This is a genomic window from Asanoa ferruginea, assembly GCF_003387075.1.
GTDB classification, from domain to species: domain Bacteria; phylum Actinomycetota; class Actinomycetes; order Mycobacteriales; family Micromonosporaceae; genus Asanoa; species Asanoa ferruginea.
This window is the reverse complement of the sequence record NZ_QUMQ01000001.1, coordinates 1,180,176-1,235,750: the sequence shown is the minus strand read 5'-3', so window position 1 is coordinate 1,235,750 and position 55,575 is coordinate 1,180,176. Positions and strand designations below refer to the sequence as shown.

General features: G+C 70.1%; 57 protein-coding genes and 1 pseudogene (1 of these 58 cut by a window edge). 32 read left to right on the top strand and 26 right to left on the bottom strand.

From position 1 onward, the window contains the following. A protein-coding gene (locus DFJ67_RS06030; protein ID WP_116066979.1) for a GNAT family N-acetyltransferase crosses the window boundary here: on the top strand, positions 1-583 show its 3' portion. The gene continues 239 nt to the left of window position 1, outside the view; 583 of the gene's 822 nt are visible here — the last part of the coding sequence; its start codon lies off the left edge, out of view; it ends in the stop codon at positions 581-583. Here DFJ67_RS06030 and DFJ67_RS06025 read toward each other — a convergent pair. From DFJ67_RS06025 to DFJ67_RS06015, 3 genes are all read right to left on the bottom strand, one after another. Then, positions 510-1,472 carry an alpha/beta hydrolase gene (locus tag DFJ67_RS06025; protein WP_116066978.1) on the bottom strand — a complete coding sequence of 321 codons (963 nt, stop codon included), beginning with the start codon at positions 1,470-1,472 and terminating at the stop codon, positions 510-512. The two genes, DFJ67_RS06030 and DFJ67_RS06025, sit on opposite strands and share 74 nt — an antisense overlap. A 49-nt stretch (positions 1,473-1,521) precedes the next feature. Further along, positions 1,522-1,815: a chorismate mutase gene (locus DFJ67_RS06020; protein ID WP_116066977.1), complete on the bottom strand. Its 294-nt coding sequence runs from the start codon at positions 1,813-1,815 to the stop codon at positions 1,522-1,524. A 276-nt stretch (positions 1,816-2,091) separates the two neighbouring features. Further along, positions 2,092-3,924, bottom strand: a complete 1,833-nt coding sequence (locus DFJ67_RS06015) for a bifunctional metallophosphatase/5'-nucleotidase (protein ID WP_116066976.1) — start codon at positions 3,922-3,924, stop codon at positions 2,092-2,094. 184 nt (positions 3,925-4,108) lie between these two features. On the opposite strand from DFJ67_RS06015, the gene pcrA reads away from it, so the two are divergent. Beyond that, positions 4,109-6,523 carry a DNA helicase PcrA gene (pcrA, locus tag DFJ67_RS06010; protein WP_116066975.1) on the top strand — a complete coding sequence of 805 codons (2,415 nt, stop codon included), beginning with the start codon at positions 4,109-4,111 and terminating at the stop codon, positions 6,521-6,523. Between the two features lie 62 nt (positions 6,524-6,585). On the opposite strand, the gene DFJ67_RS44320 is transcribed toward pcrA, so the two are convergent. Together DFJ67_RS44320 and DFJ67_RS06000 are read right to left on the bottom strand one after the other, a co-directional pair. After that, positions 6,586-7,455, bottom strand: coding sequence for a M23 family metallopeptidase (locus DFJ67_RS44320; protein ID WP_275407655.1), 870 nt, complete (start codon positions 7,453-7,455; stop codon positions 6,586-6,588). A 292-nt stretch (positions 7,456-7,747) separates the two neighbouring features. After that, complete coding sequence (locus DFJ67_RS06000; protein WP_116066974.1) at positions 7,748-8,452, bottom strand: M23 family metallopeptidase; 705 nt, start codon at positions 8,450-8,452, stop codon at positions 7,748-7,750. Positions 8,453-8,797: 345 nt separating this feature from the next. Between DFJ67_RS06000 and icmB the strand changes: the two genes are divergently transcribed. The 3 genes from icmB (at position 8,798) to sucD (ending at position 11,589) form a co-directional block, all read left to right on the top strand. Beyond that, entirely contained in the window at positions 8,798-9,202 is a 405-nt protein-coding gene (gene icmB, locus DFJ67_RS05995) for a coenzyme B12-dependent isobutyryl CoA mutase small subunit (RefSeq protein ID WP_116066973.1), read from the top strand. A gap of 318 nt (positions 9,203-9,520) precedes the next feature. Beyond that, positions 9,521-10,699, top strand: a complete 1,179-nt coding sequence (sucC, locus tag DFJ67_RS05990; protein WP_116066972.1) for an ADP-forming succinate--CoA ligase subunit beta — start codon at positions 9,521-9,523, stop codon at positions 10,697-10,699. 2 nt (positions 10,700-10,701) lie between these two features. Beyond that, positions 10,702-11,589, top strand: a complete 888-nt coding sequence (gene sucD / locus DFJ67_RS05985) for a succinate--CoA ligase subunit alpha (RefSeq protein WP_116066971.1) — start codon at positions 10,702-10,704, stop codon at positions 11,587-11,589. 50 nt (positions 11,590-11,639) lie between these two features. Here sucD and DFJ67_RS44530 read toward each other — a convergent pair. Continuing rightward, positions 11,640-11,954, bottom strand: a pseudogene (locus DFJ67_RS44530) (hypothetical protein); the annotation flags it as partial. Between the two features lie 573 nt (positions 11,955-12,527). Between DFJ67_RS44530 and DFJ67_RS05975 the strand changes: the two are divergent. Beyond that, positions 12,528-13,955 (top strand): cell division protein PerM, encoded by a 1,428-nt coding sequence (locus DFJ67_RS05975; RefSeq protein ID WP_239097174.1) that lies wholly within the window; start codon positions 12,528-12,530, stop codon positions 13,953-13,955. 196 nt (positions 13,956-14,151) lie between these two features. Here DFJ67_RS05975 and DFJ67_RS05970 read toward each other — a convergent pair whose 3' ends face one another. After that, complete coding sequence (locus tag DFJ67_RS05970) at positions 14,152-14,472, bottom strand: hypothetical protein (RefSeq protein WP_116066970.1); 321 nt, start codon at positions 14,470-14,472, stop codon at positions 14,152-14,154. Positions 14,473-14,579: 107 nt separating this feature from the next. On the opposite strand from DFJ67_RS05970, the gene purN reads away from it, so the two are divergent. The 4 genes from purN to DFJ67_RS05950 all read left to right on the top strand — a co-directional run bounded on the left by purN (position 14,580) and on the right by DFJ67_RS05950 (position 18,599). Further along, the gene (purN, locus tag DFJ67_RS05965; protein ID WP_116066969.1) at positions 14,580-15,191 is read left to right on the top strand and encodes a phosphoribosylglycinamide formyltransferase; all 612 of its coding nucleotides are present in this window, start codon (positions 14,580-14,582) and stop codon (positions 15,189-15,191) included. After that, positions 15,188-16,744, top strand: coding sequence for a bifunctional phosphoribosylaminoimidazolecarboxamide formyltransferase/IMP cyclohydrolase (purH, locus tag DFJ67_RS05960; protein WP_239097173.1), 1,557 nt, complete (start codon positions 15,188-15,190; stop codon positions 16,742-16,744). The genes purN and purH overlap by 4 nt, the downstream gene beginning before the upstream one ends. Positions 16,745-16,833: 89 nt before the next feature. Beyond that, on the top strand, positions 16,834-17,343 hold the full coding sequence (locus DFJ67_RS05955) for a SigE family RNA polymerase sigma factor (RefSeq protein WP_116066968.1): 510 nt from the start codon (positions 16,834-16,836) through the stop codon (positions 17,341-17,343). Beyond that, entirely contained in the window at positions 17,340-18,599 is a 1,260-nt protein-coding gene (locus DFJ67_RS05950) for a hypothetical protein (RefSeq protein WP_116066967.1), read from the top strand. The genes DFJ67_RS05955 and DFJ67_RS05950 overlap by 4 nt, the downstream gene beginning before the upstream one ends. Here the strand turns inward: DFJ67_RS05950 and DFJ67_RS05945 are convergent. After that, positions 18,494-19,687 (bottom strand): winged helix DNA-binding domain-containing protein, encoded by a 1,194-nt coding sequence (locus tag DFJ67_RS05945; RefSeq protein WP_116075707.1) that lies wholly within the window; start codon positions 19,685-19,687, stop codon positions 18,494-18,496. The genes DFJ67_RS05950 and DFJ67_RS05945 overlap by 106 nt on opposite strands. Before the next feature lie 262 nt (positions 19,688-19,949). Here DFJ67_RS05945 and DFJ67_RS05940 point away from each other — a divergent pair, with 262 nt between their 5' ends. Further along, positions 19,950-20,474, top strand: a complete 525-nt coding sequence (locus tag DFJ67_RS05940; RefSeq protein WP_116066966.1) for a GNAT family N-acetyltransferase — start codon at positions 19,950-19,952, stop codon at positions 20,472-20,474. Here DFJ67_RS05940 and DFJ67_RS05935 read toward each other — a convergent pair. Continuing rightward, entirely contained in the window at positions 20,464-20,907 is a 444-nt protein-coding gene (locus DFJ67_RS05935; RefSeq protein WP_116066965.1) for an SRPBCC family protein, read from the bottom strand. The genes DFJ67_RS05940 and DFJ67_RS05935 overlap by 11 nt on opposite strands. Before the next feature lie 13 nt (positions 20,908-20,920). Further along, positions 20,921-21,778, bottom strand: coding sequence for an alpha/beta fold hydrolase (locus DFJ67_RS05930; protein WP_116066964.1), 858 nt, complete (start codon positions 21,776-21,778; stop codon positions 20,921-20,923). A gap of 275 nt (positions 21,779-22,053) precedes the next feature. On the opposite strand from DFJ67_RS05930, the gene DFJ67_RS05925 reads away from it, so the two are divergent. From DFJ67_RS05925 to DFJ67_RS05900, 6 genes are all read left to right on the top strand, one after another. Further along, complete coding sequence (locus DFJ67_RS05925; protein ID WP_239097172.1) at positions 22,054-23,184, top strand: ABC transporter substrate-binding protein; 1,131 nt, start codon at positions 22,054-22,056, stop codon at positions 23,182-23,184. Positions 23,185-23,190: 6 nt separating this feature from the next. Then, positions 23,191-24,129, top strand: a complete 939-nt coding sequence (locus DFJ67_RS05920) for an ABC transporter permease (protein WP_239097171.1) — start codon at positions 23,191-23,193, stop codon at positions 24,127-24,129. Then, positions 24,117-24,935, top strand: coding sequence for an ABC transporter permease (locus DFJ67_RS05915; RefSeq protein WP_116066962.1), 819 nt, complete (start codon positions 24,117-24,119; stop codon positions 24,933-24,935). The genes DFJ67_RS05920 and DFJ67_RS05915 overlap by 13 nt, the downstream gene beginning before the upstream one ends. Then, positions 24,932-25,975: an ABC transporter ATP-binding protein gene (locus tag DFJ67_RS05910; protein ID WP_170215750.1), complete on the top strand. Its 1,044-nt coding sequence runs from the start codon at positions 24,932-24,934 to the stop codon at positions 25,973-25,975. Before DFJ67_RS05915 ends, DFJ67_RS05910 begins: the two co-directional genes overlap by 4 nt. Before the next feature lie 63 nt (positions 25,976-26,038). Beyond that, a complete protein-coding gene (locus tag DFJ67_RS05905) occupies positions 26,039-26,989 on the top strand; it encodes a hypothetical protein (protein ID WP_147315430.1) in 951 nt (316 codons plus the stop codon). Positions 26,990-27,042: 53 nt separating this feature from the next. Further along, positions 27,043-28,302 carry a hypothetical protein gene (locus DFJ67_RS05900; protein WP_116066960.1) on the top strand — a complete coding sequence of 420 codons (1,260 nt, stop codon included), beginning with the start codon at positions 27,043-27,045 and terminating at the stop codon, positions 28,300-28,302. Here DFJ67_RS05900 and DFJ67_RS05895 read toward each other — a convergent pair. Then, positions 28,275-28,907, bottom strand: coding sequence for a DUF2306 domain-containing protein (locus DFJ67_RS05895; protein WP_116066959.1), 633 nt, complete (start codon positions 28,905-28,907; stop codon positions 28,275-28,277). The genes DFJ67_RS05900 and DFJ67_RS05895 overlap by 28 nt on opposite strands. Continuing rightward, positions 28,904-30,073 (bottom strand): NAD(P)-dependent alcohol dehydrogenase, encoded by a 1,170-nt coding sequence (locus tag DFJ67_RS43675; protein ID WP_244940427.1) that lies wholly within the window; start codon positions 30,071-30,073, stop codon positions 28,904-28,906. The genes DFJ67_RS05895 and DFJ67_RS43675 overlap by 4 nt, the downstream gene beginning before the upstream one ends. A gap of 93 nt (positions 30,074-30,166) precedes the next feature. Between DFJ67_RS43675 and DFJ67_RS05880 the strand changes: the two genes are divergently transcribed. Beyond that, the gene (locus DFJ67_RS05880; RefSeq protein WP_116066958.1) at positions 30,167-30,874 is read left to right on the top strand and encodes a TetR/AcrR family transcriptional regulator; all 708 of its coding nucleotides are present in this window, start codon (positions 30,167-30,169) and stop codon (positions 30,872-30,874) included. Here the strand turns inward: DFJ67_RS05880 and DFJ67_RS05875 are convergent. Then, entirely contained in the window at positions 30,871-31,827 is a 957-nt protein-coding gene (locus tag DFJ67_RS05875; RefSeq protein ID WP_116066957.1) for a GlxA family transcriptional regulator, read from the bottom strand. The genes DFJ67_RS05880 and DFJ67_RS05875 overlap by 4 nt on opposite strands. A 120-nt stretch (positions 31,828-31,947) precedes the next feature. Here DFJ67_RS05875 and DFJ67_RS05870 point away from each other — a divergent pair, with 120 nt between their 5' ends. Then, positions 31,948-32,574, top strand: coding sequence for an HD domain-containing protein (locus tag DFJ67_RS05870; protein ID WP_116066956.1), 627 nt, complete (start codon positions 31,948-31,950; stop codon positions 32,572-32,574). Beyond that, entirely contained in the window at positions 32,574-33,485 is a 912-nt protein-coding gene (locus tag DFJ67_RS05865; protein ID WP_116066955.1) for an NADP-dependent oxidoreductase, read from the top strand. The genes DFJ67_RS05870 and DFJ67_RS05865 overlap by 1 nt, the downstream gene beginning before the upstream one ends. A 90-nt stretch (positions 33,486-33,575) precedes the next feature. Here DFJ67_RS05865 and DFJ67_RS05860 read toward each other — a convergent pair whose 3' ends face one another. Continuing rightward, entirely contained in the window at positions 33,576-33,842 is a 267-nt protein-coding gene (locus DFJ67_RS05860) for a hypothetical protein (protein ID WP_147315429.1), read from the bottom strand. A gap of 36 nt (positions 33,843-33,878) precedes the next feature. Between DFJ67_RS05860 and DFJ67_RS05855 the strand changes: the two genes are divergently transcribed. Beyond that, a complete protein-coding gene (locus tag DFJ67_RS05855; protein WP_116066953.1) occupies positions 33,879-34,232 on the top strand; it encodes a hypothetical protein in 354 nt (117 codons plus the stop codon). A 50-nt stretch (positions 34,233-34,282) separates the two neighbouring features. Then, complete coding sequence (locus DFJ67_RS05850) at positions 34,283-34,687, top strand: hypothetical protein (protein WP_116066952.1); 405 nt, start codon at positions 34,283-34,285, stop codon at positions 34,685-34,687. Between the two features lie 46 nt (positions 34,688-34,733). Here the strand turns inward: DFJ67_RS05850 and DFJ67_RS05845 are convergent, their stop codons facing one another. From DFJ67_RS05845 to DFJ67_RS05835, 3 genes are all read right to left on the bottom strand, one after another. Next, complete coding sequence (locus tag DFJ67_RS05845; RefSeq protein WP_116066951.1) at positions 34,734-35,135, bottom strand: MarR family winged helix-turn-helix transcriptional regulator; 402 nt, start codon at positions 35,133-35,135, stop codon at positions 34,734-34,736. Between the two features lie 185 nt (positions 35,136-35,320). Next, positions 35,321-35,809 (bottom strand): pyridoxamine 5'-phosphate oxidase family protein, encoded by a 489-nt coding sequence (locus DFJ67_RS05840; protein WP_116066950.1) that lies wholly within the window; start codon positions 35,807-35,809, stop codon positions 35,321-35,323. Positions 35,810-35,811: 2 nt separating this feature from the next. Beyond that, a complete protein-coding gene (locus DFJ67_RS05835; RefSeq protein ID WP_239097632.1) occupies positions 35,812-36,255 on the bottom strand; it encodes a VOC family protein in 444 nt (147 codons plus the stop codon). A 58-nt stretch (positions 36,256-36,313) separates the two neighbouring features. Between DFJ67_RS05835 and DFJ67_RS05830 the strand changes: the two genes are divergently transcribed. Next, positions 36,314-37,285: an ArsR/SmtB family transcription factor gene (locus tag DFJ67_RS05830; protein ID WP_116066948.1), complete on the top strand. Its 972-nt coding sequence runs from the start codon at positions 36,314-36,316 to the stop codon at positions 37,283-37,285. Positions 37,286-37,493: 208 nt separating this feature from the next. Then, positions 37,494-38,789: an NYN domain-containing protein gene (locus DFJ67_RS05825; protein ID WP_239097633.1), complete on the top strand. Its 1,296-nt coding sequence runs from the start codon at positions 37,494-37,496 to the stop codon at positions 38,787-38,789. Positions 38,790-38,895: 106 nt separating this feature from the next. On the opposite strand, the gene DFJ67_RS05820 is transcribed toward DFJ67_RS05825, so the two are convergent. The 6 genes from DFJ67_RS05820 to DFJ67_RS05795 form a co-directional block, all read right to left on the bottom strand. Further along, positions 38,896-39,402 (bottom strand): DUF6650 family protein, encoded by a 507-nt coding sequence (locus tag DFJ67_RS05820; protein ID WP_147315428.1) that lies wholly within the window; start codon positions 39,400-39,402, stop codon positions 38,896-38,898. A gap of 77 nt (positions 39,403-39,479) precedes the next feature. Next, positions 39,480-40,490, bottom strand: coding sequence for an ABC transporter ATP-binding protein (locus DFJ67_RS05815; RefSeq protein WP_116066946.1), 1,011 nt, complete (start codon positions 40,488-40,490; stop codon positions 39,480-39,482). Further along, positions 40,474-41,631 carry an ABC transporter ATP-binding protein gene (locus DFJ67_RS05810; protein ID WP_116066945.1) on the bottom strand — a complete coding sequence of 386 codons (1,158 nt, stop codon included), beginning with the start codon at positions 41,629-41,631 and terminating at the stop codon, positions 40,474-40,476. Before DFJ67_RS05810 ends, DFJ67_RS05815 begins: the two co-directional genes overlap by 17 nt. Next, complete coding sequence (locus DFJ67_RS05805; RefSeq protein ID WP_116066944.1) at positions 41,631-42,578, bottom strand: ABC transporter permease; 948 nt, start codon at positions 42,576-42,578, stop codon at positions 41,631-41,633. The genes DFJ67_RS05810 and DFJ67_RS05805 overlap by 1 nt, the downstream gene beginning before the upstream one ends. Beyond that, the gene (locus DFJ67_RS05800; RefSeq protein ID WP_116066943.1) at positions 42,571-43,497 is read right to left on the bottom strand and encodes an ABC transporter permease; all 927 of its coding nucleotides are present in this window, start codon (positions 43,495-43,497) and stop codon (positions 42,571-42,573) included. The genes DFJ67_RS05805 and DFJ67_RS05800 overlap by 8 nt, the downstream gene beginning before the upstream one ends. A 119-nt stretch (positions 43,498-43,616) precedes the next feature. Then, positions 43,617-45,248: a peptide ABC transporter substrate-binding protein gene (locus tag DFJ67_RS05795; protein ID WP_116066942.1), complete on the bottom strand. Its 1,632-nt coding sequence runs from the start codon at positions 45,246-45,248 to the stop codon at positions 43,617-43,619. A 585-nt stretch (positions 45,249-45,833) separates the two neighbouring features. Between DFJ67_RS05795 and DFJ67_RS05790 the strand changes: the two genes are divergently transcribed. Then, positions 45,834-46,892: a M23 family metallopeptidase gene (locus tag DFJ67_RS05790; protein ID WP_170215749.1), complete on the top strand. Its 1,059-nt coding sequence runs from the start codon at positions 45,834-45,836 to the stop codon at positions 46,890-46,892. 233 nt (positions 46,893-47,125) lie between these two features. After that, positions 47,126-48,076: a malate dehydrogenase gene (gene mdh / locus DFJ67_RS05785; protein WP_116066940.1), complete on the top strand. Its 951-nt coding sequence runs from the start codon at positions 47,126-47,128 to the stop codon at positions 48,074-48,076. A gap of 3 nt (positions 48,077-48,079) precedes the next feature. On the opposite strand, the gene DFJ67_RS05780 is transcribed toward mdh, so the two are convergent. After that, positions 48,080-48,736, bottom strand: coding sequence for an MBL fold metallo-hydrolase (locus DFJ67_RS05780; protein WP_239097581.1), 657 nt, complete (start codon positions 48,734-48,736; stop codon positions 48,080-48,082). Positions 48,737-48,989: 253 nt separating this feature from the next. Here DFJ67_RS05780 and DFJ67_RS05775 point away from each other — a divergent pair, with 253 nt between their 5' ends. From DFJ67_RS05775 to DFJ67_RS05765, 3 genes are all read left to right on the top strand, one after another. Beyond that, on the top strand, positions 48,990-50,204 hold the full coding sequence (locus DFJ67_RS05775) for an NADP-dependent isocitrate dehydrogenase (RefSeq protein WP_116066938.1): 1,215 nt from the start codon (positions 48,990-48,992) through the stop codon (positions 50,202-50,204). A gap of 63 nt (positions 50,205-50,267) precedes the next feature. Further along, complete coding sequence (locus tag DFJ67_RS05770) at positions 50,268-50,870, top strand: pentapeptide repeat-containing protein (RefSeq protein ID WP_116075696.1); 603 nt, start codon at positions 50,268-50,270, stop codon at positions 50,868-50,870. A 41-nt stretch (positions 50,871-50,911) separates the two neighbouring features. After that, positions 50,912-51,682 carry a methyltransferase domain-containing protein gene (locus tag DFJ67_RS05765; protein WP_116066937.1) on the top strand — a complete coding sequence of 257 codons (771 nt, stop codon included), beginning with the start codon at positions 50,912-50,914 and terminating at the stop codon, positions 51,680-51,682. On the opposite strand, the gene DFJ67_RS05760 is transcribed toward DFJ67_RS05765, so the two are convergent. Both DFJ67_RS05760 and DFJ67_RS05755 read right to left on the bottom strand, forming a co-directional pair. Beyond that, positions 51,679-53,163, bottom strand: coding sequence for a fascin domain-containing protein (locus DFJ67_RS05760; protein WP_147315427.1), 1,485 nt, complete (start codon positions 53,161-53,163; stop codon positions 51,679-51,681). The two genes, DFJ67_RS05765 and DFJ67_RS05760, sit on opposite strands and share 4 nt — an antisense overlap. Before the next feature lie 39 nt (positions 53,164-53,202). Beyond that, complete coding sequence (locus DFJ67_RS05755; protein WP_203784357.1) at positions 53,203-53,652, bottom strand: MarR family winged helix-turn-helix transcriptional regulator; 450 nt, start codon at positions 53,650-53,652, stop codon at positions 53,203-53,205. 64 nt (positions 53,653-53,716) lie between these two features. Between DFJ67_RS05755 and DFJ67_RS05750 the strand changes: the two genes are divergently transcribed. The 3 genes from DFJ67_RS05750 to DFJ67_RS05740 are packed head-to-tail and all read left to right on the top strand — an operon-like array spanning position 53,717 to position 55,575. Beyond that, a complete protein-coding gene (locus DFJ67_RS05750) occupies positions 53,717-54,517 on the top strand; it encodes an alpha/beta fold hydrolase (RefSeq protein WP_116066935.1) in 801 nt (266 codons plus the stop codon). A 28-nt stretch (positions 54,518-54,545) separates the two neighbouring features. Continuing rightward, on the top strand, positions 54,546-55,199 hold the full coding sequence (locus DFJ67_RS05745) for a formylglycine-generating enzyme family protein (protein WP_116066934.1): 654 nt from the start codon (positions 54,546-54,548) through the stop codon (positions 55,197-55,199). Between the two features lie 52 nt (positions 55,200-55,251). Then, positions 55,252-55,575 carry a plasmid stabilization protein gene (locus tag DFJ67_RS05740; RefSeq protein WP_116066933.1) on the top strand — a complete coding sequence of 108 codons (324 nt, stop codon included), beginning with the start codon at positions 55,252-55,254 and terminating at the stop codon, positions 55,573-55,575.

Here is a 55,575-nt window from a genome sequence, read left to right as displayed (position 1 = left end):
GCGCGGCGGTGACGACGCCGAGCGGGTCGCGGCGCTCGCGGCGGGGCACGGCCTGACCCAGCGGCTACCGCTGCCGTTCATGCTCAAGGAACTCACCGGGCCGGTCGACGCCGGTCCGGGTGTTCGCCGGGTGACCGGTGCCGACGGCGACCTCTACCGCAAGGCGCTCGCCGACGGCTACGAAGGCCCTGAGTCGATCTTCGACGGGTTCAGCCGGCCCGCCCTGCTCGATCACCCGGCGATGCGCGGCTATGTCGTCGAGGTCGCCGGCACGGTGGTGGCCACGTCGTTCGGCGTGCTGATCGACGACCAGGTCGGCGTCTTCAACATCTCCGTCCCGCCGGAGCACCGGCGGCGCGGCTACGGCCGGGCGGCCACCGCGGCGGTGCTCCGCGACGGTATGCGGCCGGTGCGCGCCACGCCTTCCTGCACGCCACCCCGCTCGGCGTGCCGCTCTACGAGTCGATGGGCTTCCGGACCGCGCAGACCTGGGCCGTGTTCCTGCCGGCCTAGCCGATCTGCTCGCCGATCAGGTCGGCCAGCAGCATCGTCGCCTCGTGACAGGCGGCGGAGTGGCGGGTGAACTGCGGAAACCCGTGGGTCAGATCCGGATTGTGTACGTAGGTCAGGTCGTTGCCGGCAGCGGCCAGCCGGAGCGCGTACTCGTGGCCGACGTCGCGGAGCGGGTCGAACCCGTTGGTGACCAGGATCGCGGGCGGCAGGTCGGCGTGCGACGCCGCGTTCATCGGCGTCACGTAGGGATGCCGGCCGTCATCGGTGTTCTTCAGGTAGTTGCGGACCATCTCGTAGATGCCGTTGGTCTCCAGGTAGAGCCCGGAGCGGTTCTCGCTGCCCGCCGGCGTGTCACCCGGGAACGCCGCCTCGGGGAACAGCGGCACCTGCAACGCCAGCACCGGACCGGCCTCGTCGCGCAGCTTGAGCGCGACCACGCAGGTCATGTTGCCGCCGGCCGAGTCGCCGCCGAGGGCGATCCGGGCGGGGTCGACGCCCTCGTCGTCGGCGTTGTCGAAGAGCCAACGTACAAAATATTCGATCTCGTCGATCTGGACCGGGAACTTCGCCTCCGGCGCCAACTGGTAGTCGAGCGCGTAGGTGAGGATCCCGGCCCGCTGCGCGATCAGCCGCATCGGCACTTCGAACTCGTCGAGGGTGCCGTAGGTGAAGCCGCCGCCGTGCACGTAGACCAGCGCGCCCGCCGGGGCCCGGGGCTGCCGCGCCGGCGTGTGCCGGCGCACCGTCAGCGAACCGTGCGGGCCCGGCAGGACGAGCGTGTCCATCGCGCCGATCTCGGGCCACGGGCCCTCGCCCAGCATCTCGTGGTCACGCCGCCCCTCCGCGATCGAGACGTCGGCGCCGAGGGTCGGGCCGTGCGGCAGCCATTCGGCGAGTTCGGGGTCGAGGGTGCCCCGGCCTACTGACGCGGGGATGCTCGTCCGGTCGTAGATGGGCATATCCCCATGCTGCGCCCGCGGCCCTGGGCCGCGCGGCCGAACCGGCGAGTCAGAGTGCGCCGCGGCCGGCCCGGAGGATCAGCAGCGCGAGTTGGGTGCCGTCGGCGCCCAGGGCGGTGCGGAACTTCTCCAGGATCTCCCGCTCGCGGGAGAGCACGAGGCGGGTGCCGCCGGACGCCACGCGGGTGGCGCCGACCTGCTGGGACAGCGCCGCGCGCTCCTGCCACAGCTCGATCATGGCGGCGTCGATCTCGTCGATGCGTTCACGCATACCGCGGATGCGTTTTGCCGCGTCGGCGTCTTCGGTCCCGGTGCTCGGCTGGGCGACGATGTTGGTGCTCATTTCGTGCTCCTCGGGGGCCATCTCACTGATTCTCTTGGCTGGTCGGGCCGCCTGGACCCCGAGGCGAGAAAAGCCCCGGGCTCCAGGAGCCCGGGGCTTCTCGCAGGTCTTGTGCTCTCAGGCGCGACCTACGGCTGCCGGACTCCCGGTGCCGTAGTAAAAGTAAAATCGCGACCTCTGGATCACGTTCGCAAGTATGCCCGCGTGCCCAAACCGGCGCAAGAGCGACCGGGGTGTGGCGCCCACCGCTCTCGTGGTCGGCGCCACACCACCGGGTCAGCCGAGCCGGGTGATCCGGTTGGCCGGGCCGGGTGCCACCGGGGCGTTGGCGCCCAGATAGCCGACCAGCGCGTCGACGTCGAAACCGGGCGCCGTGGTGCGGTTGGTGCCCGCGGTCAGGTTGGTGAAACCGTCGCCACCGTTGGCCAGGAAGTCGTTGGTGGTGAGCCGGTAGGTGGCGGCCGGGTCGATCGGCGTGCCGTTGAGCGCGAGGTTGGACACCCGCGAGCCCGCCGCCAGCCGCGTGTCGTAGGTGTAGGTGAAGCCACCCGACACCTGCAACACCCGCTGGGTGGTCTGCCCGGCGAAGCCCGGGAACTGCTGCTCGAGCACGTCCTTGAGCTGCGCGCCCGTCACGGTCTGGGTGACCACCAGGTTGTTGAACGGCTGGACGGTGAACGCCTCGCCGTAGGTGACCTGGCCGGGTGCCTCGCCGCCGGGTGAGTTGGCGAACGGGAGCGAGGCCCGGATGCCGCCCGGGTTCATGAACGCGATCTGGGCGCCGTCGGCCTGCGTCCAGGCGAGCTGCGCGTCGGCGATCACGTCACCGAGCGGGCTTTCCTGGTTGGTCCCGGTGTCGCGGACGATGTCCTTGGTGATCGAGCCGACGATCCGGTTGCTGATCGGCGCGACCGCGGCGCGGTATTTGTCGGCCAGCTGCTTCGCGGCCGGGTCGACCAGCGCCGGGTTGCGGACGAACGTGCCGTCGGGGTTGGTCTGGTAGGTGCCGTTCTCGTTGCGGACGCCGTTTTCGGCGACCACGTTGCGTGCGGTGATCTCGGCGAACTTGCCGGTCTTCTTGTCGAGCGAGTAGTCGATGTCGGTGACGATCTGGCCGTTGGTGCCGGCGCTGGTGACCACCACGTCGTTGCCCGCCGAGTTGGGCAGCTTGCACGAGTAGAAGCGGTGGGTGTGCCCGGAGACGACGATGCCGTATTCGGGCCGCAGGCCCTTGACGATGTCGACGACCGGCCCGCTGAAGTTGGTGCAGCTGTCGACCGTCTGCGGCGTGCCGGACTGCGCGCCGCCCTCGTGCAGCAGCAGCACCATCGACTTGACGCCGAGCAGCCGCAGCAGGGTCGCGTATTTGTTGGCGGTCTCGATCTCGTCCTTGAAGGTGACCGAGGTGATGCCGGCCGGGTTGACGATGCCCGGGGTGCCTTCGAGAGTCATGCCCACGAAGCCGACCGGCACGCCGTCGACGATCCGGATGTTGAACGGCAGCAGCAGCGGCAGGTTGAGCCGCTTGGTCACCACGTTGGCGGCGAGGTAGGTGAAGTCGGCGCCGTAGAACGGGTCGCCGTCCTGGCAGCCGTCGACCGGGTGGCAGCCGCCGAACTGGAGGCGCTGGAGCTCGTCGGTGCCCTCGTCGAACTCGTGGTTGCCGACCGAGGTGATCTCCATGCCCAGCACGTTGAGCATCTCGATCGTGGGCTCGTCGTGGAACGCGGCGCTGACCAGCGGCGACGCGCCGACCATGTCGCCGGCGCCGACCGTGGTGCTCAGGCGGTGTTCGCCCTTGGCCTCGGCGCGCAGCCGCTTGACCGCGGTGGTCAGATATTCGGAGCCACCGGCCGGGACCCCGTTGACCGCGGCACCCGACCCGGTGGGCGGGTCGATGGAGCCGTGGAAGTCGTTGAAGGCGAGCAGGTTGCCCTGTGCGAGCTTGGCACCGTGCGAGTTCCCGAACGTCACGGAGACGGGCGTCAGCGCGGGTGCGGCCGCCGCGGGGGAGGCGCCCGCACCGGGCAGGGCGACGATCACCCCCAGGGCGAGGGCCGGGGCTGCGAGGTAGCGCAGCAAGCGGCCAGGTCGACTCGTGATCGGCATGTCACTTCCTGTGTGATCGAGGGGGGCGTCACCCGGACGAGGGGACGCGACAAGGTCATCGTTCTCTTTCGGTCGACAAGACACCAGAGGTCCATCGATGACAACACGGTGTCGGATAGGCGCACGGACCTGCCGTTGGGGAGCCGGGAAGTTGTCGGACGGTCGGAATAGACTTCGCGGTGCGATGCGTGCTCTCTTCGAAATCCCGATGTCCGACGGCGGCGAAGCCGCGGTGCCCGCGCCCGACGGCGACCAGCCGCGCCGGCCCGCGCGCCCCAAACTCGACCCCGAGGCGCTGCTGTCCGGCCTCAACGGCCCACAGCGCGACGCGGTGACCCATGCCGGGTCACCGCTGCTGATCGTGGCCGGCGCCGGCTCGGGCAAGACCCGGGTCCTGACCCACCGCATCGCCTACCTGCTCGCGGCCCGCGACGTGCATCCCGGCCAGGTCATCGCGATCACGTTCACCAACAAGGCCGCCGGCGAGATGAAGGAGCGGGTGGCGGCGCTGGTCGGCCCGCGCGCCCGGCTGATGTGGGTGTCCACGTTCCACTCGGCCTGCGTGCGCATCCTGCGGGCCGAGCACGACCACGCCGGTCTCAAGTCGACGTTCTCGATCTACGACGCCGACGACTCGCGCCGGCTGATGCAGCTCGTCGCGCGCGAGCTCGACCTCGACCCCAAGCGCCACCCGGCTCGCGGCCTGGCCGCGCAGGTGTCCAACCTGAAAAACGAGCTGGTCGACCCGGAGACCTTCGCCGACCGGGCCAAGGGCCCGATGGAGCGCGCCGTCGCCGAGGCCTACACGCTCTACCAGCGCCGCCTCAAAGAGGCACACGCGCTCGACTTCGATGACCTGATCATGACGACGGTGCACCTGTTCCAGTCGCACCCACACGTCGCCGAGACCTACCGGCGGCGCTTCCGGCACGTGCTGGTCGACGAATACCAGGACACCAACCACGCGCAATACCAGCTCATCAAGGAGCTGGTCTCCGGCACCGAGGGCGTCGAGCCGGCCGAGCTGTGCGTGGTCGGCGACGCCGACCAGTCGATCTACGCGTTCCGCGGCGCGACGATCCGCAACATCCTCGAGTTCGAGCGCGACTACACCAACGCCCGCACGATCCTGCTGGAGCAGAATTACCGCTCCACCCAGACCATCCTCAACGCCGCCAATGCGGTGATCTCCCGCAACCCGTCGCGCAAGCCCAAGCGCCTGTGGAGCGATCAGGGCCCCGGCGAGAGCATCGTCGGCTACGTGGCCGACACCGAGCACGCCGAGGCCGACTGGGTGGCCCGCGAGATCGACCGGCTGACCGACGACACCGAGGCCCGCCCCGGCGACGTGGCCGTGTTCTACCGCACCAACGCGCAGTCCCGGGTCTTCGAAGAGGTCTTCATCCGGGTCGGCCTGCCCTACAAGGTGGTCGGCGGCGTCCGCTTCTACGAGCGGCGCGAGGTCCGCGACGCGTTGGCCTACCTCCGCGCGATCGTCAACGACGACGACACGGTCAGCATCCGCCGCGTGATGAACACGCCGCGGCGCGGCATCGGCGACCGGGCCGAGGGCGCGATCGAGGCGCTGTCCACCCGCGACCGCATCTCGTTCGGCGCCGCGATGCGCCGGGCCAGCGACGCGCCGGGCATCTCCAGCCGGGCGCTCAACGGCATCGGCGACTTCGTCGGCCTGCTCGAGGGCCTGCGCGAGCTGTCCGACACGGCCCCGCCCGAAGAGGTGCTCGAGGCGGCGCTGACCCGATCCGGCTACCTCGCCGAGCTCGAGGAGAGCACCGACCCGCAAGACGCCGGCCGGGTGGAAAACCTTCAGGAGCTGGTCAGCGTCGCCCGCGAGTTCACCGAGCGGGTCGAGGGCAACGACGAGCAGGCCAGCCTGGCCGGCTTCCTTGAGCAGGTCGCGCTGGTCGCCGACGCCGACCAGGTGCCCTCCGACGACCCCGACCACCAGGGCGTGGTCACCCTGATGACGCTGCACACCGCCAAGGGCCTCGAGTTTCCGATCGTCTTCCTGACCGGCCTCGAAGACGGCGTCTTCCCGCACATGCGCGCGCTCGGCGACAACACCGAGCTCGAAGAAGAGCGCCGGCTGGCCTACGTCGGCATCACCCGGGCCCGCCAGCGGCTCTACCTTTCCCGTGCGGTCACCCGCTCGGCCTGGGGTGCGCCGTCTTACAACCCGACCTCCCGGTTCGTCGCCGAGCTGCCCGAAGAGCTGGTCCGCTGGGAGCGCACCGAAGGCGCCTACACGTCGTGGTCCGGCAGCGGCGGCGGCGTGGGCGGCCGGTCGACCACGTCACCGAGCGGCGGCGCGGCCCGCGGTGGCGGCTTCTCGGGTGGCACCCCGAAGGCCGCGGCCCTGGCTCAGCGGCTCGGCATCGACGCCAGCAAGCTCTCGACGGCCAGCGAGCTGCGCCAGGCGCCCAAGGTGGCGGTCGGCGACCGGGTCAACCACCAGCGCTACGGCCTCGGCCGGGTCCTGGCCGTCGAAGGTCAGGGCCCCAACGCGCGGGCCCAGATCGACTTCGGCGACCAGACCATGTGGCTGGTCCTCCGGCACGCCCCGGTCGAAAAGCTCTGAAACTGACGGGGGCCCGGTCCGATTAACGGACCGGGCCCACCATCTACCGGGGGGATGGCAGTTCAGCAGCCGACGATCGGCACGCCCTTGGCCTTCAGGAACGGCGCCGGGTCGATCTGGTTCCACATGCCCTGGTGCACCTCGAAGTGCAGGTGCGGGCCGGTCGAGTCGCCGGTCGAGCCTTCGTAGCCGATGACCTGACCGGCCTTGACGGTCTGGCCGACCTCGACGGCGGCGGCGTTCATGTGTGCGTAGTGCGTGAAGATGCCGTCGCCGTGGTCGATCACGACGGACAGGCCGTAGCCGGTGTAGTTCCAGCCGGCGGCGAACACGGTGCCCGCGGCGGCGGCGAGCTCAGGCGTGTTCTCCGGCATCGCGAAGTCGATGCCCTGGTGCGGGACGCCCCAGCGGATGCCGAAGCACGACGTGACGTCGGAGCCCGGCATCGGGGAGGTCCAGCCGGCGTTGGAAATGACTGGGCCGGCCTTCTTCGGAGCGGCCTTCTTCGTCGCCTTGGGCGCGACCTTCTTGACCGCGGGGGGCTTGGCCACCGCCTTGGGCGGTGCGAGCTTCAGCGAGGCCTTGGGGGTGGCGCTCGCGGTGGTGGGGTTCACGGTGGGAACCGCGAGGGGGGAGCGGGCGGAGCGGTCGGCTCGGCTGAGCGCGTCGACCCGGGCCTGCTGGTCGGCCACGGCGATCGTATCGGGGGTTTCCGACTTGTCGTTACCGACAGTAGCGATGGCGCCACCCGCTATGCCGAGGCTGAGCAGGCCCACGGCGGCCAGCGCGACCACGCGACCGCGCCCGGCGAAGCTCGAGAGCACTCGGTCGCGCAGGCCGAGCGGCGACCGGGGCGTCGGCTCGGTAAACGCGTCCTGAGCTTGGGACTCGGGCTCGCGGTGCTGCGGGTCGTACGGGTAGTTCGATTGCACGAGGGGGAACCTCCGTGGTTGTGCGGCACGGACCGGCAAATGTTGGTACGAGCCGCATTCAGCCCAGCGACGGCCATGCGTACGCCGTGGTGATGGCCACGCTGAGTGAGGGCGGCTATGTCCCGATCTGGCCCGCTACACACCGGTACGGGTTCCGCCCAGCGGAGTGGCCGCCGTCACACCGGCGGCTGTGGCGCAGGAAACTTTGCCTGGTCAGGGGCACCAAAAAACCGCCCATCGCGTTGGCGACGGGCGGTTCGGTGGACAGCACCCTGGGTGCAGGGGCGGCTACTCAGCCGTAGATTGAGTCCACTTGTAGCTGGATGTCCACTCCGCGCTCCTTGAAGAACGGGATCGGGTCGGTGGACTCGCCATTGACCTGCGTTTCGATGGTCAGCTGCGGCCCGCGCGAGTGGCCGGTGCTGCCGACCAGGCCGATCATGTCGCCGGCCTTGACCTGCTGGCCCTTCTGCACGAGGAGCTGGCGCGCGTGGGCGTAGATGACCTCGCTGCCGTCGCCGTTGTCGATGATCACGGCCATGCCGTAGCCACCGATCCAGCCGGCTTCCTTGACGACGCCGGCGTGCACGGCGGAGAACGGCGCACCCTCGGGCGCGACCAGGTCGATGCCGGCGTGCAGCTCGTCGCCCTGCATGCCATAGGGGGTGGTGAAGGTGTAGCCGGAGAGCGGGAGCTGCCAGACGTCGGGAGACTCGGCGAGCGAGGTCTCCAGCTTCGGCGAGCGCTCGGACCGCGAGGCCTTGGTGGCGTCTTGTGCGCGCTCGTGCAGAGCGTTGTCGACACCGGTTTCGTGCAGGCCGGCGAGGACCTGGGGGTCGACAGTCTTGGCGTCGGGCATCGCGCTGGCGCCGAGGGCGACCACGCCCGCTCCGACGAACGCACCGGTGACGACGATCGCGTAACGGCTGCGAGGCGGGGTAGGGACGCGTCGCCGACCGCGATATCGGTCCTTCTCAGACGACAAGCGCTGGCGCACGCACACCCTCCGTTGTCGGAACAGCTTGGGCGGTCATGGCGTTTGTCACGGGGGGTGAACGCCGGTGATCCGCAGTGCCTTTCCGGGGGGAACGGATTGGCAGCCGTGGGACACGGTAACCAACCCTTAAGCGACTCTCAAGTTGGACGAGCGTTTCGCGGACATTAAGTCCGACCGCCCGCACGGGAATGCCTGATTTCGTAACCTTTTGTGGGGAGCCTCGTTAATAGCTCTCTGTCACATTGAGCATTACTTATTGTTATGTGGCACGCCGAGCCCGGTGTCGCCCCTAAGGGCTTGACCGGGTTACCGTTCGTTCAGGCAATGAAGCCCTGTGGAGGACCGATGAGCTCACGTGTGCGGGTGGTGGTCGCCAAGCCCGGCCTGGACGGGCACGACCGTGGCGCCAAGATTGTCGCGCGCGCGTTGCGTGACGCGGGCATGGAGGTCGTCTACACCGGTCTGCACCAGACACCGGAGCAGATTGTCGAGACCGCCATCCAGGAAGATGCCGACGCGGTCGGCCTATCGGTGCTGTCCGGCGCGCATATGACGCTGTTCAAGCGGGTTCTCGAACTACTCGAATCCCGCGGCGCCGCCGATATCGTGGTGTTCGGTGGCGGCATCATTCCCGAAGCCGACATTCCCGAGCTTAAGCGGATAGGCGTGGCAAAGATCTTCACGCCGGGCGCGGCCACCCAGACCATCGTCGACTGGGTGCGGGAAAACGTCGCTCAACCAGTCAGTTAGTTAAGGGAGAGGCCGGACGCACCCCTCACACGCCCGGCCTCTCTATGCACGATGCCCCGCCGCCACCCCTCGACCGACAGGGCATCGGCCGTCTTCGCCGGCTTTGTCGCTTGCGTGCCGACACTGAAGTCAACGACGCCCTTATCCGGCGGTTACGCGCCATCTCAGAAATTTCCGGACCCGGGCCCCCTGTGGAGTGCCGCACACCCGCGACCCGGCCGGGTTGCCGCCGCCGCCGGCGTGGATAGGCTCCTGTCAAACACCAGAATGGGCGCGGCGCAAGGGTGCGCCGCGGAGACGAGGACGGGACGCGTAAACGTGGACCTGTACGAGTACCAGGGGCGCGATCTCTTCGAGCGACACGGGCTCCCCGTGCTCGCCGGCGGTGTCGCCGAGACCCCCGAGGAGGCCCGCGCGATCGCCGAACGGCTCGGTGGCCGCGTGGTCGTTAAGGCTCAGGTCAAGGTCGGCGGCCGCGGCAAGGCCGGCGGCGTCAAGCTGGCCGAGGGGCCGGAGGAGACGGTTGCCCGGGCGACCGACATCCTCGGGATGGATATCAAGGGCCACACGGTCCACAAGGTGATGCTGGCCGAGACCGCCGACATCGTCGAGGAATACTACTTTTCCTACCTGCTCGACCGCGCCAACCGCACGTTCCTGTGCATCGCGAGCGTGGCCGGCGGCATGGACATCGAGCAGGTCGCCGTGGAGACCCCCGACAAGGTCGCCAAGGTCGCCATCGACCCCAACAAGGGCGTCGACGTCGCGACCGCGCGGGAGATCGTCACCAAGGCGCAGTTCCCGGCCGAGGTTGCCGACGAGATCATCGAGATCGCGATCAAGCTGTGGCGGGCGTTCGTCGCCGAAGACGCCACGCTGGTCGAGGTCAACCCCCTGGCGAAGGTGGCCAGCGGCCGGGTGCTCTGCCTCGACGCCAAGATCACCCTGGACGAGAACGCCGGTTTCCGGCACCCCGACCACGAGGCGCTGGTCGACCAGAGCGCGGTCGACCCGATCGAGCAGGCCGCCAAGGCCAAGGACCTCAACTACGTCAAGCTCGACGGTGAGGTCGGCATCATCGGCAACGGTGCTGGGCTGGTCATGTCGACCCTCGACGTGGTCGCCTACGCGGGCGAGGGGCACGGCGGCGTCAAGCCGGCCAACTTCCTCGACATCGGCGGCGGCGCGAGCGCGGCCGTGATGGCCAACGGCCTGGAGATCGTGCTCTCCGACCCGAGCGTGAAGAGCGTCTTCGTCAACGTCTTCGGCGGGATCACCGCCTGCGACGAGGTCGCCAACGGCATCATCCAGGCGCTGGCGCTGCTCGAGCAGCGCGGCGAGGCGGTCACCAAGCCGCTGGTCGTCCGCCTGGACGGCAACAACGCCGAGGCCGGTCGCGCGATCCTCGGCGGCGCGGCCAACCCGCTCGTCGAGCGGGTAGACACAATGGATGGTGCGGCCGAGCGCGCCGCCGAACTCGCGGCTGCGGGGGTCTGAAGATGGCAATCTGGCTGACCAAGGACTCGAAGGTCATCGTGCAAGGGATGACCGGCTCCGAGGGTTCCAAGCACACCCGGCGCATGCTGGCCGCGGGCACCCACGTCGTCGGCGGCGTCAACCCGCGTAAGGCGGGCACGACCGTCGACTTCGACGGCACCTCGCTGCCGGTCTTCGCGTCGGTCGCCGACGCGATCAAGGAGACCGGCGCCGACGTGTCGGTCATCTTCGTGCCGCCGCAGTTCACCAAGGCCGCCGTGGTCGAGGCGATCGACGCCGAGATCCCGCTGGCCGTGGTGATCACCGAGGGCGTGCCGGTGCACGACACCGCCGCGTTCTGGGCCTACAACGTCGAGAAGGGCCAGAAGACCCGGATCATCGGGCCCAACTGCCCCGGCATCGCCTCGCCCGGCGCGTCCAACGCGGGCATCATCCCCGCCGACATCACCCCCGCCGGCCGGATCGGCCTGGTCAGCAAGAGCGGCACGCTGACCTACCAGCTCATGTACGAGCTGCGCGACATCGGCTTCTCGACCAGCGTGGGCATCGGCGGCGACCCGGTGATCGGCACGACGCACATCGACGCGCTGGCCGCCTTCCAGGACGACCCCGACACCGACGCGATCGTCATGATCGGTGAGATCGGTGGCGACGCCGAGGAGCGGGCGGCCGCGTTCATCAAGGAGAACGTGACCAAGCCGGTGGTCGCCTACATCGCCGGCTTCACCGCCCCGCCCGGCAAGACCATGGGCCACGCGGGCGCGATCATCTCGGGCTCGTCCGGCACCGCCGACGCCAAGAAGGTGGCGCTGGAGGCGGCCGGGGTGCGGGTCGGCAAGACGCCGAGCGAGACCGCGCGACTGATGCGCGACGTCATCCAGAACGGCTAAGACCACGATGGAGTACGGGGGACGGCGCACTGCCGTCCCCCGTACTGCTGTCAGTGGTAGTAGACGCCCGGGTACTGCCGGGTGAAGTTGAGCACCAGGCTGGCCACGATGTTGACCACGCTGAGCCCGATCGCCAGCCAGCCGAGCAGCTGCGACTTGCCGAACCGGCGGGCATCGCGCAGCGACAGGATGCCGAAGATGATGCCCAGGACGCCGCAGCAGATCAGGCCGATCACGATGCCGAGCGCGCCCCAGAACGTGGTGTGGTCCTGCGCGCCCCAGCCGGAGCGGCCGTAACGCCCACCGAACCCACCCGGCCCCCGTGGACCTCCCGGACCGCCTCCGCCGCCGCCCGGTGGCGGGTATCCCGGCGGCCCGTAGCCGGGTGGCGGCTGCTGGCCCGGTGGATAGCCGCCGGGTGGGCCGTAGGGCGGCTCCTGACCCGGCGGGTAGCCCGCGGGAGGCGGATAGCCACCGCCCGGCGGCGGCTCCTGACCCGGTGGCGGGTAGGACGGGTAGCCGGCCTCCTGGCCGGGGTAGTTGGCCGGCTCGCCCGGGTAGCCCGCGGGACTGCCGGGCGGCGAGGGGTAGGCACCCGGTGGGTCCGGCTGGGTGCCCGGCGTCACCGGGCCGCCGGGTGGGTATGACGGCCCGGTCGGTCCGCTCGGCCCGTAGGTGGGATCCGACGGCGGCCCGGGCGGCCCGGAGCCGGCGGCGCCGGGCGGTGTCGAGCCGTGCTGCGGCTCGTCCGGCTCCTGCCCGCGGGGCGGATACTCGGCGGTCATACGACGCCTCCCGGTCGTTCGGACCGATTACATGGTTCGCCGTATGTTATCCCCTACTTTACGAAGGTTGTCCGCTTTCGCCGCTTGACGCGATGATCGATGTCCGTGGTGTCGCGCCGGGCCGGTGGGGCAGGCGTGAAAAAGTAGGCGGCGATGCGCAGTCCGACCCCCGACGGCCAGTCCCCGGCCGCCGACGACCAGCGGGACCCGCCGGCGGGCCCGATCCCCGGCATGGGCACGGACCAATCGGCGATCGGTTTCGACCTGCCGCGCCACGACGACCCGCCGTTGCGCCGCGCACCGGAGCCCGAACCTGATCTCCAGCCGGAGCCGGACAACCGGATCACCGAGCGGATCGACGTGGGCAACCGCGAGACGGTCCGGCTGCCCCGCCAGCGACCGGCGCCGCGCGACGCCGGCCGGGCGCCGCTGCTGATCGCCGGCTCGGTCGCCGCCCTGTTCGCCGCGACCGTCTCGTTCCTGCCGGTCGCCGTCGCGCTCACCCTGGCCCAGCTCACCGCGGGGGTCAGCGAACTCGGCGGGGCCACCCGCGCCGGGCTGGCCGGCTGGCTGCTCGCGCACGGCGTACCCCTGGGCACGTCTCTGGGTCCGCTCGGTCTTCCGCCCCTCGCCGTCGCCGTCTTCGCCGCCTGGCGGGTGGCCCGCGCCGGGGTGCACACCAGCCGCGCCTACGGCATCGCCCAGCGCGGGTCACCGTTGCAGGCCGCGACCGTGGCGCTCACCGTCGGACTCGGCTACGGCGTGGTCGGCACGGCCGCCGCGCTGCTCGTCGACCAGCCCGGGATGCAGGTCTCCGCGCTGCGGGCGTTCCTCAACCTGACCGTCTTCGGCACGGTCGCGGCACTGGTCGGTGCGCTGCGGGTGACCGGAGCCCTGCGGGTCACCGCGGTCCGGATGCGGCCGGTGCTGCGCGACGGGATCCGCACCGGCGTGGTCGGCGCGGTCCTGGTGCTCGGCGCCGGTGCCGCGATGGCCGGGCTTTCGGTCGCGCTCAGCGGTGGTGACGCCGCCGACGTGCTCGGCGCCTACCGCACCGGGGTCGCCGGCCAGGTGGGCATCACGCTGATCTGCCTGGCCTACGCGCCGAACGCCGCCGTCTGGGCCGCCGCCTACCTGCTCGGTCCCGGCTTCGCGGTGGGTGTCGACACCACCGTGCGGACCACCGAGGTCGACGTCGGTTCGCTGCTGCCGGTGCCGCTGGCCGCCGGGATTCCGCAAGGTCCGGTCGGCGGCCTGGGCGCGTTGCTGCTCGCGCTGCCGCTGCTGGCCGGCATGATCGCCGGCTGGCTGCTGGCCCGCCGGGTGCTCCGGTTGCGGGCCGGCGACCGCTACGGCCGCGACCGCTCGTGGGGTGCCCTGGTCGGTGCCGCCGCGGTCGGCGGGCCGGTCGCCGGGCTGCTGCTCGGCCTGGCCGCGCAGGTCTCCCGCGGCTCGGTCGGCGGGCCGCTGCTGGTCGACATGGGACCCGTGGCCTGGCAGGTCGCGCTGGCCGGCACGATCGTCGTGACGATCGGCGCCACGGTCGGCGCCGCCGCGACCCGGGCCCTCGCCGGCCCTTAAGGCCTGCCTCGTGGACCAAGGCGGCACTCCGCCGGGCCCAGACGACGTCCGACCGCACGCGAAGACCGGCCAGATACAACACCGGTATCCGACCACTCTCCGCGCACGCCCGGACGCCGCCTGGACCTCGCCGGAGCACCACCGTGATCCACGAGGCAGGCCTTCGGCCTGCCTCGCGAGGACCCGGAACGCTGGATCAGTTGCCGGGCAGGGCGACGTTGAGGACGACCGTCAGGATGATCAGCAGGAGGCCGAGGCCGGCAACGACGATGCCGCAGATGAAACCGGCCTGCGCCTGGCTGCCGTTGTTGGCCAGGCCCTGCGCCACCTTCTGCTTGCCCAGATAACCGAGCACGATGGCGGCGATGCCGAAGACCAGGCCGATGCCGCGGCAGCAGGACAGCGGGATCGAGATGATGCCGAGGATCATCGACACGAGCCCGAGCGTGTTCTGCGGCTGGGCGGGCGGGCCATAACCGGGCGGCCCGTAGCCCTCCGGCGGGTAGGGGTTGCTCACGAAGGAGTCCTTCCAGGGTAGTTGGCCAGCAGATATTCCTGGAAGATCATCACTGCGTCAAGGCCGGTGGCAGGGGGTGGACCGGCCGGCCGGTAGTGTCTACCTACGTGCCCGCGCCCGCTCGCATCGTGGTCCTGATCTCCGGTTCCGGCAGCAACCTGGCTGCCCTGCTCGATGCCTGCGCCGATCCCGGCTACGGCGCGGCGGTGGTGGCCGTCGGCGCCGACCGCGACGACATCGCCGGGCTGGAGCGTGCGGCCGCCGCCGGGCTGCCGACCTTCGTCGAACGGGTGAAAGACCACCCCACCAGGGACGCCTGGGATGTCGCGCTGACCCACCGGGTCGCCCAGCACAAGCCCGACCTGGTCGTCTCCGCCGGCTTCCTCAAGCTGGTCGGCACCCATTTCCTCACCGCGTTCGGCGACCGCTACCTCAACACCCACAACGCGTTGCTGCCCGCGTTCCCCGGCATCCACGGGCCGCGCGACGCGCTCGACTACGGGGTCAAGCTGGCCGGCGCGACGCTGTTCTTCGTCGACGCGGGTGTCGACACCGGACCGATCGTCGCCCAGGTCGCCGTGCCGGTCCTCGACGACGACACCGAGGACACGCTCACCGAGCGGATCAAGGTCGCCGAACGGCGCCAGCTCGTCGACAACGTCGGCCGCCTGGTCCGCGAGGGCTGGACCATCACCGGAAGAAAGGTCACCATCCCGTGAACGACGAAGCGCGGCGTCCGCTGCGGCGAGCCCTGGTCAGCGTTTACGACAAGACCGGGCTGGCGGAGCTCGCGACCGCCCTGCACGCCGGCGGCGTGGAGATCGTGTCGACCGGCTCGACGGCCGCGGCCATCGCGGCCGCCGGTGTGCCGGTCACCCGGGTGGAAGACCTGACCGGCTTCCCCGAGGTGCTCGACGGGCGGGTCAAGACCCTGCACCCCCGGGTGCACGCCGGGCTGCTCGCCGACACGCGGCTGGAGAGCCACGTCGCGGCACTGTCCGATCTGGATATCGCACCGTTCGAGCTGCTGGTGTCCAATCTCTACCCGTTCCAGGAGACGGTCGCGTCGGGCGCGACGGTCGACGAGTGCATCGAACAGATCGACATCGGCGGACCGGCGATGGTACGCGCGGCCGCCAAGAACCACGCCTCGGTGGCCGTGGTGACCTCGCCCGCGGCGTACCCCGGCATCGTGAATGCTCTGGCCGTTGGCGGTTTCACGCTGGCCGAGCGGCGCGCGCTGGCGGCCCGGGCGTTCGCCGACATCGCCGACTACGACGTGGCGGTGGCGGAGTTCTTCGCGACCACCGTGGCGCCGGCCGACTGGCCGACGTTCGCCGGGCTCACCCTGCACGTCGAGACGCCGCTGCGCTACGGCGAGAACCCGCACCAGCAGGCCGCGCTCTACGCCAACCCGGCGGCGCCGGCCGGGCTCGCCCAGGCCGAGCAGTTGCACGGCAAGGAGATGTCCTACAACAACTACGTCGACGCCGACGCGGCCTGGCGATCCGCGCACGACTTCGACGCGCCCGCGGTGGCGATCATCAAGCACGCCAACCCGTGTGGCATCGCGGTCGGCGACGACGTGGCCGAGGCGCACCGCAAGGCGCACGCCTGTGACCCGGTGTCGGCCTACGGCGGCGTGATCGCGGTCAACCGCGAGGTGAGCGTGGAGATGGCGACCCAGGTGGCCGACATCTTCACCGAGGTGCTGGTCGCGCCGGCCTTCGCCGATGGTGCGCTCGACATCCTGAGCCGCAAGAAGAGCATCCGCCTGCTGAAGGCGCCGGTGTTCGCGCCGCTGCCGGCCGAGTGGAAGCCGATCACCGGCGGCGTCCTGGTGCAGATGCGCGACGCGATCGACGCGCCGGGCGACGACCCGGCCGCCTGGCGCCTGGTCGCGGGCACCCCGGCCGAGGCCGACGTGCTGGCCGACCTGGCGTTCGCGTGGCGGGCCGTCCGGTCGGTGAAGTCCAACGCGATCCTGCTCGCCCACGACGGCGCGTCGGTCGGGGTCGGCATGGGCCAGGTCAACCGGGTCGACTCGGCGCGGTTGGCGGTGTCGCGGGCCGGTGCCGACCGGGCCGCGGGCTCGGTCGCCGCGTCCGACGCGTTCTTCCCGTTCCCGGACGGCTTCCAGATCCTGGCCGACGCCGGGGTGCGGGCGGTCGTGCAGCCGGGTGGCTCGATCCGTGACGACGAGGTGATCGCGGCCGCTTCGGCGGCGGGCGTGACCATGTATCTGACCGGGGCCCGGCACTTCTTCCACTAGTTGTTCAGGCCACGGCCTAGCCGTGGCGGTTGGGCAAGGTTTCCGGGCGTTGATGTCAACGCGGCGGCTGCGCTTGGCGTCTGTTGGGCGTGACGTTCGAGGAGTACGTGCTCACCCGGGGCCCCGCCCTGGTCCGCCTGGCGCGGTTGCTGCTGGCCGACGACCACCGCGCCGATGACCTGGTGCAGGAGGTCCTGGCCAAGGCCTATCCCCGCTGGGCCCGGATCGCCCGCGCCGACGATCCCGACCGCTACGTGCGTCGGATGCTGGTCAACGCGCGCAACTCGTGGTGGCGGCGGGCGGTGCGGCGGCGGGAGATATCGCTGGCCGGCGTCGACGCCCTGCCCGCGTCTCCCTCCGGTGTGGACAGTGCCGACCGCGACGCGTTGTGGCAACTGGTGGCCGCGCTTCCGGCGCGGCAGCGGGCGGCCCTCGTGCTGCGCTACTACGAGGATCTCGACGACGCGGCGATCGCGGAGATCCTGGGCTGTTCGGCCGTCACGGTCCGGACACACGTGATGCGCGGGATCGCCGCGCTGCGCGCGAAGGTCGGTCCCGCCGGTTTTCCCTCCGCTCTCCCGATGAGGAGCAAGCCATGATGATCGAGGACAAGCTCTCCGGGCTGATGCACGAGCGTGCGGACCGGCCCGTCGACGCCGACGCCCTGCTCGCCGGCGCGCTCGCCGCCGGCCGGGCCCGCAAGCGCCGCCGGCACGCCGCCTACGCGGTGGTCAGTGCCGGGGTGGCCGGCGTGGTCGCGGCATCATTGCTGGTCAACACGGGCGGCGGCGGCCCGGCGGTGGTGACCGGTGACGGCTCTGGCAACGGGCCGACAAGCTGGGACACGGTGCCGGTCTTGCCGGCGGTTTACGGTGAGCTGGGCGCCGCGGCCCGCCCTGACCTGGTCGGCGAGGATCCCACGGTATTGCGGTTCGCGGTGCCGTGGGCGCCGCTGCCGGTGCAGGCGGTGGGCTGGACCAGCCACGACGGGGTCGAGCAGATCGACGTCCAGATGATGTCGGGCGACGTGCAGGTCAGCGGCCGGGTGTCGATGTGGCGGGGCGCCGACCGGGGCCAGTCCGACAACGCGTCCGTGCCCAACAAGAGTTCGACGGTCGAGATCGACGGTCATCCGGCCAACCTGGAGCAGGAGCAGTTCGACTGGGGTCCGAACCAGTGGCTCAGCTGGCATCCGGCCGAGGACGTGACCGTCGAGGTCAGCCTGGTCGCGTCGGGCTTCGTGGGGTCGGTCGACGGCACCTCCACCCAGGCGACAGTGGTCGGGGTCGACGAGCTGAAGGCCTTCGCCAGTGCCGTCCGGCTCGACACGACGACGGCCTGCTCGGCGCCGTTCCGGCTATCGGTCGTGCCGAGCGGCGGGCAGCTGCTCAACTGCTCCGGCAGCGTGATGGCGGTCGGGCCGGGACATGGGATCCGCAACGGCTCGCTGCTGTTCTCCAACGGGACCCGGCTGGTCGAGGTCGACTACCGCACCCTGACCGGCGACCCCGCGGAGACGGCGGAGCCGGCAACCGATTCGCCCGACCCGATCCCGACGGCGCCGGCCACGACCGATCCGACGTCATCGGGTTCGCCTGGCTCGCCGAACTCACCGAGTCCGCTCGTCGACCCCACGGTGCAGCCGCCGGTGCCGACGGGCGTCACCGCGACGGAGGAGAGCGGCCGGCTGACGTCGACCGACCAGACCCCGGTGCGGAAGCTAGGTCCGGGAATGGGTGCCTGGGTCGCTTACCAACCGGGCGGCGAGACCGAGGCATCGGCGGTCGTGGCCGGGCTGGTGCCGGCCGGCGACCCGGACGACCCCACAACCTGGCCCCGGTCGCCGATCGGCTGACCTGGGACGTGCGGGGGCACCGGTCCGGTGCCCCCGCTGTCGCCGGTGAACGACAGCAGCCGATCGGCTTCCGCTTCCAGGCTCGCCTGGTCGTCGGCGCCGAGTGGCCGGAACGGGTTGACCTCCACCGTCCCGTCGCGCAGCGCCCAGGTCCCGTGCACCCGGCCGTCGACCAGGAACGTCGGTCGCACGCGGGCCTGACCGGGCATCACCGCGCTTCGGTCCTGGTCGCTGATGATCCGGGTCCGGTCGGCATGGCCGAGCAGGGCGTTGTCGAAGGCCGGCAGCAGCCGCACGGGTGCGGGGCAGTCGGCATCGGGCAACTCGGCATCGGCGAGATCGAACAGTTCTTTCCCTTCGGCGTCGAGATAGCCGCGCAGCTCGCCGCGCATCCGATCGACCACTTCGGACAGCCGGGTCAACCCGCACCAGGCCTGCACGTCGCGTACGCCCGCCGGCCCGAAGCCGGCCAGATAGCGCCGGATGAGCTCTTCGACGGTCATCGGCCGCCCCTGGGGCTCGGCGGGCGTGACGGAGACCGCGGAACGGTTGCCCCACGCGCCCCACCCGCCGGTGGCCGGCCCGTGCACCAGCGGGACGCGCAACTCGACCTCACCGGCCAGCAGCTTGCCATCGCGCCCAGGGTGCCGTTCGGCCAGCCGCCGCGCGAGTTCCTTGCGTGTCACCGTGCCGCCGGCGAGCACCTCACGCCCGCTGGCGAGCAACTCCTCGGTGCCCAGCCCGGCCCGGTTGCGGGCGAAGTGCGGCGTGCTCGCGGTGCGGTCGAGCACCGGCTGGAGCAAGGGCCGCAACCGCCGGAAGTCGGCGCTGGCGGCGAGATGCTGGGTGCTGCGCAGCAGACCGGACCGAACCACCTGCCCGTCTTCGAGCAACGCGGTAAGCGCGGCCTGCCGGAACCCGTCGATCCTGGTCCACAGCCCGACAAAGGCCCAGTTGGGCTCCTGCGCCTGCACGGCCACCAGCCGTCTGATCACCTCGAGCGGGCCGCGCCCGGTGCGGGCGAGCAGAAACTGCCGCTCCAGCAAAGCCCGGTTGAGCACCCGCTCGGAGATCCTTTCGGCTGCCATGTCCAGCAGCCTGCCAAACCCCCGCCGCACCTGGGCCAGCGGGTCCAGCACGGATTGTGGCGCAGATCACAACCCGAGCCGTGACCGAGCCTGCGCCGACTTCTCGCCGAACCTCCTTTGGGGACTGTGAGCTAGCCGTCAAGCCGTTGCTGGCGCGGGCGGCGTACTCCCCTGAAGGATTGGGCTCTTTTGGTTGTGTTGGCCCGCTGATCGGGTTTGGAGCGGGTCGTCACGGGGCCGGTCCGCGCCTAGCGTGGCGCGCATGCCTGAACTCATCGTGCCAACCACCCGCCTGCACGCCGCCTTCGTGGAGTGCTGCGACGACTGGGGTCCGGGGCTACACGAAGACGGCTTCGGCCTGGGCGCCGACGACGATGTGCGCTCGCCGGACGGCTTCGCCACCTGGGTGCGCCAGCGCCTCTACCTGACCCACGCGGCCGGCGAACCGTGTCCCGACGAGCGGCACGCCTCGCCGCGGTGGATCGTCGAAAACGGCCAGGTGCTCGGCGGGATCGCGCTGCGGCACAAGTTCGACGACGACCTGGGCCAGATCGGCTATGGGGTACGTCCTTCGGCGCGCCGCCGTGGTCTGGCCAGTTGGGCGTTGGGGGAGATGCTCGTGGAGGCCCGCGCCGTGCTGGGCCTGGACCGCATCCTCATTCCCTGCCTGCGGGACAACCTCGCCTCGGCCCGCACGATCGAACGCAACGGCGGCGTGCTGGAGGGCGTCCGCGACACCGACCACGGCCCGGTGCGCCGCTACTGGATCACCCTGGCTAGTGGGTGACGCGTTCGCTTTCGCTTTCCAGGGCGGTCAGCCAACCCTGCAAGCTGCCGTCCAGGGCCGCCCGCATCGCCGCGGGGTCGGCGCGCACCGGGTCGCCGGCCCACGACTCGACGGTCTGCACCTGTGCCGCCTGCTCCGTGCGCGGCGCGAAGGTCCAGACGTGTCGAGCCTCGATGCCGCTGGCCGTGCCGGTCCAGGCGATCCGCCGCATCGGGTCGTACTCCGTGATGGTCGACGTGATTTTCAAGCCCTCGGTTTCCCAGTCGAACGTCGCGTCGACGCCGATCGGGCCGCGCAGGGCCGCGCTGGAAATGTGTCGGTTCCAGCGTGGCCAGGCGTCGATGTCGACGTGCAAAAGCCAGAGCGTCATCAACGGCGCCCGGATGATTCGGGAGACCTCGACGATGGCCGGTGCCTGGCGGTCGATGTCCATGTTCGCAAACTCCCTACCAGGCCGGGTCTTCCGCGGCCTCGAGGAACTCGTTGACCCGGTTGCCGAAGTCTTCCGGGTATTGGAACAGCGCGCCGTGTGCCGCGTCGGGGTAGAGGACCAACTCGGCGTTGGGGAGATGGCCGGCCAGTAGGAAGGTGTTCGGGGTCGGCACCATGATGTCGCGGTCGCCGTTGACGACCAGCGTTGGCTGGCGCAGGCCGGCCAGGCGCGAAAACTTGCTGGGGTCCGGGATGCCCCAGTCGGCGATCGCGTCGATCTGAGCGTCGCGGGTCTCCAGCGACGTCACCGCGTCCTGGTCGCTCTCCCGGCTGAAGATGCGGCCGAGGTAGTCCATGCCCTTGGCCCGGCTGGCCTCCGACGGCGTGAAGAACAGGTAGAGCAGGTCTTCGGCGTCCTGCTCTTCCTTGAAGGCGTGGCTTTGCAGCTCGTCGGCCCATTTGTGGAAGCCGCGGCCACCCTCGGGGCCGGTGCCGGCCAGCACGAGTTGGCGGATCAGGTAGGGGCGCATCAGCGTCAGTTCCTGCGCGACGAAGCCGCCCATCGAGAAGCCGAGCAGGTCGATGTTGTGCAGGCCGAGCGCGTCGACGAACGAGATGATGTCGCGGGCGTAGTCAGGCACGTTGTGTGGCGTGCTGCCCGTCGAACGGCCGACGCCGCTCGCGTCGACGGTGATCACCTCGCGTTCGGCGGCGATCGTGTCGACCATGATCGGGTCCCAGAGGTCGATGTTGCCCCGGAAACATTGCAGGAGCAGCAGGGGTACGTCGGACTGCTTCCCGAAGCGCCGGTAGGCGAACGTGGTGCCGTTGTCGGCTTCGACCGTGCGCGTAGGTGATGTCAGCTGCGTCATGACCTTGCCTCTGCGGTTGGGGTCTCGTTACTCGACGCTACGCCCGGCCGCGACGCTCAGAAGTGATGCCGAGGCATGATCCGGACGTTGGCGCCCATCGTGCCGCGCGGCCTGCTGCCTGGTCATCGTCGCGTCGACCAATCGCCACGGAGTCGCCTTCCGGCGTTGCCCGGCGGGCTGTCCGGCCGACCCCATGATGATCACCGACCGGCCAAGGCCGGCATAGGACCTATGACGCCGGCCGGTCCAAGGGTCGGCGCGAGAAGGGAGGATCCGTGCGATTCTCGATTGCCCGCGGGACCGCCCTGGTCGCGGTTACCGCTGCGATGGTGGGCCTTTCCGCCTGCTCCCCGCCGTCGAGCAACAACGAGGCCGCCGCGAGTGACGCGGCCAAGGCCACCAACGCCGCCGCCCTCGGTGGGATCGACAAGCTGGTCGAGGCCGCCAAGAAGGAAGGCGCGCTCAACGTCATCGCGTTGCCGCCGGACTGGGCCAACTACGGCGAGATCACCAAGGCTTTCACCGCGAAGTACGGCATCACCGTCAACTCCGCGCAGCCCGACGCTTCCAGCCAGGACGAGATCAACGCCGCCAAGCAGCTCAAGGGCCAGGGTGGCGCGCCGGACGTGTTCGACCTCGGCGCCTCGGTGGCGCTGGCCAACACGGCCACGTTCGCGCCTTACCAGGTCACGACCTGGAACGACATCCCGGCCGCGCTGAAGGACGCCAGCGGCACGTGGGTCAACGACTACGGCGGCTACATGTCGATCGGGTACGACTCGTCGAAGGTGCCCGCTCCGACCAGCATCGCCGACCTGCTCAAGCCGGAATACAAGGGCAAGGTCGCCCTCAACGGTGACCCGACCCAGGCCGGCGCGGCGTTCAACGGCGTCGTCGCGGCCTCGCTGGGCAACGGCGGCTCGGCCGACGACATCTCCAAGGGCGTCGACTTCTTCGGCCAGCTCAAGAAGTCGGGCAACTTCCTGCCCGTCGACCCGACCCCGGCGACGATCGAGTCGGGCCAGACCCCGGTCGTCTTCGACTGGGACTATCTCAACGTCGCGCAGGGCGCCAAGCTCAAGGGCAAGGTCGACTGGAAGACCGTCGTACCCGCGAACGCGGTCCTCGGCTCCTACTACGTCCAGGCCATCAACGCCGACGCGCCGCACCCCGCGGCCGCCCGGTTGTGGCAGGAGTTCCTCTACAGCGACGAGGGCCAGAACCTGTGGCTCAAGGGCGGTGCCCGCCCGGTTCGCGCCGACGCGATGAAGACGGCCGGCACGCTCGATAACGCGCTGTTCCAGGCGCTGCCCGCGGTCAGCGGCACGCCGGTCTTCCTGACCGACGCGCAGACCAAGTCCGCCAACGACTATCTCGCCGCCAACTGGGCGAAGGCCATCGGTTAACCGCCGATGACCGCCCCCACAACGGGGACGCTGGACCAGGTCAAGGCGCCGACCACCACCGGTGTACGGGGTGGTCGGCGCCCGTCCTGGCGCCGCCGGTGGCTGCGCCGCGACCTGCTGGGTGTCCTGCCGTTCTTCGTCTTCGTCGCCATCTTCCTGTTCATACCGACGCTCGTCGTCATCATCGGCGCGTTCGCCGGTGACGACGGCCGGCCCACGCTCGACAACATCTCGGCACTGGCCGACGGCTACATCGTCGACGCGTTCGTTCGCAGCATCACGCTGTCGGCGGTGACGGCGGTCCTCGGCGCGGCGATCGGCGCGCTGGTCGGCTACGCCGTCGTGACCGCAGGGCCGGACAGTCTCGTCCGCCGGATCGTCACGTCCGCGTGTGGCGTGCTGGCCCAGTTCGGCGGTGTCACGCTGGCGTTCGCGTTCATCGCCACGATCGGGCTCAGCGGCTTCGTCACGGTGTTCCTGCACGACCACCTCGGCATCGACATCTTCGCCGGCGGGGTCTGGCTCTTCGACCTGCCCGGTCTGGTGCTCGTCTACACCTACTTCCAGATTCCCTTGATGGTCATCGTGTTCCTGCCCGCGCTCGACGGCATCCGTCCACAGTGGCGCGACGCGACCGAGAGCCTCGGCGGGTCGACCTGGTATTACTGGCGACACGTCGCGGGCCCGTTGCTGGCACCGGCGTTCCTCGGCTCCACCCTGCTGCTGTTCGCCAACGCTTTCTCGGCGTACGCGACCGCGGCCGCACTGGTCAGCCAGGGCAGCCCGATCGTGCCGCTGCAGATCCGCTCCGCGCTGACCAGCGAGGTGCTCCTCGGCCGCGAGAACCTGGGCAAGGCGATGGCGCTGGGCATGGTCGTCGTCGTGGCGCTGGTCATGTGGCTCTACGGCCTGCTACAGCGAAGGACGACACGATGGCTGGACTGAGGCAGCGCCGGGCCCGCCGGCAACGCACCCTGCGCTGGATCGTCGTCACCCTGTTCGCGGTGCTGGTCCTGCTGCCCCTCTACGCGATGTTCGAGTTCACCACCCGGGGCGCCGGCGACAGCTTCACGTGGGAGACCTGGCGGGTCTTCTTCGACTGGGGCACGCTGGCGGAGACCTATCCGATCCTCTGGACGGGCATGAAGGCCTCGTTCTGGCTCGTGCTGCTGTCGGTGACGCTCACCCTGGTGCTGCTCGTGCCGACCGTCGTCTGGGTGCGCCTGCGGCTGCCCCGCCTGCGGCGCTTGGTCGAGTTCATCAGCCTGCTGCCGTTGACGATCCCGGCCATCGTGCTCGTGGTCGGCCTGGCACCGGTATACGCGTGGGTCGTCTACTTCATCGGTGGCTCGTCGGTGACGCTCTTCTTCGCGTACACCATTCTCGCCCTGCCCTTCGCCTATCGCGCCATCGACGCCGGGCTGTCGGCGATCGACGTGCGGACGTTGTCGGAGGCGGCCCGCAGCCTGGGCTCGAGCTGGGCGACGGTGATGTGGCGGGTGGTGCTGCCGAACATCCGCTCCGCCGTGCTCTCCGCCGCGTTCCTGACCGTCGCCCTGGTGCTCGGCGAGTTCACCATCGCGTCCCTGCTCAACCGCGACAACATCCAGGTCGCCGTCAACCAGCTCGGCAAGAGCAGCGCAACGATGTCCGTCGCGGTCTCGCTCGCCGCGCTGGTGCTCGCGTTCGTATTGCTGTTCCTGCTCTCCTTCGCCGGTCGCAGGCGCTATCGGGAAAGGAAGACATCGTGACTGTCAGCGTGGGGGTCCGCCTCGACGGCCTGCGTCGCCAATTCGGAAACGTGGCCGCGCTCGACGGGCTCGACCTCGACATGGCGCCGGGCGAGCTGGTGGCCCTGCTCGGGCCCTCCGGCTGCGGCAAGACCACGGCACTGCGCATCCTGGCCGGGCTGGAAGACGCCGACTCGGGCCGGATCGTCGTCGGTGGCAAGGACGTCGCGAACGTGCCGGCCAACCGCCGCGACATGGGCATGGTGTTCCAGGCCTACAGCCTTTTCCCGCACCTGACCGCGGCGGAGAACGTCGAGTTCGGGCTGCGCCTGCGTCGCCAGAACGCGGTCGACCGGCGCAAGCGGGCCCGCGAGATGCTCGAGCTGGTCGGCATCGGCACGCACGCCGACCGCTACCCGCAGCAGATGTCCGGTGGCCAGCAGCAGCGCGTGGCGTTGGCGCGGGCGCTCGCGTTCCAGCCCCAGGTGCTGCTGCTCGACGAGCCGCTCTCGGCTCTCGACGCGAAGGTCCGGGTCCAGCTCCGCGAGGAGATCCGCCGGATCCAGCTCGAGGTCGGCACCACCACCCTGTTCGTGACGCACGACCAGGAAGAGGCGCTGGCCATCGCCGACCGCGTCGGCGTGATGCGCTCCGGCCGGCTCGAGCAGATCGGTTCGCCGGAAGACATCTACCGCAGCCCGGCAACGCCGTTCGTCGCCGAGTTCGTCGGCCTGAGCAACCGGCTCGCCGGTCGCGTCACCGACGACGTGGTCGAGGTGCTCGACACCAAGCTGCCGTTGGTCGACGCCGCGAGCGTCCACAATGGCCCGGCCACCGCGTTGGTCCGCCCCGAGTCGGTCGACGTGACGGCCGACCCGACGGGAACGGGCCGGGTCGTGGCGGTGAGCTTCCTCGGGCCGACGGCCCGGGTCACCGTGGCCCTGCCCGACGACGCGATCGTGGTCGCCCAGATGGCCAGCGCCCGGCTCCCGGAACTGCCGCCGGGCACCGCCGTGCGGGTCATCCTGCGCCCCGTTCCGGTGGTCGTCTCGGCCGCCTAGCTCTCGCGGAAACGTCTATGTCCCGTCGCGCAACGCACGGCGGGACATAGACGTCTATCAGGCATGGCTGGAACGAGATCCCCGCGCCTTGCCGCACCCGTCACGCTCGCCGGGGTCGCGGTGCTCGCGATGCTCGCCGGCGGCTGCGTCGCCGTGGGCGGCCCGCCCGCCGCGCCGGCTCCGGCCAAAGTGACGCCGAGCGGCTCGCGCGTGGCAGCCACCAAGATCCCGGATGGCTTCCTGCTGCACGAGCGGGAGATGACCGACGTGAGCGACGACTTCCAGGTCTCGCCCGAGTGTTTCGGCGAGCCGATGATGCACCGGTCCGGCCGGCTGTCGGTCGGTCCCGGCGAGGTCGGCGTCACCCAGAGCCTCTACGTCTACGCCGACGAGAACACGGCCAGGTCGGTGCTGGGCAAGCTTCGAACGAAGCTGGCGACCTGCAGCGGGTTCGGGGGCGCCACGGTGCTCGATCCGCCCGCGAGCCCGGCCTGGGGCGACGAAGCGGCGACCATCACGCTCGCCAAGCCGGCCGACGGTGCCGGCGAGCACACCGGCGCCCGGGTGCGCTACGACGTGGTTCGGGTCGGCGGGGCGATCGTCGAGATCACGGGCTACCCCGAGGTCGCGCAGATCGACCAGGACGCGCGGGCCATCGCGGGCCGGCTGTGTTTCTACGACCTCGACTGCGCACCCCGTGCTGGCCTGCCGGCGACGCAGTCGGTGATCGCCGATGGCGAACAGGCGTGGGTCGCGGCCGTCGGCGTGCTCAAGGTGACCGACCGGCCACAACTTCCCGGTGAGACCGTCGCGGCCGCGGCCGAGTTGGGCTACCACGCCGCTGTCGTGCCGACGGTCTGCGACGAAGGCGCCGACAGCGCGCTCGGGCTGACCGGGTTGGGCAACTACTACACGGCGGTCTACTTCGCGAGCGAGGCCGACGCCGAGGCGTTCGCGGCCGCGCTTCCGGCGTTGCCGGTGAAGGTGATCCGGGTCCGCACCTACTGTTTCTGAGCAGGCCGAACGGATGATCACGCGGAGCGCGGCAGGCCGTATGTTCGACGATCGTGATCAACACACGGGGTCGTCGGTTCGTCTGCGCGGTCGTGGCCGCGCTCGCCGTCGGGGGCGCGGCCGCCTGCACCAGCCCGAGCTCGGCGGCCGGCCCGGCACCATCGCCGGCCGGCTCGGTCTCGGCCAGTCCCGACAAGAACGCGCCGGCCGCCGAGGCGCAGGCAGCGATCGAGGGGATTCTCGAGGCGCAGAGCGCGGCGTTGGTCAAGGGCGACCTGGCCGCCTACCTGGCGCCGGCGGCCGGCTATCCCGCGGTCGAGAAGGTGCTCAAGCAGCGGTTCACCGCACTGCGCGCGCTGCGGGTTTCCGACGTGCGGCAGACCATCGCCGTCGGGCCCTCGCCGGGTGGCGAGCCCGACCGCTGGAGCACCGAGATCGGCATGGCGTACTGCCTCGGCGCTCCTGGTTGTAAGTCTGTCGGCCCGATCAGCTCGACCGCGTTCGTGCGGACGCCGGCCGGGTTCCGGATCGCCGACCTCGACCAGACGACCGACGGGCCGCGGCCGTGGGAGGTCAGCGATCTGGTCGTGCGCTTCGGCAAGCGGGTCGTGGTCGCGACCACCAAGCCCTACGCCAAGGATCTGCCTACCGCGCTGCGGCTGGCCGACGCGGCCGCCACCGTGGCCGACAAGTTCTCGCTCGGCGAGACCAAGCCCTACCGCTACGTCGTCTATCTGGCAGGCCAGAAGGAGTGGAAGGCCTGGTATGACAACACCAGCTTCGACGACTCCTACATCGGTTTCGCGGTGCCCCGCCGGATCGAGGGCACCGACCTGGTGCTGCGGCTGAAGGCTTCCCCGATCGGCGAGACCGGCATGCTGCTCCGGCACGAGATGACCCACGTGGCCTCGGGTGCCAACGCGGCGCTCAGCGACTACGACGGTTCGGCCTGGTGGCTCAACGAGGGGCTGGCCGAACTGGCCGGGGAGAACGGCGCGGCGTTGGGCGACTACGGCCGGCGCGAGGACGTCCGCCGCTACCTGGGCAAGAACAGCTACAAGGGTGATCTGGCAACCGCCTGGCCGAGCGAGAAGGCCACCGACGACGTGATCAGCGCCAAATACGGCATCGCCTACTACGCGACCCGGTGCATCGACGAGAAATACGGGCGTAAGAAGCTGATGGCGCTGGTCGACGCGCTGGTGCGGCACGACGCCAGTGGTGCCGACGCCGCGCCGACCGCGTTGGGCGCGAGTTGGAAGACCGTTCAGTCGACGTGCCTGAGCTACACCAGGCGCGCGGTCGGCCTGTAGGCCCCGGCGCGCCGGATGGCCCATTCGGCGACGATCGCGTTGATGACCCAGCCGGACCCGACGGAGATGGCGGTGCTCAGGTCGCTGGTGCCGAGCAGGGGTTCACCGATGCCGGCGGTCAACACCTGGGTTCCGGCGCCGACGGCGAGTGCGTAGGCCCGGATCATCCAGGCTCGATGGGCGGCGATGTCGCGGCGGCGGATCGCGGCGAACCCCAGCACGATGGCGCCGGCCATCGCCGATCCGACCACGAGCCGGATGCCCCACAGCAGGTCGCCGCCCGGTGCGCCGGGGTAGAACAGCGTCATCCAGAGCGCTGAACCGGCCACGATCAGACCGGCCGCGACCAGGACCCGGCCGGCCCGGCGGTGCCACTGCGGCCGGCGGCGGCGCAGCCTGGCCGCGAACTGGAACGCGCCGACGAAGGCGTAGAGGGCCGCGGCCAGCACGTGCACGACGACGGGTGCGGGGGAGGCGTCGACCCGCGGGTTGGTCGACAGCACCTGCGGGCCGCCGGCGACCTCGATGAGCCGCAGCGAGCCGGCGACGACCGGCACGAGGGTGAGCAGCACCAGCGCCGCAGGCAGCCTCCAGTCCCGGGTCATATCGTGATCACCACCTTCGCCCGCGCGTGGTCGCTCTCCAGGTAGCGCATGGCCTCGGGCACCTCGTGCAGCGGATAGGTCCGGTCGATGACCGGCGTGAGGCGGCCGGCCTCGACGTGCTCGCGGAGCGTCTCGAGGTGCTGCCGGCTGGGCGCGGTGGGCAGCGGGAGGATGCGCTGCCGGACGAACGGTGACAGCAGTTGCCCGCGCGCGATCAGCCAGACCGGCCCGAGGAGGCTGCCGCCGGCGTAGACGCCACCACCGGAGAGCACGAGCGTGCCGGTCGGGGTCGTCGCTCGCCGGAGCGCGCTCAGCGATCGGTTGCCGACCAGGTCGAGCACCAGCTCGTGGCGGCCGGTGGCGTGGGTGAAGTCGGCGCGGGTGTAGTCGACGACCTGGTCGGCGCCGAGTTTGCGGACCAGGTCCACGTTGCGGGTGCTGCACACGCCGGTCACGGTCGCGCCGAGCGCCTTGGCGAGTTGGACGGCCAGGGTGCCGACGCCGCCGGACGCGCCGTTGATCAGGACGCGTTGGCCGGCTTCGACCTGGCCGACGTCGCACAGGCCCATGAGCGCGGTGATCCCGGCCAACGGCAGGGCGGCCGCCTGCTGTGGCGTGAGGTTCGCGGGCTGGCGCGCGACCAGGGTCTCCGGCAGGCACACGTATTCGGCGAACGCACCGTCGGCGTTGCCGAGGTCGCCGAAGACGGCGTCGCCCGGCTGCACCCGCCCGCCGACGGCCTCGCCCGGTCGCACCTGCCCGGTGTCGGTGCCGACGGCCTCGACCGGCCGCACCTGCCCGGTGTCGGTGCCGACGGCCTCGACCGGCCGCACCTGCCCGGTGTCGGTGCCGACGGCCTCGACCGGCCGCACCTGCCCGGTGTCGGTGCCGACGGCCTCGACCGGCCGCACCTGCCCGGTGTCGGTGCCGACGGCCTCGACCCGGCCGGCGAAGTCGCGGCCGCGGATCCGGGCCCGCGGCGCTGACCGGCCGATGGACAGCCGCGCCAGCCGTGGGTCGCCCCGCATGATGTGCCAGTCGTGCGCGTTGAGCGCCGCGGCCTCGACGCGCACGAGCACCTCGCCGGGACCGGGTGTGGGCTTCTCGACGTCGGCGAGCCTGAGCATCTCCGGCGGGCCGTATTGGTCTTGAACGATTGCCTTCATCGCTGTCCCTCCTAGGTGTACGGCGTACACCTGCTGAGAAATCACGGTAGGTGTACGGCGTACACCTGTCAAGGCGGTTAGGGTTTTGTCGTGATGGCTGAGCAGACTGGGACGCTGCGCCGGACCCCGCTGAGCAAGGATCGGGTCCTGCGGGCCGCCGTCGCGCTCGCCGACGAGTCCGGCATCGAGTCGCTCAGCATGCGCAACCTGGCCGTCGAGCTGGGCGTCGTGCCGATGGCCCTCTACAAGCACGTGGCCAACAAAGACGAGCTGCTCGGCGGCATGATCGACGTGGTGGTCGGCGAGATCGACCCGCCGGTGCCCGACCCTGACTGGAAGCGCGTCATCCGCGCGCGCATCCTGTCGGCACGCGACGTGCTGCTGCGCCACCCGTGGGCGCCACTCGCGATCGAGTCGCGCAACGACGCGACGCCGGCCATCCTCGACTACCTCAACACGATGGTCGGGATCCTCCGCGACGGCGGCTTCTCCACCGACCTGGCCCACCACGTGATGCACGCGATGGGCAGCCGGATGCTGGGCTTCAGCCAGGAGTTGTTCGACGCCTCGCGGCGCGCGGGCCGGTCCGGCGCGGCCGAACCCGAGCCACCGGCGGCCTTTCCGCCCGAGGCGGCGGCCCGCTTCCCACACCTGGCGGCGATCGCGACGGCCGCCTCACACGACGACGCGTCGGTCGTCGGTGACGGCTGCGACGACCAGTTCGAGTTCGAGTTCGCGCTGGACCTGTTGCTGAACGGCATCGACGACCTGCGCCAGCAGGGCTGGCGCTCAGCGCACTAGCGGCGGGTCGTGCTGAACCGGCGTTGGTAGGCGGCGGGGCTGATCGACAGCTTCCGGGCGAAGACCCGGCGCATGCTCTCGTAGCTGGGGAAGCCGGCCTGGGTCGCGGCCTGCGTCGCGGTGTGTCCCTGGTCGAGCAGCGCGCGGGCCAGGTCGAAGCGGATGCTTTCCACGTAGCGGGCCGGTGTCGTCGACAACTCGTCGTGGAAGAGCCGGCTGAGCTGCCGGGTGCTCACGTTGAGGTGCTTCGCGAGTTCGCCGAGCGAGTGTTCCCCGCGCGGGTTCGCCGTCACCAGGTCGGTGACGGAGCGCAGCGTCGCCGAGCGGGGCGGCGGTCCTTGCAGCGGCGCGGAAAACTGCGACTGGCCGCCCGCGCGCTGCATGTAGACCACCAGCGCACGGGCCACGTCGCGGGCCAGGTCGGGGCCGTGGTCCTCTTCGACGAGGGCAAGCGCCAGGTCGATTCCGGCGGTCACCCCTGCGGAGGTGTACGTCGTGCCGTCGCGCACGTAGATCGCGTCGGGCTCGACCCGGCACGTCGGGCAGCGCGCGGCGAGTTCGTGCGCCGCCCGCCAGTGCGTGGTGGCGCGCTTGCCGTCGAGCAGGCCGGCGGCGGCCAGGAGGAACGCCCCCGTGCAGACCGACGCGACCCGGCCAGCCGTCGCCGCGGGTGCCCGCACGGCGTCGGCCAGGTCGGCGGGTACCGGGCCGCGCGGATAGCGGTCGGACCCGGGCACCAGGAACGTGTCGAACGCCGGCTCACCGGCCACGGCGCGGTCGACCGCGATCCGGACTCCGAGGTTTGACGTGACGTCGGCACCGGTCGGTGACAGCAGCACGATCCGGTAGTCGGCGCCGAGCCGGTTGGCCTCCTTGAACACCTCGGCAGGACCGGCGACGTCCAGCAGCGTCACCCCGTCGTAGACGAAGAAGGCGACGGCGGGCCTGGGCACGGTTCATTGTTAGCACCCCGCCATGTCTGGATACGAGGGATTCCTGGCTGGACCGTTGCGGCGCCGCGGGCCGCGCGGTGGGCAGCATGGAGGTTGAGCCCAAACAGGAAGTCAGAGGTTATGTCTGAGGTCATCGCGGGATTTGAGATTCCTGAGACAGAAGCGACCGGATTCATCGAAGAGTCGACCAGCCCGCTCATCTATCACCACTCGCGGCGGGTCTTCCTGTTCGGTCTGATCCACGCACAGCGGCTTTCGCTGAAACCGGACCCGGAACTGCTCTATGTCGCGGCCCTGTTCCACGACCTCGGGCTGATGACCCCGTTTTCCGAGGCGGAGCAGCGATTCGAAGTCGACGGCGCCGACCACGCCCGCAAGTTTCTCCTCGACCGGGGCTTCTCACCGGCCGCGGCCGAGACCGTCTGGGAGGCGGTCGCGTTGCACACCACGCCGGGCATCCCCGGCCGGATGGCACCGGAAGTCGCGCTGACCCAACTCGGCGTGGTGACCGACGTGCTCGGCCTGGGTCTGGACGGAATCGACCGCGACCAGGTCGCCGAAATTCTTGCCGCCCACCCGCGCGGAGACTTCAAGAACGAGTTTCTGCGGGCCCAGTTCGACGGGCAGAAGAACCGCCCGGAAACCACGAACGGCACGATGAACTCCGACGTGCTCGAGCATTTCAGTCCCGGTTTCCCGCGCACGACAATGGTCGAGCGCGTCGTCGCTTCGCCCTGGCCGAGCTGATGCGCGCGATCACCGCCCGCGACCGGGCCGCGGGTGTCGCCGGCCTCACCCTGACCGACATGCCCTACCCGCACGCCGCGGAAAACGACGTCATCGTCCGCGTGCACGCTGCCGGCTTCACCCCCGGAGAGCTCGACTGGCCGGGCACGTGGACCGACCGCGCCGGCCGCGACCGGACGCCGACCACCCCGGGGCACGAGCTGTCCGGGACCGTGGCCGAACTCGGCTATGGCACCACCGGCCTGACCGTGGGCCAGCGGGTGTTCGGGCTGACCGACTGGACCCGCAACGGTTCCCTGGCCGAATTCACCGCGGTGGAGGCGCGCAACCTCGCGCCCCTCGCGGCCGACGTCGACCACACCGTCGCGGCCGCGCTGCCCATCTCCGGGCTGACCGCGTGGCAGGGACTCTTCGAACACGCCCAGCTCACGACCGGCCAGACGGTCCTCGTCAACGGCGCCGCTGGCGGCGTCGGCTCGATCGCCGTCCAACTCGCGCGCGACGCGGGCGCCCGGGTGATCGGCGTGGGCCGGGCCGACGACCGCGATGTCGTGCTCGGGCTCGGTGCGCACAGCTTCGTCGACGTCTCCGATCCGCGGCCGGCCGGTGAGGTGGACGTGCTGTTCGACGTCATCGGCGGCGACGTGCTCGAGCGATCGACCGAGCTGGTGCGCCCGGGTGGCACCGTCGTCACCATCGCCGCGCCGCCGACCGTGCGGCCCAAGGACGGGCGGGCCCTGTTCTTCGTCGTCGAGCCGGATCGCGTCCGGCTGGCCGACCTGATTCGCCTTGTGCGGGCCGGCCGGCTCAAGCCCATCGTCGGCGAGGTGCGACCGCTTTCCGAGACGGCGTCGGCGTTCGCGCGCGATCGTCGTACACCTGGCAAAACGATCATCTCGGTGGCTGGCTGACGGCGAAGGTGATCGGGCAGCACAGTCCGTTGGAGGCGATCGCTTCGATCGTGGCGGTGCGGCCACGCCTGAACCTTGACCGATGACGACTCACCGCCGGCTCACGACGATCTCCTCGGTCTCCGTCGCCCTCGCGGGACTCATCGCCGGCGCCGTCCTCGGCGCCGTCGCCGACGACCTCGCGGGCGGATCGCTGGGCATCGCCAGCACCACCGCGATCGCGGCGGCGCTGGCGATCGGCGTTTTCGCGGCGGTGATGCAACTGCTGGTGCGCGCGTTCGAGCGGCACGCGAGCGTCATCGAGCGAACCGTCGAGGCATCCGCCGACCAACACAGCCGGGCCATCGACTCGGCCAACAGCTCGACCGGTCGGGCGACCACCCAGCGTCCGCAATGGACGATCCGCTCTTGGCCGGCTTCCTCGAGGCCCTGGCCGCGAAGGTCGAGTCGGAACCGGACCTGGCCTACTACCGCATCATCCAGCTGAAGCGCCCCGAGGCGTTGTCGTCGGCCAGCCCCGCTTACGAGGCGCACTTCAAGTCGATGGTCAACCTGCGCGATGCCGGCCGCACCAACGTCATCCTCGAGACGGCCGAGCCGCGCTACCCGTTCAAGTTCATCCTCGTCGACCGCAGACAGCGGATGCTGCAACGCCCGTCGGCTGGCCCCTCGCGACTGATGCGAGGCGCCCGCGCCGCCCGTGTCAGGGGCGTGTCAGGGCCGCGTCAGGCCGGGCCGCGATGGTGATCGCACGACGGAGGACATCCCTTCGGCGGCCTTCTAAGGAGTGCGTCACCATGGCTATCACCCTTTCCGACCAGGACAAGAACACCATGCGGGTCGCGGCGTACGGTGCCGTGGCGTTGCTGTCCGCGGCTGGTGTCGCGGGTGGTTCGCCGCACAAGATCGCCACCAACGGCAGCATCGCCTTGGGTTCGGGCACCGGCCTGGTCGGGCACGTGCTCGCCGAATACCCGAAGGGTAAGGAGATCAACGGCAAGTCGGTGGCCGAGATCGCCGACCGGGTGCTGCCGGCGCTGACCGAGGCCATGGCGCTGCTCACGGCACAGGCGCCGGACGAGGCCGACAACTTCCGCGGCGCGGTCCTGCTGGCGATCGAGTCGGCCACCCAGAACGCCAAGCCGAGCCCGGTCGTGACGGACCTGATCGGCAAGATCACCAAGGCGCTTGACGCCGCCTGACACCGCGGCGTGCCACGGCGTCCGGCCGTGGCACGCCGTCGTGTGCTCAACCCGACCGCGGGACATCGCCGAGCGCGGTCAGCATCGTACGCAACAGATTTGCGAGTTGTTCCCGCTCGTCGGGGCCGAGTGCGGCGAGCATCCGCGCCTCATTGGCGACGTGGTCGGACATCGCGTTGTCGACGGTTTCGTAGCCGAGATCGGTCAGCGTGATCAGGACGCTGCGGCGGTTGCTGGGGTCGGTTTCCCGGCTCACCACCGCGAAGGCGCTGCTCGCCGGGCTCCGCGGCGCCGGCGTGCGGCTGGTCGCCGTCGGTGGCGCCGGCAGCCTCCTCGTGCCGGGCTCGGGCGGCACCCTCGCGGTGGACGACCCGGCCCACGTAGCACCGGCCTGGAGGGCGATCGCACGTGCGGGCAACGACCAACTCGCCGCGTTCCGCACCAGCACCGATGTGGACTGCAGCTATCTCAGCCCGCCGGCGATCCTGGAGCCGGGCGAGCGCACCGGTTCCTACCGGATCGGCACCGACGAGCTGCTGGTCGATTCATCGGGCCTCTCCACGATCTCCTGCGAGGACCTCGCTCTGCCGCTGTTGGAGGAGGTCGAACGCCCCCGACACCACCGCACGCGATTTACCGTTGCGCGCGCCGACGGATCAGTTCCTCGACCGCGCTCGGCAGCGTCGTCTCGAAGTCGATGAGCTTCGCCCAGGTCGGCGTCACCACGATCCGGACCATGCCGTCGTAGAGCTCCCGCACCCCCGCCTCCCACTCGACCCGCTGCTCGGGCGTCATCTCGTAGGTGGTGTTCATCTCCAGATATTCGTCGGGGATGCCGTCGACGACGTCGAGCTCGGCCTGGCCGCGGATGAGCAGGATCTTGGGCGGGTGCACCTCGGTGTCGATGGTCAGCGCCACCGCCGGGTTCTTGCGCAGCGCCGGAAGCTTCGGGGCGTTCAACGCCGTGCACATCACGATCTCGGAGCCGTTCCAGCTGAACCCGATCGGCACGTTGCGCGGCGTGCCGTCCTTGGCGACGTAGGCCAGCCGGGTCAGGTCGCGGGCCAGCAGTTCCCGGCTGAGCGGTCGGTTGAGCACCTCGGTGATCTCGTCCGGTCGCATGGTCAGGCCTCCTGGAGCTGCTGGGCGAGGGCGACGATGATCCCCGCGGGCCCGCGGACGTAACAGAGCCGGTAGCTGTTCTCATACTGCACCAGCTCGCCGACCAGTTCCGCGCCGTGGGCGCGCAGGCCGGCCAGGGTCGCGTCGATGTCGTCGACGGCGAACATGACGCTACGCAGGCCCAGTGTGTTGCCCAGCGCGTGCCGCGGTTCGGGGTCGATCACCGCCGGGTGGTGGAACTTCGTCAGCTCGAGCCGGCCGTGACCGTCCGGGGTCCGCATCATCGCGATGTCGACCCGCACGTCGTCGAGCGCGTTGACCGCGTCGACCGATGGCCCCGCGATCGGCGCCTCGCCCTCCAGCTCCATACCAAGTTCGACGAAGAACGCCTTAGCCGCCTCGAGGTCGTCAACGACGACGCTCACGTGGTCCATTCGCTCGATCATGCTTACAGTCTCGGCAACGGGATGCCGGCACCGGTAAAGTTTCGCGCGGAGGCGAAACGTGGGAATCTGGCTGATCGACGCCGACGTCCTCGCCGGCAGCCGGTTCCGCACCTCGGCGCTGGTCGAGACCGTGGCGACCCTCGGCGTGCTGGCGGAGCGGCGCCCCCTGCGACCCGGCCAACTCGCCCGGCCGGCACAACAGCGGGCGGCGTTCCGGGCCCGCCTGGCCGGCGACCCGGTCGGCCAGGCGTTCGTGCGGGGCGCGCTGCGGCCCAACTGGCTGACCGACATCCTCTGCCCGCCGCCCGACGACGACGAGCACACCTTCGACGATGAGATGCGCCGCATCCGCACGGCGTCGCCCGAGTCGCTGCGCGCCGATCTGGCCGGCGACGACCCCGTCCTGCACGTGCCGGACCTGCCGGATCGGATCGCGGCCGTGCTCGACTGGGTCTGGGCCGAGGTGGTCGCACCAGACTGGGAGCGCCGCCAGCGGGCGTTCGAGGCCGACATCATCGCCCGGACCCGCCGGTTGAGCACGAGCGGCTGGGCGTCGGCGCTCGACGACATGCGGCCCGGCATGCGGTGGCTGGGCGAGGGGCGACTACAGATCAACGCGTACGACTATCCGCCGCACGACCTGACCGACGGACAGCTGCTGTTCATCCCCAGCACCAGCGAGCGCGGCTGGGTCGGCTGGCGTCGGCCGAGCCGCTACTCCGTGGTCTACCCCTGCGCCGGCCTGCTCGCCGCGGGTGGGCAGACCGCACCGGGCGCCCTGCGCCGCCTGATCGGCCCGGCCCGGGCGACGCTGCTGAGCCTGCTCGACAGCCCGATGAGCACCACCCAGCTCGTATCCGTGAGCGGTTTCGCCCTCGGCTCCGTGGGCAACCACCTCAAGATCCTGCTGGACTCGCAACTCGTCCGCCGCCGCCGGGCCGGCCGCTCGGTTCTCTACTACCGCACGCCCGACGGCGACCGCCTCGTCCGTGCCACCGCATCCCCGGAGTCAGTCGCGGAGCGCCTCTGACATCGCACCAGCTTCCGGTCAAGTGCACGGGCTCGGCGACGCGCCGGTCGGCTGACGACCGCGGGCTCGCGAGCGTCCAGACTAGGGGCATGCTCTCAGCCGAAAGGCCCGCCGCCGCGGTGCCGCATTGGAACGCCGCCGACCGGGTGGAAGGTGCGGCACCGGCCAGCCTTGACGTCAGGTCAGCCCGAGACGGGCGGAATCAGCGATGAGCGCGGCGGGTGGCCTGGATCGCGTGCGGGCGGCGCTCTATCTGGATTTCGACAACGTCTTCACCGGGCTGATTCGGCAGGATCCAGACGTCGCGATGCAGTTCGCGGAGGATCCGGGCGGCTGGGCGTCGCAGTTGGCCACCGCGCTGCCGGTCAACGGTCCGCGCCGCTGGCTCATCCTGCGGTGCTATATGAACCCGTCCGGCTGGGTGCCGCATCCCGATGCCGACTCCGGCACGCCGCGGTTGTATTTCTCGAAGTTCCGGCCGTTCTTCACGAACGCGGGCTTCGAGGTGATCGACTGCCCGCGGTTGACGCACACCAAGAACGCCGCCGATATCCGCATCGTGGTGGACGCGCTCGACGCGTTGCACGACACCGCGTGCGACGAGTTCGTCATCCTCTCCGGCGACTCGGACATGACTCCGCTGTTGGTGCGCCTGCGGCGCGCCGATCGGCGCACCACCGTGGTGTCGCCGCTGGACGCCGCCGAAGCGTTCACCTCGGTCGCGGACCGGTTGATCGGCAGCGAGCAACTGTTGGAACTGATCCAGGGCGAGCCGGTCGAGGCCGACGATGACGCCTCGGCGCCAGAACCTACCGACCACGCCGGCCTGGCACCCGTCGACGCGGAGAAGCCGAGCCTCGAGGCAGACGAAGCGATGCGACGATTCGCCGACATCGTTTCGGGCCGATACGCCGCGACGACCGCCCCGATCAACCTGGCCGGATTTGCCGCCGAACTGCGCCGCACGCTCGGCTCCATAGTGGACGAGACAAACTGGTTCGGTCATGGCGGCTTCGTCCGCACGCTGGAGAGCCTCGACCTGCCCGGGGCGATGTTCTCCCAGCATTTCCTCTGGCACGCCGACCGACACGTCGCGCCGGCCTCCGCGCAGGCGGCCGGGCCCGGAGTCGACCTGCCCGAGCCGGTGGCCCGCTTGTCCAAGCTGCTCGGAATTCCCCGACTGAGCTCGGAAACGTGGTCTTCGATCTATCCGGTGCTGGCCGAATACGCCTCGAATCACCGGTTCAACCTCACCGAGGCCACTCGATGGTCACGCGACCGGCTAGCCGCGGAGGGCGTGGATGTGAGGCGCAACGCGCTTGCGTTCGTCGTCCGCGGCGCGACGTTCGGCGGGTGCCCTCTCTACCGGCAGCCACCTCCCAACGACCAGGAAATCCGGGACGCCTTCGTCAACAACGTGCTCAGCCGCGCCGACGCGGCAGATGTCAGCCTCACCGACGACGAGACGACCGCCGTGCGGACCTGGTTCGCGCCGCCCGCCTGACGGTCCAACGACATGATCAGATGTAGATCCACGGACGTGCAGTAATCCTTGACGTTGGGCACCTTTTCGCACACCGCACCGGAGAAGTGATCGGCGACTCTCTCGCCTATTCGTAGTCGTACCGCACCGGGAAGCCAGGCACCCACGAGGCATCGTCGTCATCGCTCGGCGGAAGAATGGTCGCTAGATACTCATCCACCGAGAGGCCGAACTGCTCGGCGATCAACGCGATCTGGACGCCGATGGAAGTCCGGAGATCGCCAAGGGCAAGACCAAAGTTGCCTGCTTCCTGAGGGAGTAGGCGCCTGGTGAAGTTCTCGGCGTCTGGGCCGGCGGCGTCAACGAATTTGCGGCAGGCGGCTCGCATCGCTCTTAAGCTATGTTCAAGCGTCTCGCCCGGCTTGGAGGCGTTCATCTCTCGCGTCAACATCTGTCGGATTTCGATGGCCGACCTGATGCAGTGCATCGAGTCCTCCATATGGCGATCGCCGAACAGCAAACGACGATCCTCCAGGAAGTTGATCACTCGTCGGGCGACATCCTTGTCGCCGTCGACGGTCTCCCACTGGATACCGCCCCACGGAAAAGACACGCCACTCAGTCGCTTAGCCATCGCAGCACCATAACGACGGCAGGCCAGGGTGTCGATGTTCCACGATGGATGGAGAGCCCCGCCGACCCCCGCTCGGGCTAGGCGATGACGCGGTGCAGTTCGGCGTAGTGGCACGCCGACGGGTGGGGGTCTACTGCCCGCTGGGACAGTGGCGGCTCTTCGGCCGCACAGCGTGGCTGAGCCTTCCAGCACCGCGTGCGGAACCGGCATCCGCTCGGCGGATCCGCCGGCGACGGCACGTCCCCGACCAGCCGGATGATCTGCCGCCGGCTGCGCGCGGTCGGGTCCGGCACCGGCACGGCACTCAGCAACGCCTGCGTATAGGGATGCGTCGGCCGCAGATACACCTGGTCCGACGTCCCCGTCTCGACGATCCGACCGAGATACATCACCGCGATCCGGTCGCTGATGTGGCGGACCACCGACAGGTCGTGGGCGATGAAGATGTAGGCCAGCCCCAACTCGTCCTGTAGCCGCTCCAGCAGGTTGACCACCTGCGCCTGGACCGACACGTCCAGCGCCGACACCGGCTCGTCGCAGATGATGACCTCGGGGCGCAGCGCCAGGGCCCGGGCGATGCCGATCCGCTGCCGCTGACCGCCGGAGAACTGGTGTGGATAACGGTTGGCGTGCTCCGGCGACAAGCCGACCTGCGCCAACAACTCCCGAACGGCAGCGTCGCGGTTGCCCTTCGGAGCAGCCTCCGGGTGGATGTCGAACGGCTCGCCGACGATGTCGGCCACCGTCATCCGCGGGTTCAGCGACGTGTAGGGGTCCTGCATCACCATCTGCATCGACCGCCGGAGGCGGCGCAGGTCGCCCGCCCGCATCCGGAACAGGTCGTGTCCCTTGAGATACGCCCGGCCGGCCGTCGGTGACTCCAGGCGCATCAGCAGCTTCGCCAGCGTCGACTTGCCGCACCCCGACTCGCCGACCAGGCCGAGCGTCTCCCCGGGACGGAGTTCGAAGCTCACGCCGTCGACGGCCTTGACCGCGCCGACCTTCTTCGGCAGCACCACGCCCCGCGTGATCGGGTAGTGCTTGACCGCGTTCTCGACCCGCAGGATCGGTTCAGGCAATACGGGCATCGAGCGCCTCCGGCGGGAAGTGGCAGGCGCTCGCCCGGTCCAGGCGGCCGATGCGCATCAGCGCCGGCTCGGTCATGCGGCACATCTGCTGCGCGTAGGGGCAGCGCGGGTGGAACGGGCAACCGTCGGGGACCGCTGTCGGGTTGGGTGGGGTGCCGGCGATCGAGTGCAGGCCATGGCCGCGGTGGTCCAGGCGGGGGACCGAAGCCAACAGACCACGGGTGTACGGGTGAGCCGGCGCCGCATACAGCGTGTGCACGTCGGCGTGCTCGACCACCCGGCCCGCGTACATGACCGTGATGCGGTCGGCCACGTCGGCCACCACGCCCAGGTCGTGGGTGATCAGGATCAGCGCCATCTCGAGCTCGGCGCGCAGCGTCGCCAGTAGGTCCATGATCTGGGCCTGGACCGTCACGTCGAGGGCGGTGGTGGGCTCGTCGGCGATCAGCACCTTCGGGCGCATCGCCAGGGCCATCGCGATCATGACGCGTTGGCGCATGCCGCCGGAGAACTGGTGCGGGTAGTCGTCGACGCGTTGCGACGCCGCCGGGATCTGGACCATGTCCATCAGTTCGACCGCGCGGCGGCGGGCGTCGGCCTTGCCGATGCCGCGGCGGGAGCGGAGCGCCTCGGTGATCTGCCAGCCGACCGGGAAGACCGGGTTGAGCGCCGACAGGGCGTCCTGGAAGACCATCGCGATCTCCTGGCCGCGCACCTGGCGGCGGCGTTCCGGCGCCACGGTCAGCAGGTCTTCGCCGGCGAAGAGCACCTGGCCGCCGCGTACGACCGCTGGGGGTGTGTCGAGAATGCCCATGACGGCCTGGGCCGTGACCGATTTGCCGGAACCGGACTCGCCCAGGATCGCGAGCGTCTCGCCCGGGTCGACGTGGAACGAGATGCCGTTGACCACCCGGGCCACGCCGTCGCGGCTGTTGAACTCGATCCGCAGGTCGCGCACGTCGAGCAGGTGTTCGCCGGAGCGCGGCGGGGTGACCGTGACCCGGGCCGGCGCGGTCGTCCACGCCGCGGTCGGGGTGTCCCAGGAGGCGCCGCCGGGATCCCAGGAGGAGCCGCCCGCCACCACCGGAGCGTCAGCCGCGGGATAGCGCTGGTCGTGTGGGGGGTACGGCGAGTAGCTCATCAGCGCAGCTTCGGATCGAAGGCGTCCCGGATGGCGTCGCCGAGCATGATGAACGCGAGCACCGTCAGGGTGAGGAAGAGCGAGGGCGCGATCAGTGGCATGGCCGCCTCCCGGACGTGCTTGCCGGCGGTGGAGATGTCGATGCCCCACGAGATCGCCGGTGGGCGCAGCCCGATGTTGAGGAACGACAGGGTGGCCTCGGTGGCGATGAACGTGCCGAGCGCGATCGTGAGCACCACGATGAACGGCGCGAGGGCGTTGGGCAGGATGTGCCGCCACATGATCCGCAGCGGGCCGGCGCCGAGCATCCTGGCCGCGGCCACATAATCCTGGCTGCGGGCGGCGAGCACCGACGAGCGCATCACCCGGGCCGCCGTGGTCCAGCCCAGGATGCCGAGCACGATCACCACGGTCACGATGCCGGAGCCCTGGCGGTCGGCGCTGAGGCGCTTGCTCAGCACGATGGCCGCCAGCAGCAGCGGGATGCCGAGCACGACGTCGACCACCCGGGAGAGCAGCGCGTCGAGCCAGCCGCCGAAGTAACCGGCCAGCATGCCGAAGACCAGACCGATAACACCTGTCATGAGTACGGCGAAGACGCCGACCAGGACCGAGGCGCGGGCGCCGTGCACGGTGCGGGAGAAGACGTCGCAGCCCTGGAAGTCGTAGCCGAAGAACGCACCGCCGGACGGGCCGGCGAACTGGCGCCGGGTGTTGCAGGCGTTGGGGTCGGCGGAGCTGAACAGGCCGGGCGCGACCGCCATCAGGATGACCAGCACGACCAGGGCGGCCGCCACCCAGAAGATCCAGTTGCGCCGCAGGTCATACCAGGCGTCGCCGGCCAGGCTGCGGGTTCGCGCGTTCGCCGCCGGGTCCGGTGGTTTGCCGGGGTCGGCCAGCGGCCGGACGCCCAGCTCGCTGGTCGCGGCCATCTCCAGGTCACTCATACCGGATCCTCGGGTCGAGTACGGCGTAGAGCAGGTCGACGAGCAGGTTCGTGACCAGGAAGACGACGACCAGGACGCTGACGAAGCCGACGACCAGCGGCCCGTCTTCGGTCTGGATGCCCTGCAACAGCTTGGAGCCGACGCCGGGGATGTTGAACACGCCCTCGGTGACGATCGCGCCGGCCATCAGGTTGCCGAGGTCGACGCCGATCAGGGTGATCACCGGGATCATCGAGTTGCGCAGCACGTGCACGGCGACCACCCGGCGGGCGGAGAGCCCCTTGGCACGGGCGGTGCGCACGTAGTCGGCGCGCACGTTCTCAGCGACCGACGCGCGGGTCAGCCGCAGCACGGTCGCGGTCGACGCGGCGCCCAGCACCAGCGCCGGCAGGATCAGCCCGTAGAGGCTGGGTCTGGCGCCGGCGGTGGTGGGGAACCAGCCGAGCTTGACGCCGAAGATGAGCTGGGCGACCGGCGCCAGCACGATGATCGGCAGGCCGACGACCAGCAGCGTGAGCGCCAGCGTGGAGTTGTCGAAGACGGTGCCCCGGCGCAGCCCGGCGACCAGGCCCGCGGTGATGCCGAACAGGGTGGCGAAGAGCAGCGCGAGCAATGCCAGCTTGATGGTGTTGGGCCAGGCGTCGACCATGATGTCGCCGATCGGCCGGCCGGTGAGCGTCTTCCCGAAATCGCCGGTGAGCAGGCCGCGCATGTAGTAGCCGTATTGCACCAGGAACGGGTCGTTGAGGTGGTATTGCTCGGTCAGCACCTGCCGGACGTTGTCGCTGACCGGCCGGTCACCCGCGAGCGCCTGGATCGGGTCGTTCTGGTTCGCGAACATCAGCGCATACACCACGAAGGTCGTCCCGATGAAGGTGACGACCATCTGGAGTAGACGCCTGATGATGTAGCGAGCCATGCGAGCCAGTCTCTGTGCGTGTGTCAGGGCAGGAGCAGGAACGTGAACTTACCCCGCGTTCCCCAACAGGCGAAGACCGCCGGCCCCTGGAAAGGGACCGGCGGTCACCGTGCCTGTGGTCAGCTGAGCACTTCGATCTGGTTGAGGTCGATCTGGCTGAACAGGTTGACCACCACGTTGCGCACCCGGGTCGAGTAGCCGTAGTTGTTCTGGGCGAACCGCAGCGGGATGACCGGAAGGTCCTTCGCGAGGATGTCCTCGGCGTCCTGGTACTTCTTGATCGACTCTTCCGGGGTCGCCGCGGCCGAGCCCTCCTTGACCAGCTTGTCGAACGCGGGGTTGCTGTAGCCGTAGTAGTTCGACGAGCCGGTGGTCGCGTAGAGCGGGCCGAGGTAGCTCTCCATCGACGGGTAGTCCATGGTCCAGCCGAGCCGGAAGATGCCGACCTTGTCGTGCTTCTGCACCTTGGTCAGCAGGTCGGCGATCTTGGCCTCGGGCACCGTCGTGCACTCCACACCCAGGTTGGCCTGGAGCTGGTTGCAGGTCGCGTCGATCCAGTCCTTGTGCGGACCGTCGGCGTTGTAGGACAGCTCCAGCTTCGCCGGGCCGTTGTTAGACGTGTAGAGCGTCTTGGCCTTGCCCGGGTTGTATTCGCAGGCCTCACCGCAGGTGTTCTCGCGGTAACCGGCGACGACCGGCGAGACGAACGACCGGGCCGACTGCTGCGAGCCCTTGAACACCGACCGGACGATCTCGTCGCGGTCGATCGCCATCGAGATCGCCTTGCGCACCTCGGGGCTCTTGAACTCGGGGTCGTAGGTCGGGAACGCCAGGAACTGGAACTGCGACGCCGAACTGCGCTCGAACCGGTCACCGAGGTCGTCGCTGGCGGTGGCGATGCTCTCGGTCGGGATCTGCGGGATCACGTCGAGGTTGTCCGACAGCACATCGGCGTACGCGGCGCTGGGCTGGAGGTAGATCCGGAACTCGACGCCGCCCACCTTGGGCTTGGTGCCCGGGAACGCGTCGTACTTCGCGACCTCGACCTTGGCGTCGTGCTCCCACTTGCCGTTCATCTGGAACGGGCCCTGGCCGATCGGCGCGCTCTCGTAGTCTTCGTTGATCACGCCGGGTGACGAGAACGCGGCCTTCGGCAACGGGACGAACGCGGTGTAGCCGAGGATCGTCTCGAACTCGGTGAACGGCTCGGAGAGCGTGACCTGCATGGTCAGGTCGTCGATCTTCTTGAGGCCGCTCATCGTCTTCGCCTTCGGCGCCGGCGCCTTCTCCGGGCCGTCGCCGTCGGGGTCCTTCTCGCTCTGGGTGTCGGCGTAGCCGTCGATCCGGCTGAAGAAGTAGCCGTTGTTCTGGCCATTGGGGCCGTAGGCGCCGTAGTTCCACGCGTCGATGTAGTTGTCGACGGTGACCTTCTCGCCGTTGTGGAACGTGTAGCCGGGCTTGAGCTTGATCGTCCAGACCTTGTGGTCTTTGGACTCGATCGACTCGGCGGCGTCCGGCACCGGCTTGAACTCGGCGTCGTAGTTGACCAGCGGTTCGAACAGCGCGGTGATCACCTGGACACCGCTCGCGTCGTTGGTGTTGGTCGGCAGGAGGTGCTGCGGTTCGGCGATCTGGATGCTGACGACCCCGGCCGGGTCGACCTTCGCCGAATCACCGCTGTTGCAGGCGACCAGACCAGCGGTGGCGACGAGGGGGACGACGGCTCGGGCGATCAGCCTGCGAACCTGCATGGAGCCTCCTTGATGGCACGTGCTCGCGCGCGGGTCGACGCGCCACCGGTCGGGTGACGCAGTGCAACGTCGGCAAAGGTAAGTCAATCGACTGCCCCAGCCCAAACCGGAGGATCACGACGAGGTCACGACGCGGGCCGCCAGATATTGCGGATCAAGCTCTTCGTCTGTTGTGGAACGGGCACACTCCGCAAGGTCACGAGTGGGCCGGGGGAAATTATGCCTCAGGATTTGGGTCGAATGAGCCCGTACCCAAGACCGATATGTCGGAAAGAAAGGACGGGTTCCGGCGAGCGTTCGACTACCCACTGTGACCGGTGCCCGAGATGGGCTGGTCTATGGGGAACCGCCGCACTTTTTGGCTGCGCCGCGACCCTGGCTCGGCGGCCCAGGTCGGTCGCCCGGGCCGGGCGAAGTTGACGAACACACCCGTCGGCGTGGCGACGTGACCGAGATGCCCGAATTCCCGATCATCGGGGTATGCGACTCCGTATCGCAATTGCCGTATCTGCTGTCCTAACCACACTGATCGGATCTGCCGGAGTCGCCCAGGCTCATGCCGGTCCCAAGGATGACCTCGTCGACGTGGTGCGGCAACTGCTGATCTCGCGCAGTAAGACGACCACCGCCGCGGCGCCCGACCCGCAGGTGACCGTCGCGAAGCGGACCAATCGCACCTGGGGCTTCGGCACGGCCGTGCTGCCGGCCCGGGAGAGCGCCGGCGCCTACCCGGAGGGTTGGCTCTTCGTCGCCCGCCGCACCAAGGGTGTCTGGACCGCCGCGTTCGAGGGTGAGTCCGCGTTCGCCAACATGGCCAGCAAGGCGAGCATCCTCAGCGGCGAGGAACGGCGGGTCTTCGGTGTCGACCGGAGCCGCACCGAGGCTGGTCTCGACCGGCGCACCGGCCTGCGGTTGCCGTGGGCGCTCGGCCAGACCTGGCGGCTGACCGGCGGACCGCACCCGATGAGCGGCGGCCCGCTGAGTTCGATCGACCTGTCCGGCGGCGACGGGCGGGTGCTCGCGGCGCGCGGCGGGCTCGCGTACACGATGTGCTCGTCGGGCACGGGGTGGATGCGGGTGATTCACGACCGCGGGTACGCGACCGACTACTACCACCTCTCCGGCAACATCAAGGCCAGCGGCAAGCAGGTCCAGGAGGGCGACTTCCTCGGCAACATCGGCAACGACGTCACCTGCGGCGGCTCGTCGACCGGCGCGCACGTGCACTTCTCGCTGCGCTACAACAACAAATACGTGCCCATCGACCGCTACGGGGTCGGCAAGTGGACGATCCGGCAGGAGGGCGCGGCCTACGGCGGCTACGCGCTGCACGGTTCGACCCGGGTCAATGTCGGCGGTGGCCTCTACAACTACGGCAAGCTGGGCTTCCGGCAGGGCATCGTCGACACCAACGGCGGCACCAAGCTCAACCGGCGGAAAGGCCCCGGCACCGGGTACGCCGTCGCCGGCACGACCGCCGACGGCGCGACCGTCGATATCGCCTGCTCGGCCAACGGCACCGCGCAGACCGGGCGCTACGGCTACACCACGAAGATGTGGAACAAGCTCACCGACGGCTCCTGGATCAGCGACGCGTTCCTCTGGACCGGCCGCAGTGACCCGGTCAACGGCTGGTGCCCCTAGGGGTCTGTCCTGGCAATCAGCGCGTCCTGCGACGGGCCCAGGCGCCGCCTGGCGGCGTCCCGGGATCACCGAGATACAACACCGGTATCCCGGCAATCCCGGGCCACCACCAGACGACGCCTGGACTCCGTCTCGGATCGCACTGATCACCAGGACAGACCCCTACCCTGAAACCCCTGGCCGGCGCTGATACGGTGCGGGAAATCTGCCGGTAACAGGGAGTTGAGACGACCATGGGCAAGAAGGTCACCGTCGTCGGTGCCGGTTTCTACGGCTCGACGACGGCGCAGCGGCTGGCTGAATACGACGTCTTCGACACGGTCGTACTCACCGACATCATCGACGGTAAGCCCGAGGGCCTGGCCCTCGACATCAACCAGTCGCGGCCGATCGAGGGCTTCGAGACCCAGGTCGTCGGCGTCACCACCGGCACCGACGGCTCCGGCTACGAGAAGATCGCCGGCTCCGACATCGTCGTCATCACGGCTGGCCTGCCGCGCAAGCCGGGCATGAGCCGGATGGACCTCCTGGAGACCAACGCCAAGATCGTTCGGGGCGTCGCCGAGCAGGTCGCCCGCCACGCGCCGGACGCCGTGGTGATCGTCGTCTCCAACCCGCTCGACGAGATGACCGCGCTGGCCCAGCTCGCCACCGGCTTCCCGAAGAACCAGGTGCTCGGCCAGGCCGGCATGCTCGACACCGCCCGGTTCAGCAACTTCGTCGCCGAGACGCTGGCCGTGCCGGTCGGCGCGGTCAAGACGCTGACCCTCGGCTCGCACGGCGACACCATGGTGCCGGTGCCGTCGCAGTGCACGGTCAACGGCAAGCCGCTGGGCGAGCTGCTCCCGGCCGAGAAGATCGACGAGCTGGTCACCCGCACCCGCAACGGTGGTGCCGAGGTGGTCGCGCTGCTCAAGACCGGTTCGGCCTACTTCGCACCGTCGGCCGCCGCCGCCAAGATGGCCCGCGCGGTCGCCGAGGACAGCGGCGTCGTGCTGCCGGTCTGCGCCTGGGTCGACGGCGAATACGGCATCTCCGGCGTCTACCTGGGTGTCGAGGCCGAGATCGGTGCCGGCGGCGTGAAGCGGGTCGTCGAGACCGAGCTCACCGAGTCCGAGCGGGCCGCCCTGGGCGAGGCCGCCGAGGCGGTCCGCGCCAAGCAGGGCGACGTCGCGAACCTCTGATCGTTAAAGATCGACGAAGGGGTCACCCAGGTGGGGAACCGCCAGGGTGGCCCCTCCTTCGCGGCCGGCCAGGTCGCGCAGCAGCGCCACCCGCGTCGTGCGGGCCAGGTCAGAGTCCATTTCATGCGTGTAGGCCGTCTCCGGCGCGACCAACTGCACGGCGTGCACCAGCAGGTCGCCGGTGACCAGCAGGGCGCCGGAGTCGCTTTCGACCAGCACCGACTGGTGGCCGGGGGTGTGCCCCGGGGTGTGGATCACGCGTAACCCCGGCGCGAGCCGGTGCTCGCCGTCGACCGCGTCGAGTTGACCTGCGGCCCGCAGCGGGTCCAGCGCGTAAGGGCCGGCCGGAGACGCGTATTCCTCGATGGCTTTGATCTCGGTCTGCTGCATGAGGTAGCGCGCGTTGGCGAAGAACGGCTTGCCGGCCTGGACGGCCCAGCCGATGTGGTCGGTGTGCAGGTGGGTCAGCACCACGGTGTCGACCTCGTCGGGGTGGATGCCGGCCTCGTCGAGCGCGGCGGGCAGCCGGCCGGGAACCGGCGCCCAGGACGCGGCGGGTGCGTCGGCCGGGCCGATGCCGGTGTCGACGATCACGGTGCGGTTGCCGAGGCGGATCGCGAAGCAGCGGAAGCGCAGCAGCCAGCCGCCGCCCGCGGTCACGCTTGCCGGATCGGTTTCGTCGGCTTTGCGCCAATCATCCGGTGTTGCGGTGGGGAATGCCTTCGTTCGGGACTCGAAAAAGGGACCTTCGCCGTCGGATAGGGCGACGATCGTGGCTTCTCCGACCTGGCGCTGGAGGGGCATCGCCTGATGGTCCCACGCTGAGGGCGGCGACGAGGCCCCCTCCTCGGCTGGTCTTCGGTATGCAGTACGCTCGTACTGCTAACGAGAAGTCCGAGAGGAGCGCCGGCCGATGGCCAAGATCAAGGTAGCGAATCCGGTCGTCGAGCTCGACGGCGACGAGATGACCCGGATCATCTGGAAGCAGATCCGCGAGCAGCTGGTGCAGCCGTACCTCGACGTCGACCTCGAGTACTACGACCTGTCGATCCAGCACCGCGACGCGACCGACGACCAGGTGACCGTCGACGCGGCCAACGCCATCAAGCGGCACGGGGTGGGCGTCAAGTGCGCGACCATCACGCCCGACGAGGCGCGGGTCGAAGAGTTCGGCCTGAAGAAGATGTGGCGCTCGCCCAACGGCACCATCCGCAACATCCTCGGCGGCGTCGTGTTCCGCGAGCCGATCGTGATGTCCAACGTGCCGCGGCTGGTCCCCGGTTGGACCAAGCCGATCGTCATCGGCCGTCACGCACACGGTGACCAATACAAGGCGACCGACTTCGTGGTCCCCGGCCCGGGTCGCGTCACCATGACCTACACCCCCACCGACGGCTCCGCGCCGATGGAGTTCGAGATCGCCGACTTCGCCGGCGGCGGTGTCGCGATGGGCATGTACAACTTCGACGACTCGATCCGCGACTTCGCGCGGGCGTCGTTCCGGTATGGCCTGGAGCGCACCTACCCGGTCTACCTCTCCACCAAGAACACGATCCTGAAGGCCTACGACGGCCGCTTCAAGGACCTGTTCCAGGAGGTGTTCGACGCCGAGTTCAAGGAAGCCTTCGCGGCGGCCGGCATCACCTACGAGCACCGGCTGATCGACGACATGGTCGCGGCGGCGCTCAAGTGGGAGGGCGGCTTCGTCTGGGCCGCCAAGAACTACGACGGCGACGTGCAGTCGGACACCGTGGCGCAGGGCTTCGGCTCGCTGGGCCTGATGACCTCGGTGCTGATGACCCCCGACGGCCAGACCGTCGAGGCCGAGGCCGCGCACGGCACGGTCACCCGGCACTACCGCCAGTGGCAGAAGGGCGAGAAGACGTCGACCAACCCGATCGCGTCGATCTTCGCCTGGACCCGTGGCCTCGCACACCGGGGCAAGGTCGACAACACCCCGGCGGTCACCGACTTCGCCAACAAGCTCGAGCGGGTCTGCATCGACACCGTCGAGGGCGGTCAGATGACCAAGGACCTGGCCCTGCTCATCTCCCGCGACGCCCCGTGGCTGACCACCGATGAGTTCATGAACGCGCTCGACGAGAACCTGGCCCGCAAGATCGGCTGAGTTTTGGTCTTCGGAGGCCCACCCACGCTGCGCGCGGGTGGGCCTCTTGGCATGCTGGGCCGCATGGAGTCGGGGTCGACGTTCACTGGCGAGCGGTTCGCGGTCGAAGACTGGGCACTCGAGTCGCTGGATCGGCTCACGTTCACCGGGTGCGCGTTCGACGAGGTCGATCTCACCGAGGCCGAGCTGACCGGGTGCCAGTTCGTCGAATGCGACCTGTCCCGGGTCAAGTTCAGCAGCGCGGTGCTCACCCGGTGCGCGCTGTTGCGCTGCACGATCCGCAAGTCCGCGTTCTTCAACGCTTCGCTCGATGACTGCAAGCTGACGGGTACGACGTTCGACGACTGCGATCTGCGCCCGCTGACCGTCACCGCAGGCGACTGGTCGTTCGTGGTCGCCCGCGGCGCCAAGCTCGGCGGCGTCTCGTTCGCCGGGGTCCGGATGCGCGACGCCGACCTCAGCGACGCCGACCTGACCAAGTGCGACCTGCGCGGTGCCGATCTGGCCGGCGCCCAGCTCCGGCAGACCGCGCTGAAGGGCGCCGACCTACGCGGCGCCGACCTCAGCGGCGTCCGGCTCAACGAGGTCGACCTGACCGGGGTCAAGATCGACCTCGCCCAGGCGGCCCTTGTGGCCGCCAACTACGGCGCCATCGTCGAGGCCTGAGGGGGCTTTCGCGGCGGCCCGGTCCGGAGTTGGCTGGAGCCATGTCCGACTATTCGCTGTCGATGCGGGCCGCCGAGTTCTACGAGACGACGATGGTGCCGGCGCTGTTCGCCCCCTGGGCGCCGCGGGCGGTCTCGGCCGCCGGGGTGGGCGTGGGTCAGCGGGTCCTCGACGTGGCCTGCGGCACCGGCGTGGTGGCCCGCGCGGCGGCCGACCGGGTCGGCCCGTCCGGCACGGTCGTCGGGCTCGACGCCAACGAGGCGATGCTCGCCGTCGCCCGGCGACTGCGTCCGGACCTGCGGTGGGTGCCGGGCGACGCACACGACCTGCCGTTCGACGACGACTCCTTCGACGCCGCGATCTCCCAGGCCGCGCTGATGTTCTTCGGCGACCGGGTGGCCGTCCTGCGGGAAATGCGCCGGGTGGCCGGCCGGGTCGTGATCCAGGTGCCCGGGCGGCTGGCGGCGAGTCCCGGCTACGAGGCGCTGGCCGAGGTGATCGCGCGCCGGGCCGGTCCCGCGGCACGCGACCTGCTCGGCGCCTATTTCAACGTGGGCGAGCCCGCGCTTCTCAAGGAGTTGTTCGAGCGGGCCGGGTTGCGCATCGACCAGTTCGAGACCTGGATGGGCGCCACCAGGTCGGCATCGCTGGACACGTTCCTCGCCGCCGAACTGCTGCCGATTCTCGAGACGATCGACGATGGCGTACGCGCCGCCATCCTCGACGACAGCCGGCGCGCGCTGGCACCGTTCGTCGACCCGTCCGGCGCGGTCGCCGCGCCGATCGAGGTCCAGTTGATCGCCGCCGGCTAGGTGGTGGCGAACTTCTCCCACGGGCCGATCGCGGTGCGGTTGGCGATCAACGGCTTCCTGTCGGCCGACTCGGCGGTGACATAACGGCCGTTGATCTTCGCCTGGAAGCTGATGGTGTAGTCGGCGTTCTCGACGATCCGGAACGTCTCCCAGGGTCCGACCGCGGCACGGTTGGCGATCAGCGGGTTGCGGCCGGCCGACTCGGCGCACACGTATTTGCCGTTGACCAGCGACTTGATCGCCACGTCGCCGTTGCCGAGGTCTTCGATCGAGAACCTCTCCCACAGGCCGAGGTTGCCCCGGTTGGCGATCAGCGGCTTCTTGCCGGCCGACTCGGCGGTCACGAAGGCGTTGTTGACCTGCGCGATGATCGGCTCGGGACCGGTGCCGGGTGCGTACCGGCTGAACTTCTCCCACGGACCGACCGCAGTGCGGTTGGCGACCAGCGGCTCTTTTCCGGCCGCCTCGGCCGTGACGTAACGGTCGTTGATCTTCGCGCGCAGGCTGATCGTGCCGTCCGCGTTCGTGACCAGATGGAACTTCTGCGCGTCGCCGAGGATCCGGCCGGTGTTGGCCTCGATCAGCCCGGTGGCCGCGTTGACGGTGAGGAACTGGTCTGCGAAGACCGACCGGATCGCGACGTCACCGGCGCCGGCGTCGTAGAACTCGAAATCGTTGCCCGGGCCGTCGTTGTCGATGGTCCAGGCGGCGAGCGTCGGTGGGTAGAACGCGGTCACATAGTTGAGGTTGGCGCTGGCGAGGAGCTGCGTCGTGCCGATCGACGGCGGCCGGCAGTTTCTCGGTTGGACCCAGTTGCCGGCCGCGAAATAGCCGGGGACGCGCGCGATGCCGACCCGCACGGACGCCGCCTGAGCCGGGATCACCGTCGTCGCCTTCGCCGGGGCGCCGGGCTCGACCTGGAAGCCCGCGAGTGTGACCCAACCCGCCGCGAGCTGGGCCGAGACCTCGACCGACACGGGGTAGCCGCCGGCCGGCATCGCGACGTTGACCACCAGGCCGTCGCAGGTCGACGCGAACTCGGCGACCGGCATGACCGGTTCGCCGCAGACGGCGGGCAGCTTCAGCTGGCCCGGACTGCCGACCCTCGGCGTGCCGTCGGGCTGGAGGAATCCCAGCCCGAGGGTGACGGTCGTGTCGGGCAGATAGCTGTGCAAGGTGGAGGTCGCGGTCACCGTGGCCGGGCCGACCGGCACGACGTCACCGATGGCGATGCCGGTCACCACGTGCGTCGGCGCCGTCGGCAGGCCACTGACGCTCCGCACCGTGAGCGGCACGTCGGCGCTGTTGGTGATCGTCCACGTGATGACCCAGTCGCTGGCGTCGGCGTCGCAGGCGGCGGTGCCGGTGATGGTCGCGGCCGGGCCCGGTGCCGGAGCCGCTGTGGCCGGCGAGCCCACGACGGTGATGCTGGCGGTGGCGAGAGCCCCGACCAGCGCGGCGATCCAACGGTGTGTGCGCACGAGCGGAGAATAGATGATCATCTTGGCCCGTGCTGTCCCCTAACCCGCGTCGAGAGAGTCCAGCAGGTCCTGGAGCGCACGGCAGGTCTCGGCGAACCGCGCCTGGCCGATGAGTTCGCCCCAGTGCTGCTCGATCTCGGCCACCCGGTCGCCGGCGTCGGCCAGCGCGGCGCGGCCCCGTTCGGTCGGGATGATCAGCTTGGCCCGGCCGTCCTGCGGGTCGGGCTGCCGTTCGAGATAGCCGAGCCGTTGCAGGTCGTTCACCAGTTCCGAGGTCGCGGCGAGGCTGAGTTGGGCCCTGGCGGCCAGGTCGGTGAGCCGCGCGCCGCCGTAGATGTTGCCGAAGATCTGGAGGTGCGGCTCGCGCAGGTCGTCGTAGCCCGACGCCGCCGCCGGCTCGAACATCTCGGCGCGGAACTCGCGGAGCAGGCGGACCAGGAGCTGCCCGATGGCGGCGCGGTCGGTCGGCAGGTCGCTTGACGTCGGCATGACAGCAGGATAATACTTCGGAAACCGAAGCTTTGGTAACCGAAGTAAATTTGGAGGCGGCGCGATGCCGACCGTGTCGACCCGGGTGGGTCAGCTACACGTGGAGATCGAGGGCTCCGGCCCGCCGGCCGTCGTCTGGCACAGCCTGTTCGTCGACGCGACGACGTGGGGTCGGTTGCGTCCGGCCCTGGCTTCGGTGCGCACGCTCATCCTGATCGACGGCCCGGGCCACGGCCGCAGCAGCGCGGCGCCGGGCCCGTACACCCTCTCGGACTGTGCTCTTGCGGTCGTTGAGATCCTCGCCGCGCTCGATGTCAGCGGGCCGGTCGACTGGCTCGGCAACGCCTGGGGCGGCCATGTCGGCGTCTTCTTCGCCGCCGAGCACCCGGCCGCCTGCCGCAGCCTGGTCACCATCGCCTCGCCCATCAACGCGCTGGCGCCCGCCGACCGCCGGTCGGTCCAGTTGCTGCGGACGCTGCACCGGCTGGTCGGGCCGCGCCCGGTGGCCGGCATCCCGGCCGACGTCCTGCTGGGCAAGGCGCTCCGCCGCCAGGACCCGGCCGCCGCGGCCGTCGTCCGGTCGTCGTTCATCCGCGCCGACCGGGCCGGCATGCGGCAGGCCATCGGCTCGATCAGCCTCGACCGGCCCGACGCCACCGACCGGCTCACCGAGATCAGCGCGCCGACCCTGATGGCGACCGGCGCCGACGATCCCATGTGCCCGCCGGCCGATGTCGCCGGCTGGGTCGCCCGGATGCCGGCCGGCCGCGACCTCGTGCTGCCCGGTGCCGGCCACCTGGCGCCGCTCTTCGACCCGGCCACCGCGGATGTGATCACCGACTTCTGGAAGCGCGCCGACCGTTGATCGACAACCTGGCTACGATCGTCTTCTCGTGGAATCTCTCATCGCCGTGCCGCGCGGCCGGGTGACCCTGTCGGACCGGCGCACCCAGCGCACGTGGGACGTCGAGGTCGAGCCCTACCTGCTGGCCGCGGTCCCCGTCACCCAGGCTGGTTACGCGTCGGTCACCGGTGAGCGGCCCAGCGCGGCCCGCGGGGAAAACCTGCCGGTCGAGAGCGTCTCGTGGTGGGACGCGGTCCGGTTCTGCAACGCGCTCTCGGAACAGGAAGGCCTGACGCCGCCCTACCGGGTCGACGGCGAAGAGGTCGAGTGGGACCGGTCCGCCTCCGGCTACCGGCTGCCGACCGAGGCCGAGTGGGAATACGCGTGCCGAGCCGGCACCACCGGTCCCCGTTACGGGCCGCTCGACGAGATCGCCTGGTATCGCGGCAACTCCGGCGAACGGATCCACGAGGTCGGTGGCCGGCGACCCAACGCGTGGGGCTTCCACGACATGCTCGGCAACGTGTGGGACTGGTGCTGGGACATCTACGACGCGGAGGTCTACGGCACCTACCGGGTGCTGCGCGGCGGTGGTTGGTGCGACGAGCAGTGGAGCTGCCGGGCCTCCGTGCGGCGCCGCAGCCATCCGACGTTCCAGGTCGAAGACCTGGGGTTCCGGGTCGCGCGTACCCCCGGCGTTTGATTGTCTTCCGGTCGGGAATTTCCTTCGTCGCCAGCGACGGAAGGAGGCCGCGATGCCGGCGGGATCAAGCCCGAAACGCGAGAGGCAGTACGAGCACATCAAGGCCAGCGCGAAGAAGCGCGGCGTGTCGACCGGGGTGGCCGAGGAGATCGCCGCCCGGACGGTCAACAAGGAGCGGGCCCGGTCCGGTGAAGCGCGCACGGCGAGCCGATCCTCCACACAGGACGTTTCGTCCGGGCACCGGGGCGGCAAGCGGTCGCACACCGGGGCGCAGGGTCGCACCAAGGCGCAGCTCTACAACGAGGCCAAGCAGCGCAACCTCAAGGGCCGCTCGACGATGACCAAGGCGCAGTTGGAGCGGGCCCTCGCTCGCTGA

Bases quoted from the DNA above. Each gene is read 5' to 3' on its own strand.
- DFJ67_RS05905 (WP_147315430.1), top strand. From the start codon at position 26,039: ATGGCTGGAACGAGATCCCCGCGCCTTGCCGCACCCGTCACGCTCGCC.
- DFJ67_RS05795 (WP_116066942.1), bottom strand. From the start codon at position 45,248: ATGCAGGTTCGCAGGCTGATCGCCCGAGCCGTCGTCCCCCTCGTCGCC.
- DFJ67_RS05770 (WP_116075696.1), top strand. From the start codon at position 50,268: ATGGAGTCGGGGTCGACGTTCACTGGCGAGCGGTTCGCGGTCGAAGAC.
- DFJ67_RS05870 (WP_116066956.1), top strand. From the start codon at position 31,948: ATGTCTGAGGTCATCGCGGGATTTGAGATTCCTGAGACAGAAGCGACC.
- DFJ67_RS05895 (WP_116066959.1), bottom strand. From the start codon at position 28,907: ATGACCCGGGACTGGAGGCTGCCTGCGGCGCTGGTGCTGCTCACCCTC.
- DFJ67_RS05805 (WP_116066944.1), bottom strand. From the start codon at position 42,578: ATGAGTGACCTGGAGATGGCCGCGACCAGCGAGCTGGGCGTCCGGCCG.
- DFJ67_RS05755 (WP_203784357.1), bottom strand. From the start codon at position 53,652: ATGCCGACGTCAAGCGACCTGCCGACCGACCGCGCCGCCATCGGGCAG.
- pcrA (WP_116066975.1), top strand. From the start codon at position 4,109: ATGCGTGCTCTCTTCGAAATCCCGATGTCCGACGGCGGCGAAGCCGCG.
- DFJ67_RS05975 (WP_239097174.1), top strand. From the start codon at position 12,528: ATGCGCAGTCCGACCCCCGACGGCCAGTCCCCGGCCGCCGACGACCAG.
- DFJ67_RS05800 (WP_116066943.1), bottom strand. From the start codon at position 43,497: ATGGCTCGCTACATCATCAGGCGTCTACTCCAGATGGTCGTCACCTTC.
- DFJ67_RS05855 (WP_116066953.1), top strand. From the start codon at position 33,879: ATGGACGATCCGCTCTTGGCCGGCTTCCTCGAGGCCCTGGCCGCGAAG.
- DFJ67_RS05945 (WP_116075707.1), bottom strand. From the start codon at position 19,687: ATGGCAGCCGAAAGGATCTCCGAGCGGGTGCTCAACCGGGCTTTGCTG.
- DFJ67_RS05880 (WP_116066958.1), top strand. From the start codon at position 30,167: ATGGCTGAGCAGACTGGGACGCTGCGCCGGACCCCGCTGAGCAAGGAT.
- DFJ67_RS05950 (WP_116066967.1), top strand. From the start codon at position 17,340: ATGATGATCGAGGACAAGCTCTCCGGGCTGATGCACGAGCGTGCGGAC.
- DFJ67_RS05850 (WP_116066952.1), top strand. From the start codon at position 34,283: ATGGCTATCACCCTTTCCGACCAGGACAAGAACACCATGCGGGTCGCG.
- DFJ67_RS05915 (WP_116066962.1), top strand. From the start codon at position 24,117: ATGGCTGGACTGAGGCAGCGCCGGGCCCGCCGGCAACGCACCCTGCGC.
- DFJ67_RS05815 (WP_116066946.1), bottom strand. From the start codon at position 40,490: ATGCCCGTATTGCCTGAACCGATCCTGCGGGTCGAGAACGCGGTCAAG.
- mdh (WP_116066940.1), top strand. From the start codon at position 47,126: ATGGGCAAGAAGGTCACCGTCGTCGGTGCCGGTTTCTACGGCTCGACG.
- DFJ67_RS05825 (WP_239097633.1), top strand. From the start codon at position 37,494: ATGAGCGCGGCGGGTGGCCTGGATCGCGTGCGGGCGGCGCTCTATCTG.
- DFJ67_RS05775 (WP_116066938.1), top strand. From the start codon at position 48,990: ATGGCCAAGATCAAGGTAGCGAATCCGGTCGTCGAGCTCGACGGCGAC.
- DFJ67_RS06015 (WP_116066976.1), bottom strand. From the start codon at position 3,924: ATGCCGATCACGAGTCGACCTGGCCGCTTGCTGCGCTACCTCGCAGCC.
- DFJ67_RS05740 (WP_116066933.1), top strand. From the start codon at position 55,252: ATGCCGGCGGGATCAAGCCCGAAACGCGAGAGGCAGTACGAGCACATC.
- DFJ67_RS05810 (WP_116066945.1), bottom strand. From the start codon at position 41,631: ATGAGCTACTCGCCGTACCCCCCACACGACCAGCGCTATCCCGCGGCT.
- DFJ67_RS05920 (WP_239097171.1), top strand. From the start codon at position 23,191: ATGACCGCCCCCACAACGGGGACGCTGGACCAGGTCAAGGCGCCGACC.
- icmB (WP_116066973.1), top strand. From the start codon at position 8,798: ATGAGCTCACGTGTGCGGGTGGTGGTCGCCAAGCCCGGCCTGGACGGG.
- DFJ67_RS05930 (WP_116066964.1), bottom strand. From the start codon at position 21,778: ATGACGCAGCTGACATCACCTACGCGCACGGTCGAAGCCGACAACGGC.
- DFJ67_RS06020 (WP_116066977.1), bottom strand. From the start codon at position 1,815: ATGAGCACCAACATCGTCGCCCAGCCGAGCACCGGGACCGAAGACGCC.
- DFJ67_RS05935 (WP_116066965.1), bottom strand. From the start codon at position 20,907: ATGGACATCGACCGCCAGGCACCGGCCATCGTCGAGGTCTCCCGAATC.
- DFJ67_RS05840 (WP_116066950.1), bottom strand. From the start codon at position 35,809: ATGCGACCGGACGAGATCACCGAGGTGCTCAACCGACCGCTCAGCCGG.
- DFJ67_RS43675 (WP_244940427.1), bottom strand. From the start codon at position 30,073: ATGAAGGCAATCGTTCAAGACCAATACGGCCCGCCGGAGATGCTCAGG.
- DFJ67_RS05865 (WP_116066955.1), top strand. From the start codon at position 32,574: ATGCGCGCGATCACCGCCCGCGACCGGGCCGCGGGTGTCGCCGGCCTC.
- DFJ67_RS05750 (WP_116066935.1), top strand. From the start codon at position 53,717: ATGCCGACCGTGTCGACCCGGGTGGGTCAGCTACACGTGGAGATCGAG.
- sucD (WP_116066971.1), top strand. From the start codon at position 10,702: ATGGCAATCTGGCTGACCAAGGACTCGAAGGTCATCGTGCAAGGGATG.
- DFJ67_RS05835 (WP_239097632.1), bottom strand. From the start codon at position 36,255: ATGATCGAGCGAATGGACCACGTGAGCGTCGTCGTTGACGACCTCGAG.
- DFJ67_RS05940 (WP_116066966.1), top strand. From the start codon at position 19,950: ATGCCTGAACTCATCGTGCCAACCACCCGCCTGCACGCCGCCTTCGTG.
- DFJ67_RS05765 (WP_116066937.1), top strand. From the start codon at position 50,912: ATGTCCGACTATTCGCTGTCGATGCGGGCCGCCGAGTTCTACGAGACG.
- DFJ67_RS05820 (WP_147315428.1), bottom strand. From the start codon at position 39,402: ATGGCTAAGCGACTGAGTGGCGTGTCTTTTCCGTGGGGCGGTATCCAG.
- DFJ67_RS06025 (WP_116066978.1), bottom strand. From the start codon at position 1,472: ATGCCCATCTACGACCGGACGAGCATCCCCGCGTCAGTAGGCCGGGGC.